This window comes from Tolypothrix sp. VBCCA 56010 (assembly GCF_050875635.1).
GTDB lineage: Bacteria > Cyanobacteriota > Cyanobacteriia > Cyanobacteriales > Nostocaceae > Hassallia.
Map to the genome: position 1 here is coordinate 1 of NZ_JBPAOH010000036.1, position 57,671 is coordinate 57,671.

Annotated in this window: 52 protein-coding genes, 1 tRNA gene and 1 pseudogene (1 of these 54 running past the window's edge); 21 read left to right on the forward strand and 33 right to left on the reverse strand. The window is 42.1% G+C overall.

Features of this window, described 5'->3' with window-relative positions:
- Positions 1-150 precede the first annotated feature (150 nt).
- The 7 genes from eboE to AABK37_RS14755 form a co-directional block, all read right to left on the reverse strand.
- Positions 151-1,377 (reverse strand): metabolite traffic protein EboE, encoded by a 1,227-nt coding sequence (eboE, locus tag AABK37_RS14725; protein ID WP_432552310.1) that lies wholly within the window; start codon positions 1,375-1,377, stop codon positions 151-153.
- A 52-nt stretch (positions 1,378-1,429) separates the two neighbouring features.
- Positions 1,430-2,689, reverse strand: a complete 1,260-nt coding sequence (locus AABK37_RS14730) for a 3-dehydroquinate synthase (RefSeq protein ID WP_432552311.1) — start codon at positions 2,687-2,689, stop codon at positions 1,430-1,432.
- Positions 2,683-3,327 carry a DsbA family oxidoreductase gene (locus tag AABK37_RS14735; RefSeq protein ID WP_432552312.1) on the reverse strand — a complete coding sequence of 215 codons (645 nt, stop codon included), beginning with the start codon at positions 3,325-3,327 and terminating at the stop codon, positions 2,683-2,685. The genes AABK37_RS14730 and AABK37_RS14735 overlap by 7 nt, the downstream gene beginning before the upstream one ends.
- A gap of 322 nt (positions 3,328-3,649) precedes the next feature.
- Complete coding sequence (gene tyrA, locus AABK37_RS14740) at positions 3,650-4,744, reverse strand: bifunctional chorismate mutase/prephenate dehydrogenase (RefSeq protein WP_432552313.1); 1,095 nt, start codon at positions 4,742-4,744, stop codon at positions 3,650-3,652.
- Between the two features lie 114 nt (positions 4,745-4,858).
- Positions 4,859-6,148, reverse strand: a complete 1,290-nt coding sequence (locus AABK37_RS14745; protein WP_432552314.1) for a glycosyltransferase family 4 protein — start codon at positions 6,146-6,148, stop codon at positions 4,859-4,861.
- Positions 6,149-6,318: 170 nt separating this feature from the next.
- A complete protein-coding gene (gene eboC / locus AABK37_RS14750; protein WP_432552353.1) occupies positions 6,319-7,212 on the reverse strand; it encodes a UbiA-like protein EboC in 894 nt (297 codons plus the stop codon).
- Positions 7,213-7,322: 110 nt separating this feature from the next.
- Positions 7,323-8,258 carry a TatD family hydrolase gene (locus AABK37_RS14755; protein WP_432552315.1) on the reverse strand — a complete coding sequence of 312 codons (936 nt, stop codon included), beginning with the start codon at positions 8,256-8,258 and terminating at the stop codon, positions 7,323-7,325.
- 57 nt (positions 8,259-8,315) lie between these two features.
- Here AABK37_RS14755 and AABK37_RS14760 point away from each other — a divergent pair, with 57 nt between their 5' ends.
- Positions 8,316-8,513, forward strand: a complete 198-nt coding sequence (locus tag AABK37_RS14760) for a hypothetical protein (RefSeq protein ID WP_432552316.1) — start codon at positions 8,316-8,318, stop codon at positions 8,511-8,513.
- Here the strand turns inward: AABK37_RS14760 and AABK37_RS14765 are convergent.
- The 7 genes from AABK37_RS14765 to scyA form a co-directional block, all read right to left on the reverse strand.
- The gene (locus tag AABK37_RS14765; protein WP_432552317.1) at positions 8,450-9,154 is read right to left on the reverse strand and encodes an EboA family metabolite traffic protein; all 705 of its coding nucleotides are present in this window, start codon (positions 9,152-9,154) and stop codon (positions 8,450-8,452) included. The two genes, AABK37_RS14760 and AABK37_RS14765, sit on opposite strands and share 64 nt — an antisense overlap.
- 181 nt (positions 9,155-9,335) lie before the next feature.
- Positions 9,336-10,538 carry a scytonemin biosynthesis PEP-CTERM protein ScyF gene (gene scyF, locus AABK37_RS14770; protein ID WP_432552318.1) on the reverse strand — a complete coding sequence of 401 codons (1,203 nt, stop codon included), beginning with the start codon at positions 10,536-10,538 and terminating at the stop codon, positions 9,336-9,338.
- Positions 10,539-10,674: 136 nt separating this feature from the next.
- Positions 10,675-12,045: a ScyD/ScyE family protein gene (locus AABK37_RS14775; protein WP_432552319.1), complete on the reverse strand. Its 1,371-nt coding sequence runs from the start codon at positions 12,043-12,045 to the stop codon at positions 10,675-10,677.
- 106 nt (positions 12,046-12,151) lie between these two features.
- The gene (locus tag AABK37_RS14780; protein ID WP_432552320.1) at positions 12,152-13,366 is read right to left on the reverse strand and encodes a ScyD/ScyE family protein; all 1,215 of its coding nucleotides are present in this window, start codon (positions 13,364-13,366) and stop codon (positions 12,152-12,154) included.
- Positions 13,367-13,465: 99 nt separating this feature from the next.
- Positions 13,466-14,416 (reverse strand): scytonemin biosynthesis cyclase/decarboxylase ScyC, encoded by a 951-nt coding sequence (gene scyC / locus AABK37_RS14785; RefSeq protein ID WP_432552321.1) that lies wholly within the window; start codon positions 14,414-14,416, stop codon positions 13,466-13,468.
- Between the two features lie 179 nt (positions 14,417-14,595).
- On the reverse strand, positions 14,596-15,663 hold the full coding sequence (gene scyB / locus AABK37_RS14790; protein WP_432552354.1) for a tryptophan dehydrogenase ScyB: 1,068 nt from the start codon (positions 15,661-15,663) through the stop codon (positions 14,596-14,598).
- 158 nt (positions 15,664-15,821) lie between these two features.
- A complete protein-coding gene (scyA, locus tag AABK37_RS14795; RefSeq protein ID WP_432552322.1) occupies positions 15,822-17,621 on the reverse strand; it encodes a scytonemin biosynthesis protein ScyA in 1,800 nt (599 codons plus the stop codon).
- 986 nt (positions 17,622-18,607) lie between these two features.
- Here scyA and AABK37_RS14800 point away from each other — a divergent pair.
- Both AABK37_RS14800 and AABK37_RS14805 read left to right on the forward strand, forming a co-directional pair.
- Positions 18,608-20,587, forward strand: a complete 1,980-nt coding sequence (locus AABK37_RS14800) for a scytonemin biosynthesis sensor histidine kinase (RefSeq protein ID WP_432552323.1) — start codon at positions 18,608-18,610, stop codon at positions 20,585-20,587.
- A gap of 93 nt (positions 20,588-20,680) precedes the next feature.
- Entirely contained in the window at positions 20,681-21,511 is an 831-nt protein-coding gene (locus tag AABK37_RS14805; protein WP_432552324.1) for a response regulator transcription factor, read from the forward strand.
- On the opposite strand, the gene AABK37_RS14810 is transcribed toward AABK37_RS14805, so the two are convergent.
- Positions 21,508-21,744: a DUF3082 domain-containing protein gene (locus tag AABK37_RS14810; RefSeq protein WP_432552355.1), complete on the reverse strand. Its 237-nt coding sequence runs from the start codon at positions 21,742-21,744 to the stop codon at positions 21,508-21,510. The genes AABK37_RS14805 and AABK37_RS14810 overlap by 4 nt on opposite strands.
- On the opposite strand from AABK37_RS14810, the gene AABK37_RS14815 reads away from it, so the two are divergent.
- Positions 21,644-21,973: a hypothetical protein gene (locus tag AABK37_RS14815; protein ID WP_432552358.1), complete on the forward strand. Its 330-nt coding sequence runs from the start codon at positions 21,644-21,646 to the stop codon at positions 21,971-21,973. The two genes, AABK37_RS14810 and AABK37_RS14815, sit on opposite strands and share 101 nt — an antisense overlap.
- Here the strand turns inward: AABK37_RS14815 and AABK37_RS14820 are convergent.
- The 3 genes from AABK37_RS14820 to rsmA all read right to left on the reverse strand — a co-directional run bounded on the left by AABK37_RS14820 (position 21,963) and on the right by rsmA (position 24,777).
- A complete protein-coding gene (locus AABK37_RS14820; protein ID WP_432552325.1) occupies positions 21,963-22,748 on the reverse strand; it encodes a DUF4058 family protein in 786 nt (261 codons plus the stop codon). The genes AABK37_RS14815 and AABK37_RS14820 overlap by 11 nt on opposite strands.
- Before the next feature lie 138 nt (positions 22,749-22,886).
- A complete protein-coding gene (ispE, locus tag AABK37_RS14825; RefSeq protein ID WP_432552356.1) occupies positions 22,887-23,828 on the reverse strand; it encodes a 4-(cytidine 5'-diphospho)-2-C-methyl-D-erythritol kinase in 942 nt (313 codons plus the stop codon).
- Positions 23,829-23,910: 82 nt separating this feature from the next.
- Positions 23,911-24,777 carry a 16S rRNA (adenine(1518)-N(6)/adenine(1519)-N(6))-dimethyltransferase RsmA gene (rsmA, locus tag AABK37_RS14830; RefSeq protein WP_432552326.1) on the reverse strand — a complete coding sequence of 289 codons (867 nt, stop codon included), beginning with the start codon at positions 24,775-24,777 and terminating at the stop codon, positions 23,911-23,913.
- A 284-nt stretch (positions 24,778-25,061) separates the two neighbouring features.
- Between rsmA and AABK37_RS14835 the strand changes: the two genes are divergently transcribed.
- Positions 25,062-25,640 carry a Uma2 family endonuclease gene (locus tag AABK37_RS14835; protein ID WP_432552327.1) on the forward strand — a complete coding sequence of 193 codons (579 nt, stop codon included), beginning with the start codon at positions 25,062-25,064 and terminating at the stop codon, positions 25,638-25,640.
- Between the two features lie 89 nt (positions 25,641-25,729).
- Here the strand turns inward: AABK37_RS14835 and AABK37_RS14840 are convergent, their stop codons facing one another.
- The gene (locus tag AABK37_RS14840; protein WP_432552328.1) at positions 25,730-29,134 is read right to left on the reverse strand and encodes a PAS domain S-box protein; all 3,405 of its coding nucleotides are present in this window, start codon (positions 29,132-29,134) and stop codon (positions 25,730-25,732) included.
- 48 nt (positions 29,135-29,182) lie between these two features.
- On the opposite strand from AABK37_RS14840, the gene AABK37_RS14845 reads away from it, so the two are divergent.
- Complete coding sequence (locus AABK37_RS14845) at positions 29,183-30,049, forward strand: sporulation/spore germination protein (protein WP_432552329.1); 867 nt, start codon at positions 29,183-29,185, stop codon at positions 30,047-30,049.
- A 779-nt stretch (positions 30,050-30,828) separates the two neighbouring features.
- The gene (locus tag AABK37_RS14850) at positions 30,829-32,493 is read left to right on the forward strand and encodes an MBL fold metallo-hydrolase (protein ID WP_432552330.1); all 1,665 of its coding nucleotides are present in this window, start codon (positions 30,829-30,831) and stop codon (positions 32,491-32,493) included.
- On the opposite strand, the gene AABK37_RS14855 is transcribed toward AABK37_RS14850, so the two are convergent.
- Together AABK37_RS14855 and AABK37_RS14860 are read right to left on the reverse strand one after the other, a co-directional pair.
- Positions 32,490-32,618: a histidine kinase gene (locus AABK37_RS14855; RefSeq protein ID WP_432552331.1), complete on the reverse strand. Its 129-nt coding sequence runs from the start codon at positions 32,616-32,618 to the stop codon at positions 32,490-32,492. The genes AABK37_RS14850 and AABK37_RS14855 overlap by 4 nt on opposite strands.
- A gap of 21 nt (positions 32,619-32,639) precedes the next feature.
- On the reverse strand, positions 32,640-32,951 hold the full coding sequence (locus tag AABK37_RS14860) for a DUF6679 family protein (protein WP_039738032.1): 312 nt from the start codon (positions 32,949-32,951) through the stop codon (positions 32,640-32,642).
- A 401-nt stretch (positions 32,952-33,352) separates the two neighbouring features.
- On the opposite strand from AABK37_RS14860, the gene AABK37_RS14865 reads away from it, so the two are divergent.
- Positions 33,353-33,751, forward strand: coding sequence for a hypothetical protein (locus tag AABK37_RS14865; protein WP_432552359.1), 399 nt, complete (start codon positions 33,353-33,355; stop codon positions 33,749-33,751).
- Here the strand turns inward: AABK37_RS14865 and AABK37_RS14870 are convergent.
- The 3 genes from AABK37_RS14870 to AABK37_RS14880 all read right to left on the reverse strand — a co-directional run bounded on the left by AABK37_RS14870 (position 33,687) and on the right by AABK37_RS14880 (position 35,189).
- Positions 33,687-33,905: a hypothetical protein gene (locus tag AABK37_RS14870; RefSeq protein WP_039738030.1), complete on the reverse strand. Its 219-nt coding sequence runs from the start codon at positions 33,903-33,905 to the stop codon at positions 33,687-33,689. The two genes, AABK37_RS14865 and AABK37_RS14870, sit on opposite strands and share 65 nt — an antisense overlap.
- Before the next feature lie 278 nt (positions 33,906-34,183).
- The gene (locus AABK37_RS14875) at positions 34,184-34,993 is read right to left on the reverse strand and encodes a Nif3-like dinuclear metal center hexameric protein (protein ID WP_432552332.1); all 810 of its coding nucleotides are present in this window, start codon (positions 34,991-34,993) and stop codon (positions 34,184-34,186) included.
- 55 nt (positions 34,994-35,048) lie between these two features.
- Positions 35,049-35,189 carry a hypothetical protein gene (locus AABK37_RS14880; protein WP_432552333.1) on the reverse strand — a complete coding sequence of 47 codons (141 nt, stop codon included), beginning with the start codon at positions 35,187-35,189 and terminating at the stop codon, positions 35,049-35,051.
- Positions 35,190-35,441: 252 nt separating this feature from the next.
- On the opposite strand from AABK37_RS14880, the gene AABK37_RS14885 reads away from it, so the two are divergent.
- From AABK37_RS14885 to AABK37_RS14895, 3 genes are all read left to right on the forward strand, one after another.
- Entirely contained in the window at positions 35,442-35,738 is a 297-nt protein-coding gene (locus tag AABK37_RS14885; RefSeq protein ID WP_432552334.1) for a hypothetical protein, read from the forward strand.
- Positions 35,739-35,753: 15 nt separating this feature from the next.
- Positions 35,754-36,467 carry a helix-turn-helix transcriptional regulator gene (locus AABK37_RS14890; RefSeq protein WP_432552335.1) on the forward strand — a complete coding sequence of 238 codons (714 nt, stop codon included), beginning with the start codon at positions 35,754-35,756 and terminating at the stop codon, positions 36,465-36,467.
- Positions 36,468-36,565: 98 nt separating this feature from the next.
- Positions 36,566-36,907, forward strand: coding sequence for a hypothetical protein (locus AABK37_RS14895; protein ID WP_432552336.1), 342 nt, complete (start codon positions 36,566-36,568; stop codon positions 36,905-36,907).
- A gap of 259 nt (positions 36,908-37,166) precedes the next feature.
- On the opposite strand, the gene AABK37_RS14900 is transcribed toward AABK37_RS14895, so the two are convergent.
- The 6 genes from AABK37_RS14900 to AABK37_RS14925 all read right to left on the reverse strand — a co-directional run bounded on the left by AABK37_RS14900 (position 37,167) and on the right by AABK37_RS14925 (position 41,730).
- Complete coding sequence (locus AABK37_RS14900) at positions 37,167-37,334, reverse strand: hypothetical protein (protein ID WP_432552337.1); 168 nt, start codon at positions 37,332-37,334, stop codon at positions 37,167-37,169.
- Positions 37,307-37,420 carry a DUF4351 domain-containing protein gene (locus tag AABK37_RS14905; protein WP_432552338.1) on the reverse strand — a complete coding sequence of 38 codons (114 nt, stop codon included), beginning with the start codon at positions 37,418-37,420 and terminating at the stop codon, positions 37,307-37,309. The genes AABK37_RS14900 and AABK37_RS14905 overlap by 28 nt, the downstream gene beginning before the upstream one ends.
- Positions 37,421-38,771: 1,351 nt before the next feature.
- Positions 38,772-39,182, reverse strand: coding sequence for a secondary thiamine-phosphate synthase enzyme YjbQ (locus tag AABK37_RS14910; protein WP_432552339.1), 411 nt, complete (start codon positions 39,180-39,182; stop codon positions 38,772-38,774).
- Between the two features lie 49 nt (positions 39,183-39,231).
- Positions 39,232-40,329 carry a glycosyl transferase gene (locus AABK37_RS14915; protein ID WP_432552357.1) on the reverse strand — a complete coding sequence of 366 codons (1,098 nt, stop codon included), beginning with the start codon at positions 40,327-40,329 and terminating at the stop codon, positions 39,232-39,234.
- Position 40,330: 1 nt separating this feature from the next.
- Positions 40,331-40,525: a hypothetical protein gene (locus AABK37_RS14920; protein ID WP_432552340.1), complete on the reverse strand. Its 195-nt coding sequence runs from the start codon at positions 40,523-40,525 to the stop codon at positions 40,331-40,333.
- A 17-nt stretch (positions 40,526-40,542) separates the two neighbouring features.
- Positions 40,543-41,730, reverse strand: coding sequence for an aminotransferase class V-fold PLP-dependent enzyme (locus AABK37_RS14925; RefSeq protein ID WP_432552341.1), 1,188 nt, complete (start codon positions 41,728-41,730; stop codon positions 40,543-40,545).
- Between the two features lie 296 nt (positions 41,731-42,026).
- Here AABK37_RS14925 and AABK37_RS14930 point away from each other — a divergent pair, with 296 nt between their 5' ends.
- From AABK37_RS14930 to AABK37_RS14945, 4 genes are all read left to right on the forward strand, one after another.
- Positions 42,027-43,499 carry a TM0106 family RecB-like putative nuclease gene (locus AABK37_RS14930; RefSeq protein WP_432552342.1) on the forward strand — a complete coding sequence of 491 codons (1,473 nt, stop codon included), beginning with the start codon at positions 42,027-42,029 and terminating at the stop codon, positions 43,497-43,499.
- A 291-nt stretch (positions 43,500-43,790) separates the two neighbouring features.
- Entirely contained in the window at positions 43,791-44,984 is a 1,194-nt protein-coding gene (locus AABK37_RS14935; RefSeq protein ID WP_432552343.1) for an esterase-like activity of phytase family protein, read from the forward strand.
- A gap of 338 nt (positions 44,985-45,322) precedes the next feature.
- A complete protein-coding gene (locus tag AABK37_RS14940; protein WP_432552344.1) occupies positions 45,323-46,927 on the forward strand; it encodes a serine/threonine protein kinase in 1,605 nt (534 codons plus the stop codon).
- A gap of 185 nt (positions 46,928-47,112) precedes the next feature.
- Positions 47,113-48,663, forward strand: a complete 1,551-nt coding sequence (locus tag AABK37_RS14945; protein ID WP_432552345.1) for a serine/threonine protein kinase — start codon at positions 47,113-47,115, stop codon at positions 48,661-48,663.
- Here the strand turns inward: AABK37_RS14945 and AABK37_RS14950 are convergent.
- Entirely contained in the window at positions 48,643-48,765 is a 123-nt protein-coding gene (locus tag AABK37_RS14950) for a hypothetical protein (RefSeq protein WP_432552346.1), read from the reverse strand. The genes AABK37_RS14945 and AABK37_RS14950 overlap by 21 nt on opposite strands.
- Between AABK37_RS14950 and AABK37_RS14955 the strand changes: the two genes are divergently transcribed.
- From AABK37_RS14955 to ftsH2, 5 genes are all read left to right on the forward strand, one after another.
- On the forward strand, positions 48,747-48,905 hold the full coding sequence (locus AABK37_RS14955; RefSeq protein ID WP_432552347.1) for a hypothetical protein: 159 nt from the start codon (positions 48,747-48,749) through the stop codon (positions 48,903-48,905). The two genes, AABK37_RS14950 and AABK37_RS14955, sit on opposite strands and share 19 nt — an antisense overlap.
- 65 nt (positions 48,906-48,970) lie before the next feature.
- Positions 48,971-49,044, forward strand: a tRNA-Asp gene (locus tag AABK37_RS14960).
- A 74-nt stretch (positions 49,045-49,118) separates the two neighbouring features.
- Positions 49,119-50,561, forward strand: coding sequence for a glutamate--tRNA ligase (gene gltX, locus AABK37_RS14965; protein ID WP_432552348.1), 1,443 nt, complete (start codon positions 49,119-49,121; stop codon positions 50,559-50,561).
- Positions 50,562-50,816: 255 nt separating this feature from the next.
- The gene (locus AABK37_RS14970) at positions 50,817-51,314 is read left to right on the forward strand and encodes a hypothetical protein (RefSeq protein WP_432552349.1); all 498 of its coding nucleotides are present in this window, start codon (positions 50,817-50,819) and stop codon (positions 51,312-51,314) included.
- Between the two features lie 532 nt (positions 51,315-51,846).
- Entirely contained in the window at positions 51,847-53,733 is a 1,887-nt protein-coding gene (gene ftsH2 / locus AABK37_RS14975; RefSeq protein WP_432552350.1) for an ATP-dependent zinc metalloprotease FtsH2, read from the forward strand.
- 174 nt (positions 53,734-53,907) lie between these two features.
- Here the strand turns inward: ftsH2 and AABK37_RS14980 are convergent, their stop codons facing one another.
- The gene (locus AABK37_RS14980) at positions 53,908-55,611 is read right to left on the reverse strand and encodes a hypothetical protein (protein WP_432552351.1); all 1,704 of its coding nucleotides are present in this window, start codon (positions 55,609-55,611) and stop codon (positions 53,908-53,910) included.
- Positions 55,612-56,259: 648 nt separating this feature from the next.
- Between AABK37_RS14980 and AABK37_RS14985 the strand changes: the two are divergent.
- Positions 56,260-56,481: pseudogene (locus tag AABK37_RS14985) on the forward strand (cell division protein FtsH); the annotation flags it as partial.
- Between the two features lie 184 nt (positions 56,482-56,665).
- Here AABK37_RS14985 and AABK37_RS14990 read toward each other — a convergent pair.
- Positions 56,666-57,671 carry the 3' portion of a PepSY-associated TM helix domain-containing protein gene (locus tag AABK37_RS14990; RefSeq protein WP_432552352.1) on the reverse strand. The gene runs 356 nt beyond the window's last position, so 1,006 of the gene's 1,362 nt are visible here — the last part of the coding sequence; the start codon falls outside the window, past its right edge; its stop codon occupies positions 56,666-56,668.

The window sequence follows — 57,671 nt, forward strand, 5'->3', positions numbered from 1 at the left end:
CAAACGGGAAGGGAGTAATCAAAGATATCTGTTGAAATTTTATAGCGTTTCTCGGTTTAATGAGGTACACCCGGAGGGGCACGGCACTGCCGTGCCCCTACAACCCGCCATATAATTTTGTACCTCACCTGAGTGGGAATCGCTATAAACTTATTTGGACGCTAGTTGAGAAGGCTGCAACATCTTATTTAAAACCCACTCATACTCACGCTGAATCGACGCTGATAAATCTAGCTTCATTTCACCAGGTAATACATCCCAAGTATAAGTTTCAATTTCTAGATGATTGCAAACCTGATTATTTTGCAGCAGTTCCAAGACAGTGGTAATGTCGTCTTGCGTAGATTGCAAAAGTTTATAATCGTGAATAAAAATTGGCACATGAAAGTGAATTCGCCATTGAGATGCGGTGGTATTTTCTAAATCTGGTAAGGCGTTTTCCAAGTCGGAATATTGATTGGAGTCGCTAGTAACTACTTGGTGTAAATACGTAGATTCTGCGAAAGGAAGCAACCTTTGTTTCACTTGGCGGCGTTGTTCGGCATCTTCTGGCACATCTACCTGTAAGGCTGCACTAATCTGAATTTTGCCAATTTGAATTCCTACAGCTTGAAATTGCTTGAAGACGGAAACTGGATTTTCAAAGGCGATCGCAAAATGACAGGTATCGTAACATACACGCACATGTTCTAATAAAAGCGCTTCGGCTGTTTCTTGGGGCATCTCCAATTGTTGTGCTAAATAAGCACCACCAAGAGGTAATAAATGCGTTTGGAAATAATCAATTACCTCGGCAGCATTTTCAATTAATCCATCTGGTTCTGGTTCTAAATTTAAGTGCAGCAGCTTTCCAGTATCAGCGCGGATGCGTACCATTTCCGCTACAACTTGTGCTATGTGCAAACTAGCGCTGTTGATGACGGATGTTTGAGAAATTTGATTTCCTTTAAACCAAGGTTTGTAAGATAACGGTAGTGTAGAAATGCTACCTTCCATTTCGGCAGGTAACAATTCTGCGAGAATATTGGTTAGTTGTAATGTGTAATCTAACCGTTCTTGTTTTGACCAATCTGGTGCATAAACTTGGTCTTTTACTACTTGCTGATGAAATCCACCATAAGGAAATCCATTTAAAGTAAACACGTATAAATCATGTTCGGCTAACCATGATTTAAATTCTTTTAAGGTGTTTCCTTGTAATAGTTCTTTGGCTGCTATTGCTGCTAAACGCAAGCCAATACCAAACGGTTTTCTTGGTGCTATTTTTGCTTTGAGTTCTAAAACGTATTGCTGTAAGTTACTAAATACTTTAGTCCATTCTTCACCTGGGTGAATGTTAGTGCAATACGTTAAGTGAATGTTGTTTTGTATTTTCATGTTGTGTGAGCGTTTTAACGCTTCCGGAAACGACTGAAGTCGTTACTACGGGTTAAGTTAAACTTTCAGATACAGATGTGAGGAATGAGGAAACGCTTTTTCTCTGTCTATCTTCTACAAACTCTTGCAATAGGGAAATAGCTTGTTTGTACAAAGATAAATCAGCTTGATGAACTTCAATTCCTTGACCAATTCGTTGCAGCAACGTTAAGGTTAATTCTCCACCCAAGTGTTCGCGAAACTCTTGCAACCCGCGAAATAAACTGCGCGAATGTTCTGGTTGTGAGAGTTTTTCTGTTAGTTCGGGAACGTACAAGACAAAGCCTAATGTAACCAGTGTATTTAAAATGCACTGCCATTCTAAGCGGGAAATCTTTCCTAACAAATAGGAATAAGTTGTATCTAAAGCAATACCGATCGCCACCGCTTCTCCATGACGCAAGTTATAATTTGTCAGTTGTTCTAGTTTGTGCGCTGCCCAATGTCCGAAATCTAACGGACGAGATGAACCCATTTCAAAGGGATCGCCGCTGGTAGCAATATGTTCTAAATGTAACTGAGCGCATCGGTAAATCAACTGTTGCATCGCGTCCATGTCTCGGCGGCGCAGTGCTTTGCTATTAGTGCGGATGAATTCAAAGAAGTCAGCATCCTTAATTAGGGCGACTTTCACGGCTTCGGCAATACCAGAACGCCAATCGCGATCGCTTAATGTACTCAAGAATGATAAATCATTGACTACTGCGTAAGGCGGGGCGAATGTGCCGAGAAAGTTCTTTTTCCCAAAGGCATTAATTCCGTTTTTCACCCCGACACCAGAATCATTTTGCCCCAACACTGTCGTAGGAATACGGATAAGACGAACTCCCCGATGAGCAGTTGCGGCGGCAAATCCAGCCAAGTCTAACACCGCACCACCGCCAATTGCTATCAGGTAGGAGTGACGACATATACCTGATGAATCAATTACTTTGTGAATTTGCTTGACTAAGTTGGGATTGTTTTTAGCTGCTTCTCCACCGGGAACTTTTATCGGGTCGCCAGCGAGGGTTAAGATATCGGCATGGTACTTGGTATATAGTGCTATTTGCCTGAGCAAGCTACGCCGAAGCTCTAATAAACCAGCATCTACGACTACGACTATTTTCTTTGGTTTTTGCTCACCATCGCCGGCAATTAATTGCGCCAGCATGTGATTTTTCAACTTAAAAACTTCATTGGTAAAGTAAACTTTATAGTCGAAGCTAACCGAAACATGTTGCTGAATCGGTTGCAAATTTAATGTAGTTTTTTGTGGGATATTAGCTACCATATTTTTGATGATGTTTCTAAAAGTGTTGCGCGATTTAAAGCTTGAAGAAATACTTCTACTGAGTGATAACCGTCAATTTTGACTCGGTTGTTGATAATAAAAAACGGCACGCTAGTAATGTTATTTAACCGAGCAAATATTGATTCAGCCAGAATTTTATCGACTGCGGCATCATCAGTTAATTGTCTTCGTAATTCTCTAGGATTTAGTTGGTGTGCCGTACCTATAGCAATAATAACTTCGATGTCTCCGAGGTTTAAATTGTCTTCAAAGTAAGCTTTGTAAATTGCTTCTACGATATCGTTTTTAATGTTTTCTGGTGCTATGGCAATTAGTTGGTGGGAAAGTGTTGTGTTGACTGCTAGAGAAATTTTGTTAAAATCTAGCTTGACTCCAGCGGCTTTACCTGCTTTTTGCGTATAGTCAAACATCTGCTGGAGTTCTGTTTCTCCAATGTTTTTTCTAGTTCGCATAAAGCTGCGAAATTCGTAACCGCTTGCAGGAATGGTGTTATCAAGTAGGAAGGGATGCCAGCGAATACTGGCTGGTTGTTGGATTTGGTCAAGTGCATCGAAAAGATGTTTTTTGCCGATTCTGCACCAGGGACAAACGGTATCGTGAAAGATGTCGATCAGCATGGTTTTTGTTATTTGAATGCTGAGGTGGGGGAATGATTAATTGAAAACGAACCGCGAAGGCGCGAAGGGCGCAAAGAAAGGAGAAAAAGAGAGTTATGATGAGTTCTTGCACAAGTCTTGATTTTAACGTCTTTCTTTGCGCCTTTGCGCCTCTGCGTGAGAAAAAACTTACAATTGTTGTACGTTTATTTGTGCTGATAAATCTTTTTTTTGGCGCTGATTGAGGATTGTGGGTAAGGCTTTTAAATGGGGTGTATTCCATTCAAAGCACCGACACCTTAGAAAGGTGCGGCTACACAGACAAAGCCAGACGAGCGCAGGCTTAGATTTTTGTAGCCTGCGTAGGCAGGCTTTGTTCGTATAGCCCCAGGCTTACAGCCTGTGGGATATTTTTGCCAAATTGTGATGCTCGCTTTAAATGAGTTTTTTCCTCTGTGAAAAATGTTTGAGCGGTTTCAAATTCTTGGATTAATCCGGCTCTATCTCGCTTTTCTACTAGGGTTGCTAAACGGCTGTAAGTTTCTGCTAAAAAGCGAATTTCTTGACATCTTTCTTCTGTGGCAAGCATGATGTCTATGCACAAATTTGGATTTTGAGCAAATAGACGTTTAACGATATCAATCTCTTGTCGATAGCTGGGACTAGACATTGATAAACTACGTTCTATGTCTACTCTTGCTTGTGCTAAGAAAACGCCAAGGCTAAATCTAGAGAAGTGTTGCGTGGCTTGAATAATGACCATCATTTGGTCATGTTCTTCTGGTGTGCAAACAATTAGTTCTCCACCTTGGCTTTTAATGAAGTCTAAAAACCATTGAAAGTAATGATTTTCTCGACCTGGACACACTACGACTTTTTGCTGGTTGAATGATTTGATGTTGGGACCAAACATAGGATGCAATCCGATTACTGGTCCTGGATGGTGTGCGAGCATTGCTGCTACTGGCTGAGTTTTGATGCTGGTGATGTCACATATTGCTGTTGTTGGTGTTAGGTATTTTGCGGCACGTTTGATAACATCTACGGTTCGCTCAATCGGAACGCTGATTAATACTAAGTCTACTTGATTTAAGAGTTGATCTGCATATTGCCAATCATCATTTTCTAGAATGCTTACGTTGTGTCCAGCCGCTAGAAGTTGCTGTGTAAAAAATCTTCCCATTCTGCCAAGTCCACCAATGATGGTAATTTGCATTGGCTTGACATTGTTGACTTTGGATGATTGAGTGGTAATAGCATGACTGTTGATTATACTTGCCCAAACACATTCGGGAATGCCAGCTTGGGCAAGTTGAGGAGCTATATAAGCAAGTTGTTCTTCAGGTGAAGGTAATTCTGATGTTGCTTGCAGCGATAGGCGATCGCGTAATAACTCGATTATATTTTGATCGGTTTGTTTGAGCTTGTCTGGAATCATAGATAATCCAAATTTACGAAGTTCCAAGCGCCAGCAGTCGCCGTTCCAACTTCATTAAATAAACTTTTACTTAGAATTGATATGCTTGCTAATTCTTAACAGCGTTGCGCGATATCAAATATCTATAGGTGATTCGCTAGAAGTGAATTTTGGCAAAATATCTAAATCTAATGCTGGGTTGGCGATCGCATCTACAAATAACTGCTCGTACTGATCGAGTGCTTGCTCAAAAGAATAGCGCTTTACTGCAAATTCTCTTCCTGTCTTACCTAGCATTTCTGTTTTCAACGGATTGGTATATAAATCCATAACCGCTGCTGCGAGTGCTTCCGGTGACTCTGGTTTCACGACTATACCACCGCCACTTTTACGGATTGCTTTGGCTGCGGTACCGCTGGCAGGAACTGAACCAATAATTGCCCTACCGCTTGCTAGCAATAATGGTATTTTGGAAGGCATGTTGAAGGAAATCACATTGCTCTTTTGCACAATCAAACCGATATCGGCTGCGGCTAACATTTCGGGTAGTTGTTCTCTCGGTTGTAAAGGTAGCAGTACTACGTTATCTGCGCCACAAGTTTGGCAATATTTCTCCAATCTTTCTAAAGCCTGTGATTCGCCAGCGATCGCAAAAACAATTTTTGGTATGTGACGCAACCGAGCTGCTGCTTCTACTACTGTCTCTAAACCTTGTGTCAGCGCAATGTTACCTGAGTAAAGAACTACAAATTTATCATCTAGTTTATGAGCTTTTTTCCAAGCGTTGTTTTTCTTTGGTAAAGGACGGATAAAGTTTACATCTACCCAATTGGGAATGCACCTAATTTTACTCGGCGAAACTCCCTTTTTCACTAAATTTTCTACAAATCCGTCGGCAATAACACTGATGCTATGTGCAGTCCGGTAAGCAAATTTCTCTAGTGTTTCCAAGGCTCGGATCATCCATTTGTTTCTGATCAGCCCAACACGTATGGCAGCTTCTGGTAAAATATCTTGCACATTCAGTACCACCGGGCAGTCATACAAACAACCTAGCAAAGCTGCCGGCAAGGACACCATCAGCGGCGGTACTGTCAAAAGAATTACATCGGGTCGCCACCCGTTTAAAGCTTGGGGAATGCTTGTGAAGACAAAGCTTAATTCTAGTAGCAGCCGATCTACAAGGTTGGGTTTAGACTTGATTCGCAGATAGCTACGTTGGATAGTGACACCATTTTTTTCTTCAGTCACATACCATTTACCCCGATAACCATCGTAAATCTGGCGCTGAGGATAGTTAGGCATACCTGTGATTACCCGAACCGAATGACCTCGTTTCACTAGTCCTTCTGCCAGTTCAGTCATTAAAGGAGCAATCCCAATCGGTTCTGGATGATAGTTGTAGGAGTAAATCAGAATCTGCATGATCTGTCTTGAAAATAAAGGCTAAGGACTAGGGATTAGAGAAAGTATATTTTTATTTTTTTGTTTGAGAATCGCTCCTAAGAGCTATCTAGTTATTTTCCTAGATTCACCGTATAAATGCCAGCTCTATTTCTTTATATATTTTTAGTTATTATTGCCACTTATATAGTTTAAGTTACTGCAAAGATTCGTGCTAGCGCCATTGAAATCGGCAACAAACTTAAAACCAGTAACCCGTAAGTCCAACTAGCGAAACCCGCAGCCAATGTAGCATCTAAAACTATTAGTGACAACACCCCAGCTTTGACTGCAATTCTTATTTGTTCTGGGGTTGGTTGGCGCACAGCTTTGATAAAAGGCAGTAGTACCCGCGTCGCAAAAAGAACGATAAATGGTAATGCTGTCAAAACTTCATAATTGTTTAATAGCCCTAGTGCCAAAAGTCCGATTAGGACTATAACAATCAGTGATAGCGCTGTGACTCTAGTAGTACTGTTGCTGACTTTAACTTCATCTCGACTGAGGGTGGTGATACCGGCGATGTAAGCGATCGCAATCAAAGCTAAATACCAATATTCTCCTACCATCGCCGGTGCCACACTCACACCTAACAATAAATTCCCACCCCGACAAACACCCATGTTAATCGGACCCAAAACAGCGTTATGCTTGCCCACTGCATCATAAAGTAAAGCTGCCGAAGCAACGATCGCAGCCACAGTTGCACTCTTCCAAGAAACTTGCAAAGCTGCGATGACACCAACGCTCAAAAAACTACTCCCCAAGATAGTTGCGCCTAAAACTGATGCTCTACCACTAGGAATCGGTCGTTCCGGTCGCTCTACCGCATCTAGTTGGGCATCAAAGACATCATTAAAGACAATTCCGCCACCGTACAAACCCGTAGTAGCCAGCAGCAACCACGCCAATGGTGTTAAATCGCCAACGTATCCCGAAGCTGCGAAGCCGGCTAAAACATCTGCCCAAGCAGTGACAATATTAGCAGGGCGCAGTAATTGAAGATATGCCCAGAGAGAATTTCGACTGAAAGTAGCGGTGTTCATGGGGGAGGTGGGGGGAGTGGGGGAGTGGGGGAGTGGGGGAGGTGGAAAAATAACTCCGCTCCTCCCGTACAGACGTTCCACACTCCCACGTCTCTACCGCGCCTTTTGTGTTACTCAATCAATGCATATTCACGGGTAGATTCAACAATTGGTTGTTGTCCGCGCAAAACGGAATTACCGTTAAATAACTGGCGTTGGTCGATGGGTGAGGGAGACAGCCAGTCTGAGTCTTGCATTTGACCGCTTTGGCTGTAAGCTGCGAGTGCGTTTTCATAACAGACTGCTTTGACATCAGATTCTCTTATTCCTCTGTCTATCATCAGTTGAGCGGTTTTAGGTACAGCTAGCGGATCGCTAATTCCCCAGTCAGCGCTGCTGTCTACAATGATGCGACGAACGTTGTCACGTCCCGCTTCGCTAACGCTTCCATATTGGCGTACAATCTCCACCATGCGAGCATTGCCCATTTTTGTGTTCGGGTAAATTGTGAAACCTGCCCAAAAGCCCCGATCCAAAACTTCTTCAACCGTCTCTTCATTGTTATGATCGACAATCACTTTTGATGCATCTAACCCATGTTCAATACATACATCCATGCTACGACTGGTGCCAGCCTTTTTGTTGCGATGCGGTGTATGAATTAACACTACCATGTCAAGTTCTTTTGCCAGCTCTAACTGTAGGCGGAAGTATTTATCTTCGGCACGCGTCATGTCATCGTAGCCAATTTCACCAATAGCAACTACACCCTCTTTGCAAGCAAACAGAGGTAACAATTCCATCACTTGCTCTGCCAAAGCTTCATTATTAGCTTCTTTAGAATTCAAACCAATCGTGCAATAATGGCGGATACCGAACTGAGCCGCCCGAAAGCGCTCCCATCCCACCAAGCTGCTAAAGTAATCTTGGAACGAACCAACATTAGTCCGGGGTTGTCCCAACCAAAAAGCCGGCTCAATTACAGCCACAATACCCGATTCCCGCATCATCAGGTAATCATAAGTTGTGCGGGCAGTCATGTGAATGTGAGGATCAATAAACATCATATTAGTTGTTAGTTGTTATTTGTTATTTGTTGGTTGTTGGTTGTTGGGCATTGGGCATTGGGCATTGGGGAGGCAGTGCGTTGGACGGGTTCCCCAACGCACTGGCTCACCAATTACCAATGCCCATTAAACAATTGCCCAATGCCCAATGCCCGATGCCCAATGCCCGATGCCCCATGCCCCATGCCCCACTACCCCTTAACCAAATCCACCAATTGCCAAATCTCTGGAGAAACCGATCGCCCAGCAGCTTGACGTTCATTGGCGTAATCAATTAACATTCTTGCTAGTTCTGGATTTGCACGCTGGTTAAGCCCCTGAATTAAACTCACAGGGCTGCCGACAAAAAAAGCTTTCAGCACCATCTGATTCCAAGCCAGATTGTCAAAATACTGTGCCGGATAAGGATTTGTTAAAGCAACAGCATTAAAAACTGCTGTCATATTGCTGCGAACTCCTTCAGCAGCGCGGTGACGAAGTTTTTCTGGGTAAGGTAGAAGCGGTAAAGCTTGATAAAGTGCAATTAATTCCCCCACATCCGCAGTGGTGAAAACTTGCTCCAACGTGTGCAGATATTTCTCTGCATCATCATCAGGCAAAGACAGCAGCAATAAAGTACGAGCAGCTTGATCCACACTCCACTTAGCAGGAACCCAACCTGTGACTATTGCCGAGGCTGCCTTTAAATCTTCTTGTGTTAACTCAAGGTCATTTTTGCCAGTATAACGAGGCACAGCGCTAAAAGCAGTAAAGAACACTCGCACATTAGCCCCATTGCTTATCTGCTTTCTTTTTTCATCTAGCCAAATAAGACTTTGTGTATTTACCCGCTCTGAAAGCCAGCGATGTAATAAATCAGTAACACTAGTTAAGTTTAAATTAATTACAGCAGACATAATTAATAACACTTTTTCAAATACTTGTCTTTTCTCTCTCTCGTCTCTCTCGTTCGTTCCCTCGTCCCTCGTTCCCTGTCTCTGACAGGGAATGCAATCATTGAGGCAGAGCCTCAAGCGGGAGGCAGAGCCTCCTTTGACTGCGTTACCAGGCGCTCTGCCTGGTAACGAGGGTACGAGGCTAAACTGTAGTCTTTTCCAGTTGCTTCTCTAAACTGATGATTGTCCTTTGCCGCTTATCTTTCTTCAATTTGACAGCAGCAGCTCCTATTCCCAATAACCCTAGAGCTAATGTTGTGCTTGGTTCAGGCACTTTGGCTCCGTTTTCTACCTTCAACACTTGGACGCGACCTTGGAAGAAATCGCCTACATACAGCTTGCCATCTTTGAGAGCTGTGCCACCCGTCCAGTTAAATCTGCCTGGTGTGAGGTCGAGGGGGTTGCCAAAAGGAGGACCAGTTAATGCTGGAGGCGGTACAGGGTTGCCAGATGCATCGAGGGCAGGTGAGCCATACGATGTGAGGAACTTACCGTTTTTATCGAATACCTGAACGCGGCTGTTGATAGAATCAGCTACATAGACATTCTCTTGATCGTCCACTTCGATGCCAATTGGCTGAAGAAGCTGTCCAGGTCCGCTACCTGCTGAACCAAATGCGTACAGAGGTTTACCATTTGGATCGAGTACTTGAACGCGGTTGTTATACTGGTCAGCTAGAAAGATATTTCCACTGACTGAGGAAATTCTTACACCTGCTACACCTTGAGTTTCTCCAAGTGCAGTGCCAGCCGTTCCACCAATGACACCAATTTGCTGTCCGTCTGGTGTGAATTTAAGAATCCTTTCACCGTTAAAATCACCAACGTACACGTTGCCAGCTTTGTCAAATGTCACACCAGATGGTCCAAAGAACAATCTACCCTCTATGAGACCGGTAAATTGTCCATTTGCAAACGATCTAATAAAGTTACCCTGAGAATCGAATTGATTGATGCGGTTGTTGTAAACATCACCTGCATACAGATCCCCTGTTACTGGATTAAAGTCTACAGTTGTTGGCTCGTCAAACTGTCCGGGTCCTGTGCCGCCGGAGCCAATTGCTCCAATATACTGACCATTAGGACTAAATTTTTCAATTTTGTTACCGAGGTTGTAGTTAGGAGTACCATCCGGGTTAACACCGCGACCGTTAGCTATGTAGGTATTCCCTTGCTTATCCACCGCTATGCCTTGGGGAACAAACAGCTCCCCATTACCGCCGAAGCCAGGACTACCAATAGAGCGTTCGTAGCTTAATGTTACAGAGAAAGCTTGAGTAGCTGTTGCTACAACGGCAAATCCCGCACCGACTAAAGCGAATGATAAATTTTTGACTAATCCCATAGTGAATTTTCTGTTGTTTGAGGTATACTCTTTCCAGGGTTTTAGTTCCCAGGTTTAGCCTGAGAACATTGGATTCGAGCTGCTGTCTTGAACACAGCAGCTTATTTTTTGAGCATTCGCTCCCATAAACGAGGAATTAGAGAGTTTCTACTTTAGCTAGCAACTCTTCGCCCACTTTTTGTTGGCGTTTACGTTTGCCGATTGCAGCGGTTGCACTTAAAGTAGCGATCGCTAATAGACCTGCACCAGCACTGGGTTCGGGTACTTTCTTGGTAGCTTTTAGATCAATCTTGATCAGTTGTCCTCCACGTTCCCCTGCTACGAGCCTGGCACGGTTTGAGGTATATAAAGCGCCATCATTGTAAAATAATCCTGAAGCTGCTTCTAATCCTTCACCATCCCAGATAGTTTCGCGAGTACCATCTTTGGCAATTTTGATGATAGAACCGCTAATATCACCGGTGATCTCACCACCCTGTTGAATTGCCTTCCATTCTGACTGATTGATGTGTTGCAAGGCATACAAATTGCCTTCAGGGTCGTATGCTACACCTGTCAACTGCGTAAAGCCATCATAGATGGTTTTAATTGACAAATCATCAGGGTTAACTGAATGGATACGTGCTTCTTTTTCTGGATAAGGGAAGTAGGTATATTCGCTGACTGTTAAACTGCCATCTGGAGCAACTGTGATACCTGTGGGTATTGCTTGGTTTGATACTGGCAGACCATTGGGAGCTTGTGTATAACCTGGGGGTAGTGGTGCGCCTCCTGTTGGGTCTACTACCCCTTCAGGAAGAGTTGGGGTTTCGAGTTTACTTGGGTCTATTTGTTTGAGAGGAAACCCAGCTACGTTCTTAATACCGCTGCCATCGAGTCCCACTGAATATACAGTATTTCCACCGCCATCAACGACGTAAGCAGTATCACCCTTAATTGTGAAGGCATAGGGGTTAGAAATGTAATCAGTGCCATCGGCATTGTTTGCGGTTTCATAAGCCGCAAAATCGGCAAGACTTGTCAGCGAACCGCTGTTTAAGTCAACTTTATATAGTTTTCCTAAATCGGGGGATTTTAACACGGTATCGCGTTTGCTTGGATCGCCAGCAAGACCGGTCAAAAGATAAGCGTTGCCTTTGTCATCAAATTTGAAGTCCGCAGGACCAGCAGCTTGTTCCCCAGAGGGCACTAATGCTATGGACGTAAGATTTGAAAATATATCTGTTTTTGTGCCGTCCTTAGCAATTTTGATAACGCCACCATTCGGACCAGCACATAAAGGAATATATTGGGCGCTAGGTGATGCAATACATCTTCCGTCGTTTCCGTCGCCGCCTTTACCGCTCAGTGTCAGATAAATATTGCCGTCCTTATCGAAGTCCATATTCCGGGGGTTATCAAGATAGTCGGCGACTACCGACAGCGATGCAGCTTGTGCTGCTTGGTTTACAGCGACAGTGGCAATACTAGCGGTTAAAAGTGTAAGGGCAAATGACTTGAGTTTCATAAACAAAAGTGAGAGTTGTTAGTTGCGGAAGGTTTAATAGTTATAAAGACAACGATTCCCAATAACTGGGAAGCACAAATCAAGCATTCCCTGATACAGCCCCTCTTTATGGAGAGGCGATCGCTTTGGCTTGAAACTTTTGAGTGCTGTTGGTCATATCCACCAACGCTTTGCCCTTGCCTAAAGCAGAAGCGGGTTCAGGCACGGATGTATTCTCAATTCTGATTACTTGTCCTTGTCCTGGACGACCGCCTCGGTTGATGACATAAAAGGCGTTATCTGGACCAATGGTGAAGGCTGCGGGTGACTCTAATCCATTACCACTGACTAAAGTCGTGCGAGTACCATCAGAAGCTATTTTGATCAGAGATCCTTCTGGTTTTCCTTTCCAACCTGAAGCATTCATATGCTGCAATGCATACAAGTTGCCTTCAGTATCAAAAGCTAAGTCAATCAGTTGGGTAAAGCCATCTGCGTAGACTGTTAGTCCGTCAGCATCAATTCTGTATATTTTTGCTTGACCTTCTGGAAAGGGAAAACCAGTAAATTCGCTAACGTAATAAGCACCGTCAGAACCTTTAACAATATCTGTGGGTACTGATTGAATTGCAATCTGTGATGGTGGTGCCTGACGATAAGCACTAGCTGGTGGTACGTGTCCCCGGTCAAAATTTTGCGAGTTAGAACCGGGGAAGATTGGATTAGTTAATATCTGGTTGGGAATTGCAGCAATTACCTTCAGATCGCTGCCGTCAATATTTCCACTGAGGACACTGTTAGCGCCTGCATCAACTAATACAATAGTATCTCCGTCTATGTAAAAAGACAAGGGGTTACTGACAACTTCACATTCCCTTGATGTAGAGTTGTTAGTAAGTTCATAATTGGCTAGGTCGGCAGTACTATCCCAAGTATTTGTACTTAAATTGGCAGTAATAATTTTACCTAAGTCAGTGTTGCCTAATGCGCGATCGCGTAAAGCTGGATTAGCAGCATAGCCAATCAGAACATAAGCCTTGCCTTGAGCATCAAACTTTATATCGTGAGGACCGGCTGCTCCAGTGCCATCGGCAAATGCGACAGAAGGTAAATTTGTTAGTACACGTTTAACAATGCCATTTTCAATTTTGGCGATCGCACCACTCGTGCCATAACATAAATCACCTTGACCGCTGGGTGATGGAATGCTCTTTCCATCTCCCCCAATTCCGGCTTCTGCAATATAAAGACTACCGTCGGGACTAAAGCTCAGACCTTTAGGATTATTAAGACCCTCAGCAATTACTGTAAACGATGTAATAGTATGTTCCTTCAGTTTCATTTTAAAAATTAAGAATTAGGTAGAGACGTTCCACACTCCCACGTCTGTACAAAAAGCGCGGTAGAGACGTTCCATTGGAACGTCTGTACGCGAGGAGGTTTATTTAGCCAGCGGTGCGTAGCTCTGACCACGGTCAAACGATTGCAGATTGCCGGCTTTGGCTTCTGTCAAACGTTTGATGTTCATGTTCTCAGCACCAAAGTCTTCAATTTGAAGTTTGCCTAATGGTAGTTGTTCACCATGTTTCCAAAATGTGATTCGGTGCAAGATGAAACCAGGAGCTTCTGGATCGCCGAAAGCATAAGAAGCCGGTATCAACATGCTGGGACAGCGCTGATAAAATCCTTGCTCAGGATAAAAGAATTCATGCTCTACCAAGTACCATTTGCTAACAGGTTCTACCCGCAGCGAAACTTTTACTTTGTGACCATATTCATCGCGATACTCACCCGATAAAGCAGAAGTTTCACCATCTGGTCGCACTAAATGTGCCCAGTCATTCATATTTCTCAAATCTGACAAATACGCAACTCCTACTTCTATGGGAGCATCAACATAGATGGTGTCAGTATCAATAAAGTAACGCCCTTTTTCGGCTGATGTCAGACCTGCTTTGCGTTCCAAGTTAGCTTTGAGCGAACGACATTCAGAAGTATGTACGGTATGAATTCCCTGCATAATCATCTGAGTTTGTCGCTTTGGATCGACAAAACTTAACCAATGAAAATACACACCATTTTCATCTGTTCCTGGCTCAATGTAATCGCTAGGGAAAAGCAGAACCGGATAAACTTGAAAATATTTCTGATACTCAAGTCCGCAATGCCACTCAATACCTTGAAGCTGCGAATGCTGTAATTTTTTAACGTGATAGTAGAGGTCTCTATGATAACCTGAGGCACTTCCGCGCCAGGTATCTTCGTCCATTTGCTCTGCCATCCGGCTATAAAGTGTCCACTCGTCTAAGTTTTTTAGACTGCAAAGGTACTCGTAAGTATTCTCTAGTGAATTTGCAATATAAGCAGACGTAGCAAAGGTATTTTTTTCCACTGGGCACTCCTTTAATTGGTTAGTGGTTAGTAGTTAGTGGTTGGTGGTTGGTTGTTAGTGGTTGGTGGTTAGTGGTTGGTGGTTAGTAGTTGGTGGTTAAATACTCCAACTATCAACCCACAACTATCAACTAACAACTCACAACTATCGACTATCAACTAACAACTATCAACTCTCAACTAACAACTAACAATCATTTCCTTGTTCTTAATTTTTCTGGCGTTCATAATCCGGTCTTCTGCCAACTGCTTGGCAGCTTCATTGGTGGTGATTTCTTGCTGTTTTGCTCGTGCGAAAATCTCAAGTAGTGTGTCGTAGATATTATGCAATTGCTGAAAGGCTTTTTCTTCGTTGTAGCCGATCATTTCGTTGTAAACGTTGATAAGTCCTCCGGCATTGATTACATAATCCGGACAATAAAGAATCCCTTTCTCTGTAATCATCTGACCGTGGATTTTTTCTTGAGCTAGCTGATTATTGGCAGCACCGGCAATAATCGCGGCTGACAAACTATGAATGGTCTGGCTGTTGAGAATTCCACCTAATGCACAAGGAGAAAATACATCGACATCTAGAGAGTAAATTTCGTCTGGTGCGACAACAGTTGCACCAAAAGTACGTTTTACTTCTTCTGCTTTTTCTTGACTTATATCAGTGACAAAAAGCTCTGCACCGCTTTCGTGCAAAAGTTGGCAAACATTTCTGCCGACGTTGCCCAAACCTTGAACCGCGACTTTCAGCCCTTCTAAATTTTCGCTTTGCAAGCGAAATTTAACCGCAGCTTTGATGCCTAAAAATACACCTTGAGCTGTGATGGGAGCAGGTCCGCCAGATTTTTCTTCTACCCCAACTACATAATTAGTTTCTTTACTAATTGTTCTGACATTTTCTGGGGTAAGATTCACGTCTTGCCCGGTGATAAAACGTCCTTGCAGTCTGTCTACAAAACGTCCGTAAGCTCTAAATAATTCTTCGGTTTTATGTGCGGGATCGGCAATAATAACTGCTTTGCCTCCACCAACGGGAATGTTGGCACAAGCTGCTTTGTAAGTCATGCCACGACTTAAACGAAGGGCATCTTTTAAAGCTGCTTCTTCGTTGAGATAAGGCAACATTCGCGTTGCCCCCATTGCGGGTCCTAAGCTAGTGTCATGAATGGCAATTATGGCTTTGATATCTGGGTCTTTGCCATGACAAAATAATACTTGCTCGTGACCCATTTCTTGTACTGTGTCAAAAAGGTTCACCCTACACTCCACTTTTGGTAATTGGTAATTGGGCATTGGGCATTGGGCATTGGGAATTGGGCATTGGGCAATGGGCAATGGGCAATAGGAATAAAAAGAAGCTACACGTATTTCCATGCCCCATGCCCGATGCCCCATGCCCCATGCCCCATGCCCCATTAGATATTTGGAAATGAAAGCATTCCGGAATTTTTGGCGGGAGTTGCTTTGACTCCTTGTGCGGCTAAACTTTGATTGCGACCTTTGGATGGTGCGGCTCGATTGGGGTCAATGATGACGTCGATAACGATGGGAACTTCTGAGGCGATCGCTTGTTCTAATGCTGCTTCTACATCAGATTCTTTCAAAACTCTGATTCCTTCTGCTCCCATTCCTTTAGCAATCATCGCAAAGTCTGTGAGGGGAATTGATGCATCTGCTCCTGTGAGTCCCAACAATTTCATTCCTTGATGGCACATATTATAACGTGCATCGTTAAGCACAATCCATATTGCGGGAATTTGGTATTTCACGGCGGTGCTGATTTCGCTATTCATCAACATTGCCCCATCGCCAACAATCGCGACAGCTTTACCATTCCGGGCTTGCGCTGCTCCAACAACTCCGGTGACGGCGTGACCCATTGCCCCAACTCCGGTGCTGACTCGGTAGCGATTTGTTTCGGAAAATCTCAGTAAATGAGTAGACCAGGTAAAGGAGTTACCGCACTCTGCCATGACTACGGCATCGCTACCTTCGACGATGACTTTTTGAATGGCTGCCATCAATACTTCTGGTCGCACTGGAATATCTGGGGCGCCCGCTTCAATTAATTCTTGTTCGGGGTTGGGTAAGGATATTTCCTCTGCCGTATTCTCTGGCATGTGCTTCAGCAGTGCTTGGACAAAAGTTTTGATGTCAGCCTGCACGGGGTAGGTTTTGGTAGATGCGTAAGCGACTCCTGGCACTTCTGGATCGATGTCTACATGCACGAAGCCACCTGGGGGAACCATTGCCGGACTCCAAAAGCAGGTCGGTTCACCTAAGCGTGTTCCTAACACTAAAGTGCGTAATGGAGTGGAAGATTGCATGTATGTCATGACAGACCCATGACCACCTAAACCCGTGACTCCGACAAACTGCGGATGATCTTCGGGAAAGATACCTTTACCGCGAGGTGAACACATAACTGCTGCACCTGTTCTTTCTGCAAGCTGGAGAATTTCTTCGGCTGCATTCCGCGCACCGAATCCAACCCAGATGGCAAAGGGTCCTTCGGATAGTAACTCAACAGATTTGGCGATCGCTTCTTCTGATGGCGCTACTAACGAACAAACACCTCCTAAATCAGGCAGGGTTGTTTCATCAACTGTGCTTGTCTGTACACCTGTGGGAATGCTCAAATGCGCGACAAATCCGCCCGGTTGCGCTAACCCAAGAGCAATTCTCCGAAAAACCTGCGGCAGTTGAGCGGCAGATTCTATGGTGACAGCATAGTTGAACAGCGCTCCTGAGGTGAATATGCCGCCGGTGGGCAATGTAGTGCTGCTAGTTTCCTGAATTGCCCAGCGTCCGCGATGCGCTGCTGAGGTGCAAGCTGATAACAAAATCACTTTTGCACCTTCTCCACGAGCCGCAAATAAGCCTGTCAGGGCATTGGTGATTCCCGGTCCTGCGGTGGTGAAAACTACGCTCGGACTACCAGAAGCAAAGTAAGCTTCGGCAGCGGCAAAGGCGGCTCCGGATTCATGGCGAAAGTTAAGCACCTGCATGGTACTATTTGATAGCGCACCCCAAAGACTTGCCATCGCTCCCCCGGCGACACCAAAGGCAAAGCCTACTCCCAAGTTCTCTAACATTTCGGCGATCGCATCCGCAACTGTCAGCGATTTGGAGTTTTTGCCTGATTCTAGATAACCGTTTTGCTTGTACGGTTCTGCGGTGATTTGTGTTGTAGATGCGGTATACTTTTGAGTCATTGCTTTTACGTAATTAAAACGAAAATTGCTGGCATAAGAATCTCTGTAGCTTACTCAACCTGCCCTGATGCTCATTTTTTCGGTAATGTAGAAAACGAAAAACTGAGTTTTTCTTGTAACTTTTGACCTGGCTTGGTTGACAGTAGGAACACTTAAATATCGCAAAAGTATATAGATAGTTAGTACTAAACCTTTCTGCTGTGCTTCTGGAAACAAGCCTACGGGAGATTTAGAAGTATTTACAATGAATAATCTTTTGATCGCCTTGTCAATTCTTTTGCTGTTTAGCAATACCTGCAATGCTCATTTTGCATAGCTTACAAATCTATTCCTTGCGATAGTTGAATGAGATGGCAATCCCCTTGAATAACTAAAATATAAGTATTAAAAAATACATTTTTTTTGGAGGCGAAGTGAACAAAAAATCATTTGTTCTTTGTAGCTCTGTTTCTGGCAAATAGCTTTTACCTCAGATGTTTGTATTGTTGAACACATCACTATTTAATACAGTATCTACCTTTTGGTCGATGATTAAAATTATGTATATTGCTTACTTAAGAATGTATTTCTTATGACGGGTGGCAAACATATGGTATTGTAGTAAAGTTTATAAAGGAGGAAATTAAGATAAATTAAATTCCTGAGTCAGAATTTGCATCAGTTCTTAGGGAAATTCACGATTTTCTTGGCATTTTGAAGCAAAAAAGATAACGGTCAGTGTTAATAATAGAAATTGTTTTATTTTCTCTTTCTATTATCTTAAGCAGCCGTTTATCGTCGTTTTTATTTGTTGTATTCTAGGTGTAAATTTGGTTTTATAAAGATTAAGTAAAGTTGTATTAAGAAAATGAATTATCTGATAATTTAAGAAGTGGGATTAAAGAAATTAATACCTTTAAGACCGAAGTATAAATTTATCAGTAATTCATGATTGCAAGCCCATTTATGACATTGGTGCAGACGGATTGAAAAGGCTTAGTAGGGCTATGAATCTTGGCGATTACAAGTTAGTTCCATCCAACTCTAAATTGGCTTCAGTGCCTCAAGAGTTGCAATTGGCTCACTTGCTGATAAATCAGGTTGCAGATGCTGCTTTTTGCGTACAAGAGAACTCCGAGTTTCTCTATGTAAACGATGCGACCTGTCGCATTAGTGAGTATTCCCGTGAGGAATTACTGAGGATGAAGTTGCAGGATGTCGATGTAGATTTCTTGCCAGAAGTTTGGTCCCAACAATGGCGATCGCTAAAATCACAAGGTTCGCTGTGTTTGAAATCGCGTTACCGCACAAAGAAAGGGCAGATGTTTTTGATGGGGATTACCCTCACTTACATAGAACATCAAGGTAAGCAAATTGCTTGTGCGATCGCAAGCGATCGCAGTCAGGAGATAGTAGAGTTCAGTATGCAACAGTATGCTGATAAATCTAAAGATGCCAACTTGGAGTTACATCAAGAAGTATCTGCCGAATATCAGCAAAAAGAAGAAGAACTCAAAACATCTGTTAATTTACTGCGTTCGACTCTCGAATCTACCGCTAATGGCATACTTGCGGTAAATTTTGATGGGGAGATTCTTTGCTACAATCAAAAATTCATGGAGATGTGGCAACTTCCCAAATCGATAACCATATCCAGAAAATGCAAACGAGCTAAAGGCTTTTTTGAGAGCCAAGTTAAAGATAGACAGCTATTTCGCGATTGCGTGTGGGAAATGGAAATTCAATGCGCGAGCGAAAGGTATGATTTATTAGAATTGAAAGATGGGAGAACCTTTGCACACTACTCGGAACCGCAGCGACTTGATGGTAAAATTATCGGCAGAGTGTGGAGTATTTGGGACGTTACAGAATTCAAACGCACTGAAGCAGCACTGAAGCTGAACGAATCGAGATTTCGCACTTTGGCTGAAAGTACCGATGCTAGTGTTTTCCTAATTCAAAACTCAAAGTTTTGCTACGTAAATCAGGCGGCTGAAAAACTCACAGGCTACACTAAAAAAGAACTGCTGAATAACTTTAATCTTGACCAATTAGTTAAAAGCAAAAAGCTGAGGCAAGTCAACAAGTTAGATGGTGCGAGTGCGTGTGAATACCAAGAAATGCAGATTGTCACCAAAAGTGGCTCGCAGCGCTGGCTAGCTTGTACTGTGGAAATGATGGATGGATTACTTGATTTTTCCGGTAAGCCAGTCGAATTCGTCACCGCGATTGATATCACCGATTATAAAAGCGCAGAATCAGAAGTTCGCCAAGCTTTAGAACAAGCAAAAAAACTCAGCGAACTGAGAGAACACTTTGTCTCTATGCTGTGTCATCAATTCCGCACACCGCTAAATATTGTCTCATTTTCTTCTGACTTGCTCAAACGCCATCTTCACCAATGGAATGAAGAGAAAAGCCGCTCTTATCTTGATTTAATTCAAACTGCTGTTCTTGAAATCAGCCAGCTGTTAGATGAGGTATTGTTGTTTGGTAAAGCAGAAGCGGCAAAGTTAGAATGTAACCCTAGACCAGTTGACTTACAACAGTTTTGTCGTGATATTACAGCACAGATGCACTTAGCAACTGATAAGCAAACATCAATTGATTTTATCAGCCCTGGTGATTGCTCAACTGCTTATTTAGATCCGAAACTGCTGCATCATATCTTAACGAATTTACTTTCAAATGCAATTAAGTATTCTCCTGATGGAAGTACGGTTATTTTTGAGTTGCACTGTGAAGATGAAGAAGTAATTTTTCAAGTCAAAGATGCAGGTATTGGAATTCCCGTAGTAGATCGACAACAAATCTTTGAAGCATTTTATCGCGGTAGCAATGTCGATAGTATCCCCGGTACTGGTTTGGGTTTATCGGTTGTCAAAACTCTTGTAGAGATACATAAAGGTCGAATTGCTGTTGAAAGTGATGTGGGTGCAGGCACTAAATTTACTGTCGTGTTGCCCAATAGAATTGCTGAATCTTGAGTTTTTATTACAAACTGAAAATTCAGCACTAATTAAGTACTCGGCATCAAGAAAGAGTGTTTATTTTCTACTAAAAATTGTGGTAATTTAATCATGATGCAACAATCAGCGAAAAAAATTCTCGTAATTGAAGATAATGCAATCACCCGCAATCTCTTCTTAGATAGTCTGGAAGCTGAAGGTTTTGATACTATAGCTGCTCATAACGGTGCTACTGGCATCCAGCAAGCACAAGAGCATTCACCGGACTTGATAATTTGTGATATTATGATGCCGGATATGGATGGTTATGCGGTTCTGGCTGCGCTACGCATTGAGCCGATAACAGCGATTATTCCCTTCATTTTTCTGACTGGCAGCAACACCACAGAAGATGTCCGTAAAGGCATGGAATTGGGCGCAGATGACTATCTTACCAAACCGTGTACAGTAGAGCAATTGCTCAGAGCGATCGCCACCCGATTAGAAAAGCAAAATCAGCTTCGCTACTGGTGTGCGATCAATTCTCATCAAATGTCAGCTTCGTTACCGACACCAAAGACTTCAACCGAAGAACCTCTTGAGTTCAGCTTTCCATCAATTCCTCAACTCAAAGAAGTTTTTGATTATATCGAAGCTCATTATCAAGAAGGAATTACTTTGTGTGATGTCGCTCAAGCAGTTGGTTATTCCTCCGCTTACTTAACTAATCGAGTTGCAAAGAAGACGGGTGACACCGTAAATACTTGGATTGTGAAGCGCAGAATGGCAGAAGCACGTAATTTACTTCAAAATAGTGACCAAAGTATCGAGCAAATTGCTACAAATCTCGGCTACCAGAATGCATGTCACTTTTCCCGTCAGTTCCGTCAACACAACGACATACCTCCCCAAAGCTGGCGGAAAAAGCATCAATTTATACCGCAAAATGTCGGCGCAGTTTAACTTTTTTGTCTCAACTGCTGTAGCAGTAATTGTATTCCTAAAGCGAACAAACCAAGAGCGACGATCGCAAATACCCCTGTTCCTAAAGTGACTGCACCTAGAACTAAGGTACGCACTGCGGAGGAGATTCTAATGGTTAATTGGTTTTGTGAATGGATGGGGTTCGTGGCGAAACTGATAGCGATCGCATTTAATAAAGAGTATGATGCGATCGCAAGTCCTCCAGAAATTATCGATCCAGTTAAACAGCGTAATGGAGTCGCTGTATTTTTTGGCTTTTCTGATTGTTCAATTAAATTTGGGTCACTCATAAAATTGGGAATTGGGAATTGGGAATTGGGCAAGGAGACAGGGAGACAAGGGGACAAGGAGGACAAGGGGACAAGGGGGACAGGAGACAATGAGAATAATTCTTTCCCCCACTCTCCCCATCCCCCCCTCTTTCCCTCTCCTATTCCCTAGTCCCTTGTAAAAGTGTATCAGCCCATGCTTTATCCTCTGCTTTTAGTGGTGGTATTGGCTCTTGATTGTAATCAATAGTTAAATAAAATCTGGCACGCGCATATATTCGATTTAATAAAGGTTGCAAATCTAAAATCACTTTTCTATCTCCTGACTGCAAAGGTAACACGAAAGTAGGAATTTTTTCGCGAACGCTAAAGCCGTATAATTTAGCTTGAGGGCGAGTTTCACTTTGACTAACAACTATGCGATAATCTGTTGCTGGCACTTCTCCTAGTAAAGACATTTGCCGACCACTTCTGAGTAAATCAATTTCTACTAAATGCGTCAGACTGGCTAAAACTTGTTTTCGCTTTCGTTCATAAACTTTTCTTCCTTCACCTGCTTGTTTGTTTTTAGGTGAGAGAATTTCAATTGTTGTCACAACAAATCCCGTGTCTATCTCTCGAATTTCTAAGTAACTTTCTGTGACATTTTCTGGTATGGGTATTGTCACCGTTACCCCATCTGTGGTAGAAACTTGTGTAGCTTGTACTGTTGATGAATGCTCTTTCTGATTTGATTGTTGAGAAAAAATAGTCACATCAGGAATACCTACCAAGATAGAATGCTCTTCATCACTTAAATAAGTACGCTGCTCAATCGCAACTCGATATTGAGAAGGTATGTTTGGCTCAATTTCGTCGGCTATGATTGCGATTAACCGATGATGTACTTCTGACCAAAATACGGGATTTTCCAGATAAGGATTCATCCCTGGAAATGGAGAATTCATAAGCTGTGATGCTTTTAATTTTCTCGTTGAGGCAGAGAGGGGAGGGGGGGAGAGGGAGAGGGGGAGAAAGTTTGAAGCTTTAGTTCCAAATTTTAAGCATTGCAAATTGTAAGCGCAACAGCTTACGACTACGTTTTGCTAGGATACTATCTGAATTCCATGTGCGATCGCTTTAGTTACAAACAATTCTAAATCTTCGTTCTTCGTCGCTGTTTTCACTTGCAGCTTAACTTGTTCTGCGTGTTCTTGAGACTCACACAGCGCAAATACACTTGGTCCAGAACCAGACATCATTGTACCCAAAACTCCGGCATTGGCAAAAGTTTCTCGCAACTGCAATACTTGCGGATAAGCTGGTAATACTACCTTTTCTAAATCATTATGCAGTTTTTGGGCGATTTCTTTGACATCTTGATGCAGAATAGCTTTTACCATTTCTCCTGAATGTACTGCTGACGCACGAATTGCCAAATTATCGCTACCTCTAATGTAAGAATCACCAAACTCAGCGCGATACGTTTTATAAGCCCAAGGAGTAGAAACTTCTAAGCTTTTGAATTTACCCAATACTATATATATATTATTTAAACTTGGCAGGGGAGAAAGTTGTTCACCTCTACCTGTAGCGATCGCTGTTCCACCCGCAACGCAGAATGGTACATCTGAACCTAAAGTTGCTCCCAGTTCTTCTAATTCTGACCGAGTTAGTCCCAACTTCCACAATAAATCTATTCCTACCAAAACCGCTGCTGCATTCGTCGAACCCCCAGCTAAACCCGCAGCTACAGGAATGCGCTTGGTGATGTTGATTTCTACACCTCCGTATTTAGCAAAGGTGTTAGGAAATTCCGTTGCCATTAATTCGGCTGCTAGGTATGCTAGGTTACTTCGGTCTGTCGGTACTTGCGGATGGTTGCAGTGAACGCGAATCGTGTCAGTGCTGATGGAATGCAACTCAATTTCGTCTGCCAAGTCGATACTTTGGAGTATCATAGCTAACTCATGGTAGTTATCAGAGCGATCGCCTATGATTTCCAAGTATAAGTTGATTTTAGCCGGAGCAATTAAGGTGTAATGCATGTTGAGAGTGGGGAGTGGGGGAGTGGGGGAGTGGGGGAGTGGGGGAGTGGGGAGTTGGGAGTTTATCTTGATTTTTAATTCTTCACTCCTCACTCCTAACTTGTAACTCCTCACTCTTAACTTGTAACTCTTCACTTTTAACTTGTAACTGATTTGCCAGTGCTACCCATTGAGAGACGCTAAGTTCTTCAGCACGAGCTTGAGGATTTATTTCTAATTTTTCTAGTAATTGTGTCAGGCTGGTGCGTTCTACAATCGACTGCAAATTATTTCTTAACATTTTGCGCTTTTCTCCAAATCCTAACTTTACCAAAGTTTCCAATCGTCGCGGGTCATTTGCTGGTAATTCTATTTGGTAGGGAATTAAGCGCACAACTGCTGAATCTACTTTCGGGGGTGGGGAAAATGCAGCTGCGGGTACTGGACAAATTAACTTACACTCAGCTAAATATTGTACTCGCACGCTTAATGCTCCAAAGGCTTTTGAGCCTGGTTTAGCATATAATCTTTCTGCTACTTCTTTTTGTACTAGTAGTACTATTGAATCAAAAGGTTGAGAATTTGGTTTGGCGATGGTACCAAGTAGCTTTTCTATAATAGGTCCGGTGATGTTGTAAGGAATATTAGCAACAACTTTATTTGGGTTTTGAAAAGCTTCAAAAGCTGCCAGATGAGATGGTAAATCTAAAGTGAGAAAATCTCCTTGCAGAAGTAAGAAATTATCACTTTTACCGAGTTGCTTGACTAATAATTTGCACAAGTCGCGGTCAATTTCTACTGCGACTAAAGATTTGACGTTTGGTAATAAACGACGAGTGAGAATGCCGGTACCAGGTCCAATTTCCAGAACGCGATCGCTTTGGTTACATTCAGCTGCTTCTACTATCGCACTTAGTGCTTTTTCACTTTTTAGCCAATGCTGGGCAAAGTTCTTGCGCGGTCGTATCATCTATATTGCCTCCTAAATTCAATGTTTTAGCCTTTGCCTGATTTATTGACTTTTTAAATATAATATGATATTGAAGATGAAATTATCGGGTTTGTGAGAATAATAGGACTTACACAAAATACCTCTGTAACTCTTATTTCTTCTCCTTCGGAGACGCGAAGCGCGAACGTGTACTTCGTCTCTTCGTGGTTCGTTTTTCCGTGACTTGTGCGTAAGTCCTGAATAAAAGCGATCGCTTAATTATCCACTCTTCGATGCACCTTTGAACTCAAAGCCTCAATACCATGACAGCCATTACTGTAAACTTCAACTCCATCATTACACTCACAGACGACGACTTTTATCAACTATGTCGGAAAAACCCTGATATCAAATTTGAACGCAATGCCAAAGGAGAATTACTTATAATGTCACCGACTGGAGGAAAAACAGGAAACTGTAACTCAGAAATTAATGCAGATTTTGCGATTTGGAATCGACAAACAAAACTTGGAGTCTGCTTTGATTCTTCCACCTGCTTTAAACTACCCAACGGTGCAAATCGTTCCCCCGATATTTCTTGGATACGACAAGATAGATGGGATGCACTTACCCCAGTACAGCAAGAAAAATTTCCGCCAATTGCCCCAGATTTCGTTTTAGAGTTAATCGGGGCAACTGATAGATTGCAAGAAACACAATCTAAAATGCAAGAATATATAGATAACCAAGTAAAGCTTGGCTGGCTAATTAACCGCAAAGCACGTCAAGTTGAAATTTATCGAACTGGACAACCAATAGAAATACTCGATTCTCCAAAAACATTATCAGGAGAAGATGTTTTACCAGGTTTTATTCTAGATATGCAAATAGTCTGGAATTAAATTAAATATAACGTAGTAAGGGCTGAAGCCCTTAAAATCCTTTTGAGCGGTTTACCGCTCACTACTTTCCCCTTTCCCCCTCTTTTTCATTAGCAGGTTTTTACCTGAGTAACAGGAATCTCAATTACAAATTCTGCACCTTGTCCAAGTATTGAGTGACAAGATAATTTCCCACCATGTTTATCTACCACAATTTGATAACTTATAGATAGTCCTAATCCTGTACCTTTACCTACATCTTTCGTGGTAAAGAAAGGGTCAAATAGCTTTGAAAGTATTTCTGGTGGAATGCCTTGACCATTATCGGCGATTCTGATTGCTATCCAGTTGCCATTAACGACTTCAGTACTAATGCAAATCTGTGGATTAATTTTTTGTTCTTTGTTCTTGACAAATGACTCTTCTAACGCATCTATAGAATTGGCAAAGATATTCATAAATACCTGATTTAGTTGACCGGGATAGCACTCAACAGAGGGAAGTTTGCCATACTCTTTAATAACCGAGATTTCTGGATGTTCTGGTTTAGCTTTCAGACGGTTGTGCAAAATCATCAGCGTACTTTCGATTCCCTCATGGATGTTTACTCGCTTAAATTCAGCTTCATCCAGACGAGAAAAATTCCGCAGTGACAAAACGATTTCACGGATGCGCTCAGTTCCGACTCGCATCGACTGAAGAAGTTTCATTAAGTCTTGTTTGATAAAATCAAGGTCAATGTCTTCGATTTTTTCTTCAATTTCTTCTGGGGGATTGGGGTAGTATTGTTGATAAAGTTCCACTAGTCGCAGCAAATCTTGGGAGTATTCACAGGCAGGAGTCAGATTAGCATGAATAAAGTTAACCGGATTGTTAATTTCATGAGCGACACCTGCAACCATATTACCTAACGAAGACATTTTTTCACTTTGGATGAGTTTAGCTTGGGTGCGTTGCAATTTGTTTAGAGTATTTTCTAAATACTCAGTCTGTTGTTGCAATTGAATTTCGGCTTCTTTACGAACGGTGATATCAGTTGCCACACCAAGAAGTTGTTTTACTTTACCGTCAGCATTACGGCTGAAAGACGTGTCTCGACTGTAAACCCAGTGCCATTTTCCATGCACATCTTTCATGCGGTACTCAATCTCAAAAATCTTGCCATCAACAGCGGTGGGAAATTTTTGGTGGTAGGTTATGACTTTTTCCCAATCGTCTGGATGAAGAGTATTGGAAAGAAATTCTGCTCCCATTTCTTGAACTTCTTCAATTGAGTAGCCGAGAATTTCAGCTATTTCATGATTCGCGTATATATTGCGCTGTTCTTCTAAGTCGTAGATATAAATAGTATTAGGAATCGAGTCAGTAATACGTTGAATGAAATGCTGACTGGCTTTAAGTGCAACTTCTGCTTTTTTCCGCTCCGTAATATAAAAAGTTGTTCCTACCAAACGATAAATTCGACCTTCACTGTCTTTGAGAGGATTCAATGTAGTTAGTAACCAATTTTCTTGACCGCGTAAAGTTAAGCATTCTTCAAAAGAAATAGCAACGCCTGCAACGAGGCAAGTGTTACATTTATGATGTATTTCTGCGGCTTTAGTCGCACCAAAAATTTCTGCCAAGTTTTTACCAACTACCTCAGCGCTACGCATACCCGTTGCTTTTTCTGCGTTTAAGTTGTAACCCCCAGAACGAAATTCGCCATTTTCTAGAACGTCGATGACAAATATAGAGCATTCAACTCCATCGTATATACTGCGTAAAAATTGTTCCTTTTCTTGCAGTTGAGCTTCTGCTTTTTGGCGATCGCGAATATCGCGAGTAATTGTTGCCATACACAATGGTTCACCAGTCTCAGGATTTTTAATGAGAAAAGTGTTGCAATCAACTGGAATCGGTTCTTCAGTTTGGAAATGTCGGAAGCGATATTCACTCTGCCACAAACCATCTTCTATCACCGCAGGTATGATGCATTGCTGCAAATATTCTCTGTCTTCTGGTAAAAATAATTCTTCGATCTTGATACTTTTGACAGCTTCTAAGCTATCAATACCAACTAATTTTCTTCCTGCTTCGTTAATGAACAGCGGATGTCCTTCTAAGGTGCCGATACCAATAAAATCATTACTATTTTCAATTAGTGAGACAAACATTTGCCGTTCTTGTTCGGTTCGCTTGCGTTCTGTGATATTAGTTGCCGTGATAATGAGTTTATAAATTTGTGAGTTACTGTCTTTTAGAGGTGTGACATTCAACAGCCACCATGTAGTTTCACCTTCAATAGAGAAATGTTCTTCAAATAAAGTGCTTTTGCCAGACTTGACACATTCGCTGTAACGCTGACGATAAAGATTTGCCATTTCGGTAGGTAGTGCTTCAGCGATGGTTTTCCCTAGAAGATGAGACATCGGTACGGGACTAGTTTTTGCCATCGCTGGATTAAAGTTGATATAGCGAAACTCTGCACCATCATCCAAAACTTCCATAACAAAGATGCCATAGTCTACACCTTCCCAAATGCTTTGTAGAAACTGTGCTTGCTGTTGAAGTTGTTGTTCTGCTTTTGAGCGATCGCGTAACGCAATTTGCTCTTCGCTGACATTTCTGACAATCAAAATGATATTATTATTGACAAAGGGAACGAGCCGCGCTTCGTAGTATTCTTCACCGTTGGGCATTAATAGCGAATACTCTACACTTACCAAAGATGAAGTTTCTTGAACTTGGACAATTGCTTGCTGCATCTTTTGTGCAACTTCTGGAGGAAGAACTTCCACCATCCGCTTTTCTAAAAATACCTCTGGTGGAACATACAATTCGCTATTTTGAGAGCTAGCTTTATAATCTAAAATAGTGCTATCGGCAGCCAACCGAAAGAATAAGTCAGGAAAGGCATTAAGCATAGCCTCTAATTCTGAAGTTTTCTCATGTAAGGCTGCTGTACGTTCCTGGAATTTAACTTCTAACTCTTCATTCAACAGTTGCAGCGCTATTTCTGCTTGTTTGCGATCGCGCAGCGCTGCTTGCAGTTCGCTAACATCAATTATGCAGCCATCCCAAAGAATCGAGCCATCTGATTGTGGTTCTGGTTTAGAAATTCCTTTCAACCATTTTTGCTTCCCAGAAGGTGTGATAGTTAGCCACTCATATTCCCAGTTTTCTAAGGTTTGAGTGGAAATGGCAATTGTTTCCTGTAACCCAGGAAGGTCTCTAGGATGAACCACTTCAAATAACAACTGTGGATTTTCGTACACTTGTGAAGGTTCCAATTCATAAAGTTCTCGACATCCAGAAGAAACATAAGGAAACGATATAGTGCCATCGGGGAAAAGCTGAAATTGATAAATTACCCCTGGTACATTGTCTGCCAAGCGTGCAAACCAGGCTTCGCTTTTACATACAGTTACTTCTTTTTGCGACTGCAACGTCCAAACCATCTGACGCAGTTCTACCAATTCTTGTTGAAGAGATTCATAAGTATTTTTATCTACGGTGATGGAATTGCAAGTCATAATCAAAGTCAATTGCTAACTAGGGGTTTGAAGTAGACTTCAGTATGTATGTTTCCCTATTTAGCTTGTGAAAATAACATTGTCGCGATGACGGAAGCGATGGCGCGTATGTTGCCCAGCCTGGTCTTTCTGACCAGGCTGCACCCGAACTTCGTTCGGGTGGAGAGGTGCTTTGCACCTCTCGGCAACAGCGATCGCGAAGCGATCGCCTTGATTTCCACCAAAATTAACTCATACCATTTATCGATAATTTATGCGGATTTTATACCACCCACACTGAAGTTGATAAAACAATCCAGCGACAAAATTATGAATACAAATAAAAAATATATTATCCCCTTTATTGTTGTAGCGATCGCCGCCAGCATCAGCAGTTGTAATTCTAACCAAGCTTCTCAAAATCTCGACCAAACGGCTACAGCAGCCACAACAACACCAAGCAACAGTCCTTCATCCCAAATTCCAACCCAGACTGAACTAAGAGCTAAATCGAGCGTCGAGCAGCCTTTTTCTACAGAACCCTTTACTGAAAATACCGCTTTGTCAACTTCTCAAGCTGCTACTGACAAGACTATTAACCTCACCCTATACACAAGTGACAGCGAATGTCAAGAACTTATTCCGAATACAGTTTCAGTGCCAGCATCAGAACCTGCAACGGGTATTGTGAGTAAAATCATAGAGCAACAAGATACAGGCGATTTTAATTTATCTGGTTATCGTGTAAGTGTCAAAAATCGTGTTGCCACCGTAGATTTACGAGTATCTCCTGATTCCAAACGGCAGTTAGTTTCTCTTTCCCATTGCGAACAGTTTGCTTTATTTGGCAGCCTCCGCAAAAGTTTGACAAGCAATGCTCAATTAAATATTAAACAGGTTCGCTTCACTGAAAGAGGTAAGAAAATTACTCTTTAATTGTCTCAATCAGATTGACATAAGCAATTACACAACAAACTGTCGTTAGTATCGGCTCATCAGTTCTCTGCACTTCATGCGCTGTCATTATAAATGCAGAAGTTGTCGTTACCAACATAAGTGCGATCGTTCTTAACATTCAAACAGTTCTTCGCAACATTTAATTTGTCGTTAAGACCGCTGTTATTAGACTTACGAGCAAAAATACGTAGGAGACCCTTCATGAATTGCCCCTACAAAACTTAGGTTTAAGTGCGATCGCATTCCTCCTCTATTCCCGGATAGATAGACACGTCAACCAAAAAGTTCTACAATCAGTTGTAATTGTGGTAATCTTACCTATTGCCCAATCGACCCAAACATAGTAAAAAATTTTGGTGATTCGGCTCAATTGCGCCGATCGCTCTATTAAGATCAAGACGTCTTTAGTAGAGGGCGACAAACAAATGGATGTAAAATTGATATTAGTTGGATTAACAGTTATCTTTACCGTTGCGTGCTTGTTTTTCGGCACGAAAAATGGCTTTTATGACTCAGACAACTACCACGGCAATGGATCGGCACATTAACAAACGCCCAGATCCCCTAGTTTGATGGGTTGTCATTATCCACGTTTTTCCGAACCAGCGCGGGTTCGGAGGCGTCCTCCCCAATTCCCTAATCCGCATTCGGGCAGCGACGCACTTAGGAACTTACCCCAAGGTCACAAGACCAAAAACCGCGTAAATCTAGGCTTTTGGGAAATGTGCAACAAATATGAGGTTTGAGGGGAAAAGACCATGAGTGAGGATCTGTCAGTATCCTCTCGCATTGATGCAGCCGAGGGGACGAATGAATTAGAATGTTTTCCCTATGGTGTCCACCATAAGGATGAAGGTGTCTGTTTATTGGTGCGGATGGGACCACACCGCATTCTGCTTGACTGTGGCTTAAAAGATATTTCCTCGCTGGTAAAGGGGCTGAAAAAGTCGGCAAAGCGAGGCAATTCGCCTTTACCAGCAGATTTAGTTTTGGTAAGTCACGCTCACCCAGATCATGCTAGCGGATTGCTAGCACTGCATGAGGCTTTTCCTCTATTACCGATTTACGCCAGCGAGGTGACAACCAAGTTACTACCGCTGAATTGGCAGGATCAAGAAAATAAGGAAATTCCCCAATTTTGTCAAGCGTTGCCGTTGCGATCGCCTGTAGAATTTAAAGATGGTCTAGTAGCAGAATTATACCCCGCAGGTCATCTACCCGGAGCGGTGGCGATTCTCCTCACCTACACCACCCAGCAACGCTCTTACAAATTACTATATACAGGTGACTTTTTCTTATCGAACTCGCGGCTGGTAGAAGGTTTGCGTTTAGAGGAATTGCGCGGATTAGAGTTAGATGTGCTAATTATTGAAGGCAGTTATGGCACATCGCGTCATCCGCACCGACGCAATCAAGAAAATCAACTAGCAGAACGAATTAATCGGGCGATCGCTGACCGTTCCTCCGTATTACTACTTACACCAGCATTAGGTCTAGGTCAAGAATTATTGATGCTGTTACGCAGCCATCACCATTTCACCGGACGCGACATAGATATCTGGGTTGATGGTACTGTCGCCACCGGATGCGATGCTTACTTAGAATTGTTACCCCACCTGCCCCCATCAGTACAAAACTTCGCCCGTCATCAACCGTTGTTTTGGGATGAACGAGTGCGTCCCCGCGTGCGTCGTTTGCAACCAGAATATCGTCACACTGTTGGTAACACTCCTTGTATTGTCCTCACCGACTCTACAACTGATTTGGATGAATACTGCCAACTAAATATGAATTCTTGGGTAATTCTCTCACCAGAAAAAACTCATATACAACTTAATAAAGCATACCCAGGACAAACTAGTGTCGAAACTTATCTTTTGGCACAGCATAGCGATGGTCCTGGTACCACCCAGCTAATTCATAATTTGCGACCGCAGCACGTCATTTTTGTCCACGGTTCCCCAGGTTATTTGGCAGACCTGACTAGTTTGGAAGAATTGCAAAATCGCTACCACGTACATTCGCCCCCCAGTGGTACATTAGTAGAATTGCCGATTGGCGATACATTTTTGCAACCAGCAGCCCCAGAGACTAATTATGAGGGTGAATTAACAGAATTGGGAACGGTAATCACAATTACCCTCCCCGATGCCGTTACCGCTGACCCTAGGTGGCAACAATTTGGCGATACTGGCTTAATCGAAGCGCGTTGGCAGGGAGAAGAACTCGTATTGCGGGGTTTGTCGCAACGAGAACTACTCAATCAAAATAGCGATCGCTTTATTTGGTCTGATGTCGATTGCTGCGGTACCTGTAGACATCAAAGGGGGCAGCGGTGTTGGAACCCCGCTTCCCCCCTGTATAACTTCAAGGTTACTCTTGAAGGTTACTGCCCTGCCTTTGAACGGTTAACTGAGAGTTAGTTGTTAGTTGTTGGGCAATGGGCAATGGGCAATGGGCAATGGGCAATGGGCAATGGGCATTGGCAATTACGAATTGAGAATGAGAGATTCTTTCCATACTCCATGCCCCATGCCCCATGCCCCATGCCCCACTACCCACTACCCACTTACTCTGGATTTGAGTCTGTGTAACGATTGCGGATGCGTTCAGCTTCTGGACAATCTTCAGTCATAAGAGGTTCGACATTACCACGGGGCACTGAAGCTAATTTTTGCGTTACAGCGCCAATACTTTCAAGGCGAACCATCTCTTCCCAAGAACAAATTTCGTCCTCTTCTTCTGTTTCATAGCGTAGGGTGACTAAATCTCCCTCTATGTCGAGGATGCGGGCGCGTTCAATCCAGCGTTGCTGGTCCCGCAAGAATACACATACCTCCCGCCCGTCGCAACACAGTTGATAAATCTTGCGGTGTAGCATGTACTGCTTCTGCCTTTTTAAACGACGTAGTTAAACCTGTCAACATCTGGGTTTTATCCCAATATATACTACCCTTAAGAAGCTAGTTTCACGGTTGGCGAACAAGTGCATATCTTGATCCAAACCGTCATATTTGATGATTGGATCGCATACAGCACAGGTTACTCCACCACTTCAACTCAATCTCTTTGGGGGTAACATTAGAAATGGCTACTTATATAGTAGAGACGCGATTGTGCAACGTCTGTACATAATTCGGGAGTTGTCCTGACAAGCGTGAGTATTTTTTGGTGAATACTTCTACCATTATGTAATAAATAATACTCCAAAACAAGTGGTAAGTGCGGTTGTTTAAGTTGCCTACTTGTAATCATTGGCATTTTTGCGAAGTCTTTACCCCTATGTATTTGATCTTAACTCATTCTCCTGTCACCTTAATGGTTTTAAACAACAACACCCCAAAGTTCTTTACTGCGTCTTTATCTTTTTCGGTGACACAAAGCAAGGCAGTCATTAAGGAGGACAAGGGGACAAGGGGACAAGGAGGGCAGGGGGGCAGGGGGGCAGGGGGGCAGGGGGGCAGGGATAAGGAGACTAGGAAGAAACTTACTTCTCTATCTCCCTTGTCTCCCTTGTCTCCCTTGTCTCCCCCTCCCCCCATCTCCCCATCCCCCCCTCTCCCCATCCCCCCCTCTCCCTTGTCTTCCCCCTCCCCCTCAAGAAAGTCTTCTTCTGTCAGCTTCGTTTGTATTGTGTGGGAAATTTCATTAATAAACTTGAGGAGGATGCCTCTCGTTTAATTTGACCGGCGCGAACTGCTTCATCTAGTGCTGCCAAGGCTGCTAAATCCTTTGAATCATAGCTTTTGGTAGCCAAAACTTGATGAAGTAGACCCTCGGATTCAACACTAAGACATCCAGTTTGGAAAGCAGATTCAATGAGTGCGCGAATCATTTTAATTAGGGCATACTTAGCAATGTGTTAGATACAGTTTGCAACATTTCCCTCTTCTGCTAATTGATATCAAACAGTAGTAAAGAGTGATTGTAGTTAGAGCATATGTGTGATTTAAATCACATAGCTTGAAATCAGCAAACTTCTTGCTATACCGCTAAATAAAGCTAAACTATACAATTTTCGCTTTTTTCTTCAATAAGAATACTAATTTTATCAGTTTAAAATCATACATTTTATCGAGAAAATAAACTACATGTAAAGTAAAAATATCTAGTTTAAGAAATCTTTACATTTGAGTAAAGAAAAAACTGACGGAAATCCTCATCCTTTTGACTCAACTGTACCCAGTCGAGGTTTAAAGCTTGGAATTTTTGCACTAAGCGATCGCACGCTGGGCGTTCGGTAGCGTAATGTCCGGCATCAATTAAAATGAGATTGCGATCGCGGCTTTCTTGAAATTGATGGAACTTACAGTCAGAAGTCAGATAAACTTGAGCGCCAGTTTTGACTACGGCTGAGATATAACTTGCTCCCGAACCCCCTAAAACAGCAACTCGCGAAATTATCTGCTGTAAATCAGCCGTGGGGGAAAAAATCACCTTTGGCGGAGCGAGTCGGGTTTGAATTGTCGCCAGTAAATCCTGTAAACTCAGAGATGGATTTAAAACACCAACGCGCCCATATCCTAAATTAGCTTGTGTGGGTACTATTGGCGTGACTTCTTGAAGTTGTAAAATTTGAGCTAAAACATCAGCAGTGCCATCATCAACTTGGTCAAAGTTAGTGTGAGCGCTGTAAATGCCGATATTGTGGGTAAAAGCTAACCGCACCATTTCGGCGATCGCTTCACCACTGCGTAAAGACTTCGGGGGACTAAAAATCAGCGGATGGTGGGCAAAAATGAGATTAGCACTTTTTGCGATCGCTTCCTCCATCACCGCTAAAGTAGGTGTCAAACAAACCAACACCCGTGCATTTTTCTGCAAAACTCCCGGTTCAATTTGCCACCCGCAATTATCCCAGCTTTCGCACCAAGCAGGATTTGCCCATTCTTCAAACCAAGAAATTAAATCAGCGATTTTCATAAAATGGATAGGGGTTGGTGGATAGTTGATAGTGGATAGGTATTTGTAGGGTGCGTTACGCATAACGCAACGGCAATAAAGCGGGAGGAATATCCACACCGCTTTTTGCCTCCCCTACTGGCACGACTTTTCTCCGTTCGTAGTCGATACCAAATTGCTTAAGATTGACAAATTTTTCAATCCTCAATATTACCACAAATTTTTTTTGCAATAGACATTATGAGCGATCGCCTTTTTTCTTCTCTAGCTTGAGAATACAGGTGAATGGTAAAGCGATCGCCCTTAATTTCTCAAACAAGTCATGCATACAGTTGCGATCAGCCGGAGGCTTGACGCTTTGCGTATCGCTACACCCAGTTTCCTATTGGTCAGGCACAGTTTATAATTTCCTTATTGATAATTTTTATTAGCTTTTCTCACAAGTCGAATTTATTGATGAGATATCTTGATGGAAACCCTGACATCCGAAGAATATGAAAACCTATTTCGAGAACATCTAGAAAAAACGGAGAAGGAACTTTTTAAATGCAATGGTTTTGACTATGCTGAGAAATCTAAAGATAGATTTACTACTGGTTTTTTTCTTGGTTTTGAACTACGTCCAGGACTTTTGCTTGATATTATAGACAAATATTATGAACGTGATTTAAGCTCATGGAATCATCATAATGAGCAACCTTTTCCTTTAATTTCTGATTTTCATCTTTCAGGTAATTTGCGAACAATTACTCCAGTAATTAAATAAATTCCAGATGATTATATGCAGTATGTTGGTAGAAATTATTTATTTTATTTACCAAACATAGATGAAATTGAGCAGCGTTTTGCTGGGGAGCATCGTTTAGATATAACTATATACATTTATCCTGATTGGCTGAGAAGTTTCAGCAAAAACTTTGAATTTCTACCTACCTCATTGCAATCTTTTTTAAAAGATGAATGTCCGCCGAGATTTCATCACACTGTTGGAGAAATCACTCCAGCAATGTTTGCTGTTTTACGACAAATGTTAGATGCTCCCTATCAGGGAATGATGAAGCGGATGTATTTAGAAAGTAAAGTGATTGAACTACTGGCGCTGCAATTTAATCAACTTTTGTATAAAGAACAGACAATTCACCTATTAGTTAATCTCAAACCAGCAGACGTTGATAAAATTTATCATGCTAGAGATATCTTAATCTATCGAGTAGATAATCCTCCCTCATTGCTTGATTTAGCAGAGATGGTTCATTTAGGAGAACGGAAGTTGCAACAAGGTTTTAAAGAAATTTTTGGGACTACTGTTTTTGGCTATTTACATGACTATCGCATGGAACAAGCAAAAATCATGCTAAGTGGGACACAAATGCAAGTAGCTGAAGTATCAAACGCTGTAGGTTATGCACATTTAGGTTATTTTGCTCAAGCTTTTAAGAAAAAATTTGGGATTACACCAAAAGAATGTCAACGTGGAAAAAAGCCGCTGAAGTGACAAAAAATTGCAGCTTTACAGATAGACACGGTTATTGAAACTCTGTAAGGTGACCTCAAGAGGTACTTGAGAATATCTGTCTATTGGTAGAGCTAGTTATGAGAAAATTACAGAGGGTACTTGCGGGTTCTAGCTATGTTAGTTTGCAATTGTGGGCGATCGCTTTAGTTTTACCAATGATGCAACCTGCTTGGGGAAATGAATTTCTGGGTATCAAGCAAGCTCAAAGAGGTTTTTCTACTAGTGCAGCTGATTTGTTAGCACAAGGCAATGTTGCAGTTACAGAAGTTACTGGCGTTAAAGTTAATTCAACTTCCACGGGGATTGAGGTAATTTTACAAACATCTAAAGCCCAGGCTTTGCAAGTTGTCAACAAAAGTGATGCCAACAGTTTTATTGCCGATTTCGGTGGAGTTTTAGTGTCTGCGGTAGGGAGTTAGGGTAGTAAGGGGATGAAGGGATTGGGGTTGAGTTTGGGGTTATTCTACATCGGCGATCGCCAGGGAGACTTAAACAACTCATTTGCTCTGCCTTTGTTATTTACGCACGGATGCTGCTATCTTCTACAATCAGGGTGGTTTTCGAGCCGCAGTCAATGTTAGGAATCTGTTTGACGTTGACTATTTTGAGACTTCCCAGAGCAGCCTGCGTGTTTTCCCAGGCGATCCGTTGACGGTGGTAGGAACGATTTCTTGGGAGTTATGATGGTAAATGATGCCAAGTCGATTGATAAATCATTAATAAAGAAATTTTAGTAGTCAACAGGCGATCGCTGTTTTTCTGAAATTTGGAGTTAGAGCGATCGCCTGAACAAAAACTATTGCCATCAAGGAAATTTCCTACGCAGTTTGATTGGACTCCAACCATTTTAGTAAATCGGCGATCGCCGTAAAATCCAATAAAGCCTCACCTAATGCTTCCAGCTGATAAAATTTCCTTCCACGGCGAATCATTATCGGCTCTTTCTATTTCCTCGGTCATTATGAAATAAGGGAACAGGTAACTCTTAACTCTTAACAGGAAACAGATTGATAATTGATAACTGTTAACTGTCAACCGTTAACACTTTATTTAAGGAGAATTTGCTCCTTTTAAAATTCGGGAATTACAGCAGATTGCAAGTTGGTGAGGTGCAAACTATTGTAAGGGCACAACATTGTTGTGCCCCTACTCGTGTACCTCATTTATAGGAAAGGCGATCGCTCTCCTCCAAGAGTTTGCAATCGCCTAAAATTACTCAGAGCCAGGGGTGATTTGACGTCGGCGCTCGCCAGGGAGACTTAAACAACTCATTTGCTCTGCCAAGTTATGTACGCACGAATGCTGCGTTTCTGCTATTTAGCACTTTCAATATGCCTTTTTGCTTACGGAAAACACCAAAATGAGTAAGTCAAATGCCTTTTTGAGTAAGTCAAAGTTGATTTTACTTGCGGAAAACACCAAAATGAGTAAGTCAAATGCCTTTTTGAGTAAGTCAAATGCCTTTTTGCTTACTCATTTGAGTAGATCGCGCACTCATTTCCATAGATTCAGTAAACAAAAAGCGCAATCGCTTCATAATTTAGGTAGATTGCGTACTCATTGAAGTACGCTCGTGAGAAGGCACTTATAGAACCCACGTTTAAAAACGTGGGACTTAGGCTGTGGACGCTTTGTATCTCGCGCTACGCATCTCGATACAAATCTTTTTATACTAGTGGGCTTTAGACCCACAACGCGCATTTTTTATTAATACTTCTTTCATAAGTGCCTTCTGCCCTCTGCCCTCTGCCTTTCTTTGTAACGAAAGCGTATTTCACTTTCACTTCCGAATAACTACAGCAGCGATACTATCTTGTTACCAAAACATTTGAAAAATTCAACAGCATCATCTGCTACCAAAGCCTGTTTTAACATGCTACTTACCAAAAAATCAAAATCCCAGAAAATGTTTTCTGGTAAGTTGTCCAAATAAGCCGAAATTATTCGCTTTCAACTATTTTTTAAAAATGTTATTAGTTGAATGTCATTAGTTTTTTCAGTAACTAAACTTACCAATTCCACAAAACTGGTAGCTAAAGTTTTCTACGGATTGAGAGACAACTGATTAATAGACTGCTGGGCAATGATTTCATCAAGAATACTGAAACTCTGAATTTGTGTCAGATTTTGCTTCATATAAATTTAAATAACTCCAGCAGTTTACAGTTTTATAAACTGCTGCACAAAGCAACAAACCTTAGTTTAATCGAGCAGTAGATAAGATGTAAATCAAACAGAAATAAACTTAACTTTTTAGTCACTATACTTATTGCATTCAATTTGTCATCCAGAAATATGGACAACCAATTCTCTAGTATGACTGCGTTGCCGATGTTCCCAAATGTAAATTCCTTGCCAAGTTCCCAGCACCAAATGACCTCGATTGATGGGGATGTGTTCTGAGGTATGAGTAAGCGCGGTGCGGATGTGTGCCGGCATATCATCGGAACCTTCAGCATCGTGGATATACTTAGCTGATTCGGGCACGATTTTTGCCATAAAATTAGCGAGATCCAAAAGTACATCTGGATCGGCATTTTCTTGAATTAGTAAACTAGCTGATGTGTGGCGTAAAAATAGCGTACAAAGCCCGATTTCCACCCTTGATTCTGCAACTATCGCCTCAATTTTTGGCGTTATATTATACAAAGATTTGCCAGTGGTGGGAATTCTTAGTAATTTTTGGTAATGCATAAAATTGTTAGTGGTTAGTGGTTAGTGGATGGTGGAATTTGGATAGTGGTTAGTTGTTCAGTTTTTTTGTTGCTGTGAGGAAGGAGATAACGGCTTTAGCTATAGCTTCGTTACCATCTTTAGGAATAGGTTGAGATTGCTTTGGTTGCTGCGGTACTTGATTGAGAAAGTCCCAATTACCTGCAAAAAATTCTCTAGGAGTAAGGATTTGATGCTGATGGTAATTAGTAATACCTTCTAACAAAAAAGCAGCTTCGGCAAAGTCTTCACGAGTTACTGAAACAATGGGCACTCCTAATCGTGTGGCTTCAGCAAAAGTGCCGAAACCAGGTTTAGAAACAACTCGTCCGCAAATCGGCATAAAATCTACAGGTCGATATGCTTTATCAGTTATTTTCACAAAATTAGGTAAATCCGGGGCAAATTTATCAAAGACGATAAATTGCCAATCTGGAAATTGTCGCAGATTTTCGTAAGGAATTTGCTGCAAACCCAAGCCACCAAAAGTGAGTAAAATAGTTTTTTCTCTTGAGGCAGTTATTCCCCAAGTAGATCGTAATTCATCTGCCGGATAATGAGGAGAACCACCAGTTAAACCAACATCTGTAATATTTGGGAAAGCTTGCATCGGTTCGTGGAAGGGAAGACGAAACAAGCGATCGCACTTGGAATAACATTCACTAATCCAATCAGCAATTTCTTCAAACTCACCTCCCCAACTTCGGTAGATAAAGTCCCAGCCAAAGTTACTCATCATCCAACAAGGAATATTAGCTGCTTTACCAATTAAGGAAGCGAGAAAGGGAATATCTGCCAAAATCAGATTAACGCGATTTTGGCGAATAAAGTTGACTTCAGAAGCAATCAGCGAATTCTGATTTTTCTTAATTTCCAGCAACTTTTCCAAAGTGGCTGCTTTATCCATTGTCAAGCTGTCTGCTTGCACAACACCCAAATCAAATGCGCGGGGACGATGAATAAAATCTCCTTCTATATAGCATTCTAGCAACCAACGCGGTGCAGTCGTCACCATAATTAACAGAACTTCAGGACATAACTTTTGAATTGTTGACGCTACAGATGCCGTGCGGGTAGCATGACCAAAGCCGTGATTAGTGATAGCAAAGTATAAAATTGGACGTTGCATATTAAATTGGGAATGGGGCATGGGGCAATGGGCATAGGGCATTGGGCATTGGGCATTGGGCATGGGGCATGGGGCATCGGGCATGGGGCATGGGGCATGGGGCATCGGGCATCGTCCAAGTGGGCAAGCGTCCTTTGTGAAATACGTCTAGCTTCTTTTTATTCCCATTGCCCATTGCCCTATGCCCATTGCCCATTGCCCAATGCCCATGACCTATTTACAAAATCTCTGAATTTCTTCAATCAATTGGTCGATTTCCGATTCTAGTGTAAAGTAGTGGACGCAGGCGCGTACACAATCTGGATCGGCAATTGTTCGAGTTAATAACTTTTGTGACTCTAAAAATCGTACCAGTTGCACGCTAGCTTGGGGTTTGTTATTTGTCAGTTGAAACGAGACTAAACCGGTTTCTGGTGGGGAAGTCCGCAGACATTTGATATCGGGTAACGCTGTTAAGCTTCGCCAAAGGTACTCACTCAAACGGCGAATTTCCTGATAACGTTGTTCAGGTGTTCCCCATTCGTGATGAATAGCGATCGCTTCCCTTAAACCAGCATAAAGCGGAAAATCTGAAGTAGCCACTTCATAACGTCGTCCGTCTGGATGCCAATCTACAGGTTTTCCTTGACTATCTATAACAACGCTACGCCAACCTATAAAAGTCGGTTTCAGACTTTCTTGTGCTTCTGGTCGCACATACAAACCACCCACACCCGCAGGACCGCACAACCATTTGTGACCCGTGAAAGCATAAAAATCTGCCCCCAATTCTGTTAAATTCAAAGGCATTGAGCCGACAGACTGTGCCGCATCTACGAGAATTCTCACATCATTCTTTTTGCATAGTTCCACAATTTTGTCAAGCGGCAAAACTTGACCGGTATTCCAGAGGATATGACTCAACACCAGCAAGCGAGTATTAGGGCGTAAGTGTTGGGCGATCGCATCAACCGGATCGCCTTCATTTAAAGTTGCCATCACAGGACAAGTGGTAATTTCCACTTTTAACCTGCGCCCGATTTCTTGTGCGATCGCCACAATACCTTGATGTTCGCAGTCTGTGAGCAGCATATGGTCGCCGGCTTGCCACTCCAGACCCCACATAGCAATATTGCAACCAACAGTTACATCCTCCGTGAGAGAGATTGTTTCGGGTGGGACATTCAATTCCTGTGCGATCGCCTCTTTTACTGCTTTATATTCTGGCACCAACCAGCGATAGAACTCACCACTGAAAGGACCTATATCCTGGATATGGATTTGCGCTTGGGCGATCGCATCCAGCGCCCTTTGCGGCATCGGTCCTTGTCCCCCATAGTTAAAATAAGTCTTATTAGCTAAAGCTGGAAATTGTTCTCGATGGCGATGCAACTCAATTTGTCCTGTAAAAATACTGGTCATAATTGTTAGTGGATGGTTGTTAGTGGTTGGTTGTTAGTGGTTGGTTGTTAGTGGAAGCGTGGATGGTTGTTAGTGGATGGTTGTTAGTGGTTGGTTGTTAGTGGAAGCGTGGATGGTTGTTAGTGGATGGTTGTTAACAACCAGTCTTTCTTGTCCCCCTTGTCCCCCTTGTCTCCCTTGTCTCCCCCATCTCCCTCATCTCCCTCATCTCCCTCATCTCCCCTCCCCCTCCCCCCCTCCCAACAGTTCTTGCCTAGATTACTCCGATCAGTGCTAATTCTTGTTAGCTTAAAGGAATGTTAATTAATGCTGAACATCTGCTGCAATACCAACGGTGTAAGCGGCGACCTTTTTTAGATATTCGCGGTGATAAAAAGCAGCAAGATCCCCCTAATGACTTGCTGCAAAAATTGCACGCAGACAAAATCGCTCATCAACAGAGTATTTTGACACCGTTGAGTTATCACGAACCTGATTATCCTTATGGAGACTGGGAAGCTGGGGCGGCAGCGACTGTAGAATTAATGCAGCAAGGCGTAGATTGCATTAATAAAGGAGTGTTGCTAATAACTTATGGTGAACACACTTTGCTTTCGCGTCCCGATTTATTATTCAAACAGCCAGGACAGTCAAGTTTTGGAGATTGGATGTACGTGCCGACGACTATCGAACTAGGTAAGCGTCCCAAACAAGAATATCAAGTTTCGGCAGCATTTCACGCTCAGGTGTTGGCGACGGTGCAAGGCATCGAACCTGAGGCTGCTTGGTTAATATTGCGTACTAAAATGACGAGTTATGAGGTGGAGTTGTCTAAATGGACACCGCAAATGCTCTCAATTCTCCAAGAGTTTATTCAAACTTTAGAATCACCCGTAGCACCAGAGGTGTTTATTGCCCGCCAGAAGTGTAATCTTTGTCACTGGTACAGTAGTTGTTATGCGATCGCTCATTCTCAGAAACACCTTTCACTATTACCAGGAGTCACACCCCTTCGCTACACTCAACTCCAAGCACTTTCCATCACAACAGTAGAATCTTTAGCTAAAACTCTTCCAAGCGTTCTAGAAAATTTGGTTGGGTTTGACAGTGAAGTAGCGCTGAAGCTGGTAGTGCAAGCTGAATCTGTAGTCAAAAATCGTCCGTTTATCTTACCTTACGCGATACCGACAGAAGATATCACATTTACAGCGCCCATCGAGATTTACTTTGATATTGAAGCGCAGCCAGACTTGAATTTAGATTATCTCTTAGGAGTTTTGGTCGTTGACAGACAAGCCAACACCGAAAAATTTTATTCATTCCTGGCAGAAAAGCCAGAGGAAGAAGAAATTATTTGGCAGCAATTTTTAGAATTAGTTTGGCGATATCCCGAAGCGCCGATTTATCATTTCTGCATTTACGAATTTGATACAGTCAAACGACTGGCGAGACTTTACCGCACTCCGCAGCGAGATGTAGCACCTGTACTGAATCGATTTGTAGATGTATACGAAGAATTAATACAAAGTGTTGCATTACCGATAGAAAGCTATGCATTAAAAGCGATCGCTAAATGGTTAAGATTTGAATGGCGGGATTCAGAGGCAAGTGGTGCTAAGTGTATTTACTGGTACGATAGGTGGTTAGAAACAGGCGATCGCACCTTACTAGAAATTATCCAACGCTACAACGAAGACGACTGTCGCGCTACTCGCAATGTTAAAGACTGGCTAGCTAACTTTTTTCAAAATGAATATTATCTTCGTCAACATAAAATTCTTTCTAATTAAACGCTAATTACTAAATAGCCAACAAGTTCCTGCGTACAGCAGGACATATTAAAATCTCTTTTTCCCCTTTCCCCCATTTTCAAGTCAGGAAGGCGTAAATAAACGAATGTTAGTAGTAAGGGTTTGAGCCGCTTAAAACCCTTACCAAAAGCCAAAAGCGAAAATACCGTTCACTATGAACAAAAACCATTTTTATATTTAATTATACTTATCTAAGTTAATAAAAGATATTCATTATTAGCTATTTATGATATCCTGTCTGTGGCTATTAGCTTTTCACAATAGCTTATTATGCAGCTAATTAAAAAACTCTTAAGTTTGCCGCAATTTATCTACTTTTGTATCCCAATTCTCGTCATCAGCATCTTATTCTTTTTCCACGACTTACCCATCAACGCTGTCGAAATAACAGACATAGATTTTATCGGACAAGCTACTTTACCAAAGAATATAACTTTCCAAAAAACCCTAATCGGGGGATTATCAGGAATTACATACGACCCCAAAAAAAACCTTTATTACGTCATATCCGATGACCGTGGTAAAAAAGCTCCCGCACGATTTTACACCCTAAAAATAGACCTGAGCAAAGGTAAATTGGCAAATGGCGGTGTTGTACCCGTAAGTGTTACTACATTGTTAAACGAAAATGGTCAGAAGTTACCGTCTGGTGAGACAGACACAGAAGGTATTGCTTTAACTAGTAAAGATACTGTATTTATTTCTTCTGAAGGCGATGCTAACCAATTAATTAATCCTTTTATTAAAGAATTTTTATTATCTTCTGGCAAAGAAATTACAACATTACCAATACCTCAAAAGTTTTTACCAGATAAAAATGGTAAGCAAGGTATTCGTAACAACTTGGCGTTTGAAAGCCTCACCATCACACCCAACGAAAAGAAACTGTTTACAGCCACCGAAAATGCATTAATTCAAGATGGTTCAGAAGCCAAAGCAAATACTAGCAGTCCTTGCCGTATTTTGCAATATAACTTGCTCACCAAGCAGCTAGAAAAAGAATTTCTTTATCAAACTGAACCAGTCGCACCGCTTTTGGATATTACTAAACATTTTACTAGCGGTTTACCTGATTTACTTGCTGTTGATAATCGAGGTAACTTCCTTAGTTTAGAGCGGAGTTTTACAGGCTTAGGGTTTTATATTGCTTTATTTCAGGTTTCCTTAGAAGAAGCCGATGACATTCACAATATCGACAGTATCAAGCAAGCTGATATTAAAAACATTAAACCAGTTCAGAAAAAACTACTATTAGATTTAAGAAAATTAGACGTGTTGCTAGACAACATCGAAGGTTTAACTTTTGGTTCAAAACTACCTGATGGACAGCCCTCATTAATACTTATCAGCGATAACAATTTCAATTCTCTGCAACGCACTCAAATACTAGCCTTTAAACTCAAGATGGAATCAAGGCTTATCAGGTTACTACGCCGTTTAGTCCCGCCGAACTTCAAGCGCTAACTGCTGCGTCGTGTTAGTAGGATACCTAATATTCAATTTGTTTTCTCGGTGTATTTATGGTCACAAATAGGCAATTTAATTAACCTTGCGTTTTGTTTCCGTATAATTTCTCATCCGCATTGCTTAATAAATATGTTACACAATGTTTAAAAGCTTTTACATAGAGATCCAGCGTGGTTTTATCAAAAATTCACCTTTATTTATGTTATTTTTCATCTCACCTAATTGAGTCTATAAAATACTTTATCTTTTTATTAGATAAAATTAGTATGAAAAAGAATGTATTATTAATTGTTTCTTAAAAAAATCTTTTTATGATAATCAATAAAATTAATATTATGGTAAAGCCAAAAAAAGAATTAGATGCTTATATAGGAAAATTTTTAAATAATCGATATTTAATAAGAGATTTAATTGGCAAAGGGGGTATGGGTAGAGTTTACCTAGCAGAAGACGCTGCAAAAGGGGGGATGGCAGTTGCAGTTAAAATTCTTTCGTTGAGTCTGGTAAATCAGCAAATGTCCCAGCGCTTTGTTAGAGAAATTTTTATTGGAGCTCAATTAGGTCGCAAAAGTAAACATATTGTCCGGGTGTTGAGCTACGGAATTACCGAAGAAAAAATTCCCTTCTGTGTAATGGAATATCTTCCAGGTAAAAATTTAAAAAATTTTTTAAAAAATCAAACATTAACAGTAGCGCAGTTTTTAGATTTTTGTCATCAAATTTGTTTAGGGTTACAGTGCGCTCATCAAGGTATTACCCTCAAAGGAGAGATTTATCCGGTTGTTCACCGAGATATTAAACCAGAAAACATATTTATCGTTGAAGATGTGAAAGTTGGAACAATAGTAAAAATTCTTGATTTTGGTATCGCCAAGTTTTTAACAGAGCGTGCCGGTATGACACTTACAGATTCATTTATTGGCAGTTTACCTTACTGTTCTCCAGAACATATAGAAGGACGTAAACTGCTGGATATGCGTTCTGATATTTACAGTTTGGGAGTGTTGATGTTTGAGATGCTAACAGGAAAGCATCCATTTTACACAACAAGCCAATCCTTTGGCACTTGGTATCAAGCTCATCGCTTTCAAATACCACCTACCTTTGAGGAAGTGAATCCTCAAGTCAAAATTCCCCATAAATTAGAACAATTAGTAATAAGTTGTTTAGCTAAAGACGCGAGCGATCGCCCACGAAATATCAGCGAAATTTTAACAACTTTAGAAAACGTAAAAACACAGCTGAATGATAATATCTCCTTCTTCAGTAACTTGGAAAGTTCATCTACCGTGCAATTAATACCTTTTACCTCAGTATCAGAAAAAGAGTGTTTGCACCAAATTTGGCCCAAAAATAAACCAATTGCACCAATTGGTTTTCCACATTTACTACACACTCCTCAAGGAACCATCCCAACTTTTTGGGCAATGTTACCCAAAAAAGAAATTAGCAAATTTATAGATAAAACAAATGACACTGACTTTATATCTAAAATGAATATCTATCCAATGATATTGTGGACAACAATTTTACATAATCCCGATCTGCCTTTAACGCGGTGGTTGTCTTATTTCTTGGATATGAAAGATAGTAGAGGACAAAAAATAGTGCAGATATTAGCAGAGATTGGCTACTATCATCTGCTATTTTTCGCTTTTGAAGAACCAACTCACTGCGCTCATGTCAAGACTTTAACTCTCAATAGCCACCAGCGTCAGCAACTTGCAGATTGGTTAGAGCTTAGTCAAAATTCCCCTGAAGTTATTAATTCCAATCAAGCCAAAGTTATTCTTAAAGCAGAGTACGAAAAGATTAAACCAGAAATTTTACGAAAGTTAGCACTCAATAAAAACAACAGCAAAGTCAATGTAAAAAATTGGCTATTTAAAGTATTTTCTAATTTAGGAAATTTTTTCTTGCGTCCGGAAAATATAGCATAATTCATAATTCCTAATTTATAATTCACGCATTATGTACTTGAGGGGATTTAGACCCCACCTGAAACAAAAATGCTTATAGGAGGCACCGGGTACAAACCCTCTTGAATTATGAATTAATAATTATTAAGTAGGTTGATTGAGATAATATTTAATTTTTTCATTGCGAAAGCGCAGAGGTTTTAAAAGTGAATCAAAGTGCATTTGCTTGTGCGAATAAAACTGAATTGCTTGCCAATCGTTATCAACTAAAGCAGCTAATTGGCAAGGGAGGTATGGGTGAAGTATTTTTAGCTTCGGACATCTTGTTAGGGGGAATACCAGTTGCCATCAAGTTTCTTTCTCAAACGGTTTCAAATCCTCGGATGCAAGAAGACTTTGCCCGTGAAGCTCGTACTTGTGCAGTTTTAAGTCAAAAAAGCCTACATATAGTCCGGGCACATGATTACGGCGTGAGTGAACAAGGCAAACCATTCTACGTCATGGAATATCTGTGCGGCAAGAGTTTAAAGGATTTAATTCCTATACCTTTGGCGATGTTTATTACTCTTGGACGGCAGATTTGTTTAGGCTTACAATGCGCTCATGAAGGAATTAACATTGACGAAGAAATTTATCAGCTAGTTCATAGAGATATTAAACCAGCCAATATATTAGTTATACCAGATCCGATATTAGGTCAGTTAGCAAAAATTTTAGACTTTGGAATTGCTAAATTTTTAAATTCATCAGCAACAACTAGCACAAATAGAGGGTTTAATGGCACTTTGCCTTACTGTTCTCCGGAACAATTAGAAGGAGAAAAATTAGATAATCGCTCTGATATTTATAGTTTGGGTGTAACAATGTATGAAATGCTTACAGGTAAAAAACCCTGGCAACCAGAAACCGACTTATTTGGCGCATGGTATAAAGCACATCACTTTGAAACCCCAAGAGCGATCGCCGATATTAATCCCAACCTCAAACTGCCCAAAGAGCTAGATGATTTAATCATGGCTTGTCTTGCCAAAGCACCTGACTCGCGTCCCCAAAATATTACCCAAGTCCTAAACATCTTAGAAAAACTCGATCCGTCCACTTATCTCGGCTTGCCTGCAACTTTAATCAAAACAGGATACACTGCCACCATCACTCCCCCCCTCCCCCCCTCCCCCCCTCCCCCCCTCCTCCCCTTGGGATCTGGCTTACCTTTAATAGTAGAAAAAGCCTGTTGTCAACTATTGTGGTCCAAAGACAAACCAATTCAGGAAATTGTTTTTCCTCAACTTCTCAACGTTGAACAAGGATTCGCAGCACTATCGCTGATGATGTCTAAAAAAGAGATAAACAACCGCGCTTTTTGTACTCGTTACAACCAATTTATCTTTGTCACATCTCCCCATCCGATGTTGTTGTGGCTGACTGTACTTTATAACAAAGGACTCGAACCCAAGTGGCTTCCTTGCTACTTGGATATGCAAAATCCCCAAAATCATAAACTAGTGTCTTCATTAGCGGAAAATGAACGCTATCCTCTAATTTTCTTTACTTTAGAAGCACCCCATTCCTGCGCCAACGTGATTAGTAGTCGCATCGATCCAACTCAGCGGCAAATGTTGAAAACCTGGCTAGAACACAGTCAAAGCTTACCCCCCTCATCTTTGCCCCAGTTGAGTAAAAACCTCTTAAAACAAGAGTATAAAAAAATGCAATCTCATATATTGCGGCATCTGACATCAACGCCACAGATTGGGTAATGGGGCATGGGGCATTGGGCATCGGGCATCGGGCATCGGGCATGGGTAATGGGGAATGGGGAATGGGTAATTGGTAATCGGTAATGAAAAAACAATTACCAATGCCCTATGCCCTATGCCCAATGCCCTATGCCCAATGCCCTATGCCCAATGCCCAATGCCCAATGCCCTATGCCCTATGCCCAATGCCCTATGCCCAATGCCCTATGCCCATTACCCATTACCAATTCCCCAACAAATAATTAATTTCAAAAAAACCCTTGACAAATAGCTATAGAATAGGCATAATAGGGAAGCTGCCAATTAAGGGACTGTAGTTCAATTGGTTAGAGCACCGCCCTGTCACGGCGGAAGTTGCGGGTTCGAGCCCCGTCAGTCCCGTTAAATAAATAAGTTTGGATTGAATCCAAAATCTAAGCTACATTAATCATGCTTTAGCGAAGAGAGAATTTGCTGTGACAGTCAGAGTGCGTATTGCTCCGAGTCCAACTGGGAATTTGCATATTGGTACGGCGAGAACCGCTGTATTTAACTGGTTATTTGCCCGTCACCAAGGCGGCAAATTTATTTTGAGAATTGAAGATACAGATATCGAGCGATCGCGTCTTGAATATACCGAAAATATCCTAGAGGGACTGCGCTGGTTAGGACTAAATTGGGATGAAGGACCATTTTTTCAATCCCAACGCCTCGATATCTACAAACAAGCAGTAAAAAGCCTGCTAGATAAACAGTTGGCTTATCGCTGCTACACCACCTCCGAAGAACTAGAAGCTTTGCGAGAAGCTCAAAAAGCCAGAAACGAGGCTCCCCGCTACGACAACCGTCATCGCAACCTCACCCCAGAACAACAAGCAGCTTTTGAGGCAGAAGGGCGTAGCTTCGTAATTCGCTTCAAAATTGAAGATGATCGGCAAATTGTTTGGAATGACCTGGTACGGGGAAACATGAGTTGGCAAGGCAGCGATTTGGGTGGTGATATGGTCATCGCTCGTGCCGCAGAAGATGGAATTGGTCAGCCACTGTACAATTTTGCGGTTGTAGTTGATGACATGGATATGCAAATCAGCCACGTCATCCGAGGAGAAGACCACATTGCCAACACAGCCAAGCAAATTCTGCTTTATGAAGCCTTTGGCGCAAAAGTTCCAGAATTTGCCCACACACCCCTAATTTTGAACATGGATGGGCGCAAGCTTTCCAAACGGGACGGTGTTACTTCCATCTTTGACTTCAAGCAAATGGGCTTCACCCCCGAAGCTTTAGTCAATTACATGACCTTATTGGGTTGGTCCGCTCCAGACTCAACGCAGGAAATCTTCACCTTAGAAGAAGCCGCCAAGCAGTTTAGCTTTGAGCGTGTGAATAAAGCAGGGGCGAAATTTGACTGGGCGAAACTCGATTGGTTGAACAGTCAGTATATCCACCCAATGCCAGTGGATAAATTGACAGATTTGATTATTCCCTATTGGGAGAAAGAAGGGTATAAATTTGACCAAGGACGAGAACGTTCTTGGTTAGAGCAGTTAGTTGCTTTAATTCAGCCGAGCATGACTCGTTTGACCGATGCGGTAGCGATGAGTCAACTGTTTTTCACTGAAACAGTACCATTTAGTGATGAAGCAATGGCTCAACTAACGCAAGATGGTGTTGCTGCGGCATTACAGGGAATTATCGCTGCTGTAGATAATCAGCAACTGAGTGAATCTAGCGCCCAAGACATTATCAAACAGGTAGTTAAACAGCAAAATGTCAAGAAAGGTTTGGTAATGCGTAGTCTCCGTGCCGCTTTAACCGGAGATGTTCACGGTCCCGACCTGATTCAATCGTGGTTGCTACTTAATCGAATTAATTTAGATAAGCCGCGCTTGACTGAGGCTATAGCAAAAAGTAATTAGACATTACTTGCTTTTTTGTCGGCATTGTGGGGGCGGACGTTTGTGCGTCCCCAATCATTCGTAACAGTAGAAAATCCTGAATGCTAAATTTTGGTAGAGAATAAATAATAAAGAAGATAAAAAACTTTCGGAGTCAGCATTACTGAATAATAAATAATTCTCAATCTAAATTAAGTAGTTAATTACTCACGTCTTGGGAACTTGGCGTGTAAAATTAGTGTCTTAAAAAACACTTAGAAAATTCCTGTAAACAAAATGCCGAAAACATTACTAAATAGAGGGATAAGATTATCGTTCACGATAGTTACGCTTTTAGTGGCATCAGCAATTAATACTGTAGCTTATGCTCAAGAAGTGCCACCGCCCATATTTGGAGATATTCGTGTTGGCGGCAGGTTTTCCCCAGACCCCCTGGTAGTTCGAGGTATGAGTGGTGGTTCCATACCTGCCAGAAGAGTCGTTGGGAGAGCAGAAACTGCAACGGGTCCGTGTACTGGGTTTGTGGATGAAGAACCAGATCATAATTTGCAGCTAACAACTAGATTCGACTACCTGAAGTTAGAAGTAGACAGTCCGGAAGATACTACACTGATTGTCACTGGACCTGGCGGCAGCTGGTGTAATGATGAGTTTGACGGCGAAAATCCCGGCATTGTTGGGGAATGGCTTCCCGGAACTTACAAGATTTGGATTGGTTCCTACCACAAAAACAGGTATCTCCCTTACACTTTGGAAATTACAGAATCAAAGTAGGCTTTAGGGAAGAGGAGAAGGAGACAAGGGGCGACGGGTGTGGGGACAAGGGGAGCTTTTCTCCGTGCGGAGGTTCCCTCCGTTGAGGCACCTGGCGTGGACTAGGGGGAGTTTGCCTCCTCGTCTTCCTTGTCTTTTCCATCTCCCTTGTCTCCCTTGTCCCCCCATCCCCCCCTCTCCCCCTCTCCCCATCCCCCCATCTCCTCAAACTCTGCTGGTGTAATGTATTAGAATTAAGTTAAATTTAATTAAGATTCTTAATGGTGTCATGGATTTGCCGTAGCGCTTCAATAGCTCTATGGAAATGCGTGTAAAACATAAGATTAAAGAAAAATGGATTTATAAACATCCGTTTCACGGCGTAGTGACAGGGTGAGCAAAAAAACGATGAAGAATAAAGGATGAAGGATAAAGTACTAAGCTTCGGTTCGAGCCGCAGAAGTATACTTCATGCTTCGCACTTCAGCCGGAAGTTGTCACCACCATCAGTTGCTACTAGTTAGTTGTTATTGGCATCTAAAGGCAAATTAAAATGAAATTCTCTTGGAGAGTCCTAGTACTCTGGACATTGCCTGCTTTGGTAATTGGCTTTTTCTTCTGGCAAGGAGCATTTGCTGGCGCTCCTGCGGATATGACTAAGAACACAGCTAGTACCCGCATGACCTATGGTCGCTTTCTGGAATATTTGGATGCAGATCGAGTCACGAGCGTGGATCTTTATGAAGGTGGTAGGACAGCAATTGTCGAAGCTGTCGATCCAGAACTCGATAATCGCGTGCAACGAGTGCGGGTAGACCTGCCGATGAGTGCTCCCGAGCTAATTTCCAAGCTGAAAACCAAAGGAATTAGTTTTGATGCTCACCCGATGCGGAATGATGGAGCAATCTGGGGACTGTTAGGTAATCTGATTTTTCCAATTCTATTGATTACCGGATTGTTCTTTTTGTTCCGCCGCTCTAGCAACCTTCCTGGTGGTCCCGGACAAGCGATGAATTTTGGCAAGTCTAAGGCTCGCTTTCAAATGGAGGCAAAAACAGGAGTCAAATTTGACGACGTAGCAGGTATTGAGGAAGCTAAAGAAGAACTGCAAGAAGTTGTCACCTTTTTGAAACAACCAGAAAGATTTACCGCTGTAGGCGCACGCATTCCCAAAGGAGTGCTGTTAGTTGGACCTCCTGGAACTGGTAAAACTTTACTAGCAAAAGCGATCGCCGGGGAAGCTGGTGTACCATTCTTCAGTATTTCCGGTTCGGAATTCGTAGAAATGTTCGTTGGTGTCGGTGCTTCCCGCGTCCGCGATTTGTTTAAGAAAGCGAAAGATAACGCGCCTTGTATCATTTTTATCGATGAAATCGACGCGGTAGGCAGACAGCGCGGTGCTGGTATCGGTGGCGGTAACGATGAAAGAGAACAAACTTTGAACCAACTGCTCACGGAGATGGATGGTTTTGAAGGTAACACCGGCATCATTATTATTGCGGCTACCAACCGTCCTGATGTATTAGACGCAGCATTATTGCGTCCGGGACGCTTTGACAGACAAGTAACTGTTGATGCACCGGATATCAAAGGACGCTTGGAAATTCTCCAAGTTCACGCTCGGAATAAGAAACTAGATAAGAGTGTATCTTTAGAAGCGATCGCTCGCCGCACTCCTGGTTTCACCGGTGCTGATTTAGCTAACTTACTCAACGAAGCGGCAATTCTCACCGCCAGACGCCGTAAAGAAGGTATCACCCTGGCGGAAATTGATGACGCAGTTGACCGCGTTGTCGCGGGGATGGAAGGTACTCCTTTGGTAGATAGCAAGAGCAAACGCTTGATTGCTTACCACGAAGTTGGACACGCTTTGGTGGGGACGTTGCTCAAAGACCATGACCCAGTACAAAAAGTTACCCTCATCCCACGCGGACAAGCGCAGGGTTTGACTTGGTTTACTCCCAACGAAGAACAAGGATTAATTTCCCGTTCTCAGTTGAAAGCAAGAATTACTGGTGCTTTGGGTGGTCGCGCTGCTGAAGAAGTAATTTTTGGTCATGCTGAAGTGACAACTGGTGCGGGTGGTGATTTGCAACAGTTGACCGGAATGGCACGTCAAATGGTAACACGTTTCGGGATGTCGGATTTAGGTCCGCTGTCTTTGGAAAGTCAGCAAGGTGAAGTATTCTTGGGTCGTGACTGGACGACACGATCTGAATATTCCGAAGCGATCGCTCGTCGCATCGATTCTCAAGTTCGGGAAATTGCCGAGCAGTGTTATGACTTAGCAAAGCGGTTGATTCGCGAAAATCGCACCGTCACCGATCGCTTAGTCGATCTGCTGATCGAGAAAGAAACTATTGACGGTGAAGAATTCCGTCAGATTGTGGCTGAATACACAGAAGTTCCCGAAAAGCAACAGTACGTACCTCAGTTGTAATATATCCAGTATTTCAGGAATTTAATTTGAAACGACTGTAGTAATAGGTGCTTTCAGCGAACGTTGTTAAGGGGATGGTGAATACCATCCCCTTTTTTTTTGAGTGTGGCTATAAATATAGCGGTCAAGGGTTAAATTGGCAGCGCTAACACAAATCAATAATCTCAATCTATATTAGAAGCGACCAGGGTCGTCATCAAGTGCCAGCAAGAAATCAACCAGGTCTGTTTGCTGCCGTGGACTAAACCCAGCTTGACTATCCACATAAAAGTCATGACCTGTACCATCAAGGTTACTTTGTACTAAAGCAGGGTTAGCCTTGTTGGTAGCGACAACTAAAGCGCGAAGTTCCCTATCTACTAAAGCACGCAAGCTGCTTGCAGCATCAGCGGGTTTGATTTGGCTAAGAGTGCCAGTCAGTCCTAACCCACTAGGGTCAACAACGGTAAAACTGCCATTTCTGGCAAATTTTAAACTTCCTGAACGCACTGCCACACCACCATCATGTAAATATGGCGCACTTAAATAAAGACCTCGTAACGAAGTCGTTTTGTAACCGCCATTTGGTAATATGCCTTTGGGTAGGGTTGTGGGACTATCAGAAATCCCTTCTGTTGGTACATCCAGCACTTGGGCGTTTGCAGGTATCGGAACAGGAGTATCAAGAGTGTAGAGTTTGGGTGGCACTAATAACTTATTCAACCCCAAGCGAGACTGAGCACGCGCTGGGTTAGTACCAATTTCTTCAACAGAATGAATTTTGTTGTCAGTAAAGAAGGGTGGAATGTGGCAAGTTGCACAGTTTGCTTGCTGAAACACTTTTGCCCCACGCATCACAGAACGATTCTTCAACGCCTGCAAGTTTTCCAGAGTGCGGTTGGCAGGTGGAACTAAACTATTTTGAAAAGCAGACATGGCGTTGCTGGCAAACAGGAAAGTGCCACTGGCAATATCATCTGGATTTTCACTATTCGGGCTGAAAACCAAACCGTTATATGTAAATAAACTGGGTAGCAGGTTTGGATAATCTCCCGTACCTGGAGCATTGACTTGATCTTCTAATTCTGCTTTTGTAACTTCTGGTGCAACTTTACGGAGCCATTCTGAGGGTTTTACAGGTTCTCCTGCTGGTAAACGTAACCTGGGGTCGGCAGCATTCTGAAGAAGTGTACCTAGATAAACTTCTGAATCAATGTTTAGAACTTTTTCACTCAGTTGGTAAGCTGCCAACAAGTTAATTTCGGAAGAGTGAACTCCATTGTTGATAGCACTGAGTCCAGCAAACGGACCTACTGCAAACTGCCCATCAAATCCATAAGGATTTGTTTTAAATGTGAAGAGACTGGGAATTTGGGTAGTGTTGTTAATGCTATCTGGTGAACTCTCGAAATGACCAAAAGGTACATCCAACACGGCATCGTCGAAGGCTTGTTCAAACTTTTGAGGGTCTGGCAATTGTACTAATTGACCTTGGCTGTCAATGATAGTTTTGCCGTCACCTTGATATTGTGGGTCTAGGGGGTTGAACTTTAACCGCGCAAACCCTGCGGCTGTATTTGGTGATAAAGCAATCAATACGGAAGTCCCCAAGATGCCATTAGGTACTCCCGTCAGGCGTTCACCTTTATTGTTAAGGGTGACATGACACACTGCACAGGTCAGGTTGCCATTAGGTGTGATTCCTAAGGGAACAGTCCCGGACTTTTCTACTTGTAAGCCTGTATTAATGACAGTTCCTTTGGGAAAAGTCCGACTACCTAAAGTTATATCCTTCTCAAGGGTAATTTGTAAGTTTGTTGTCGGCTGACCCTGTAAATTCCTAATTGCTACACTTATTTCTGGCAAAATATTAGCAATACCTTGTCCAAAACCAAACACTCCTTGTAAACCGAATGTATCGCCAATTTTACGGTTGAAAAATATATCTTCACCTTTGGCGATTAATTCTTGAGTGATTTCAACTGCTCCTACTTGTTGATAGGAAGTTGGATTATTAGGATTGAGTTCCTGCTGTTTAACTAGTTCTGCTGCTTGTTGAGGACTAAGCAGTTTGCCAAAATAGTCATGCGGAGCCTATTGGTTGAATTGGAGCAGGTTGCATTATGTCCATTTTAGCTAAAGCTATTTGGTCTGCTGTTAACCAATGTGATAGCAAAATACCAAAAAAGCTCACAAAAAAAACGAATATTAAAAAGAGAATTCGAGCTTTAAAAGCATAAAATCCCCTCCAAAAAGCATTTTTAGAGTTTGCTGTTCGGGGTTTCATATGATATGAATTGAAAACTTGTAGTTTAGGTATATCACATAGATAAGTGAATGTATAAAAAATCAGATAATTTTTACATTTGTTGATATGTTGCAAAGATGTAGTTGGTGTTCAGATGTTTTGCTGTTTCAACTAACATTTTGATTTTGTTCGCGATCGCAGCTTAACCTTTTTGTGGCATGATGAAACCCCAATATTTTGCTGAAGATTTAAATTTGGTTGTGACGCAACTAAAGAAAAGTGCGGAAATTACTCATACTCATCCGGAAGCGATCGCTCGTCGCATCGATTCCCAAGTGCGGGAAATTGCCGAGCAGTGCTATGACTTAGCAAAGCGGTTGATTCTTTGAAAATCGCACCCAAGCGATCGCTTAGTCGATCTGCTCATCGAAAAAGAAACTATCGACGGTGAAGAATTTCGTCAGATTGTGGCTGAATACACAGAAGTTCCCGAAAAGCAACAGTACGTACCTCAACTTTAATATCTCAACATTTCGGGAATTGGATTTGAAACGACTGTAGTAATACGTGCTTTCAGCGAACGTTGTTAGGGGGATGGTGAATACCATTCCCTTTTTTTTTGATGTGTGGCTACAAATAAAACCAAAAATGACCCACGGGTTGGGTGCGTAATAATTACTTGTCCAAACTACTGACTTACTAAGTTCAAAGCTTCTCTGATAGTTCTATTGCGCGTACACTAGGTTTTGCTCGATAGCGATACCAATACATCTCAATACCAGTGATGAATAGAAGGAACGGTGTAAGTCCAACAAATACGTAGAGAATGCGAGTGGGTAAGCCGCCAAAAGTGCCGTAGTGTAGGGGAGTAAAAGAATTGAGGACGCGATCGCCCAACGACATCGGAAATATATTATCCACTCGCAACACTTCACCGCTATATTGGTCGAGATAAACATAACTTTGCCCGTTTTCATCATCATCCTGGGGTAGCTTAAAGCCAATACTCAAAGCATCTTCTGGTTTACGAGGAAAGTAAATCCTCCCAAGCATTGCATTTGGGAACGTAGCACGAGCAGTTTTTAGTTGGTCTGTTAGTTGCAGTGGAGTTTTACCTGGAACAGGCTTAGAGACAGGTTCTGATATTGGCTTGTGGGTAAATGTCACTGCATAAATTATCGGGTTAGTGAAATCAGAGAAATTCCAGCAGAAACCAGTGAAGCCTGTGAGGGCGATAAATATAGCTGTAACAATACCTGCTACTTTGTGAATATCAAAGTTAACCCGTTTCGGATGAGCATTCCACTTGATTTTAAAGCCGTTGAGCAGTTTTCTCCAACCGGGCCAGAGGACAATCCCTGTAAGGCTGAGGATGCACATCAGTAAGGCAGCAATCCCAGCGATCGCGTATCCGGTTTTGCCAGACAACAGATTGTAGTGGAGTTCGTAGACAACTGAGAAAAATCTATACGAATAATTTTCATGACTGTTACCAAGAACCACTCCGGTGTAAGGGTTGACGTAGAGTTCAGCCAATTCGCTTTCCTTTATCCTCGGAACAACGATCGCGGGAGCATTTGGCTTGGCAGATATATAAATGCGATCAATTGTTACGTTTGGTTGATTAGCATACGCTTTTTTTACCGTATTGAGGATAACTTCGACAGGCAACCGTTCACCACCAGGAGTAATCGATCCAGTTTGGAATTTA

Excerpts from the sequence above, each read along its gene's own strand:
- AABK37_RS14955 (WP_432552347.1), top strand. The coding sequence starts at position 48,747 with ATGAAAAAACAATTACCAATGCCCTATGCCCTATGCCCAATGCCCTAT.
- AABK37_RS14860 (WP_039738032.1), bottom strand. The coding sequence starts at position 32,951 with ATGCTACACCGCAAGATTTATCAACTGTGTTGCGACGGGCGGGAGGTA.
- AABK37_RS14835 (WP_432552327.1), top strand. The coding sequence starts at position 25,062 with ATGACAGCCATTACTGTAAACTTCAACTCCATCATTACACTCACAGAC.
- AABK37_RS14735 (WP_432552312.1), bottom strand. The coding sequence starts at position 3,327 with ATGCTGATCGACATCTTTCACGATACCGTTTGTCCCTGGTGCAGAATC.
- AABK37_RS14910 (WP_432552339.1), bottom strand. The coding sequence starts at position 39,182 with ATGCATTACCAAAAATTACTAAGAATTCCCACCACTGGCAAATCTTTG.
- scyF (WP_432552318.1), bottom strand. The coding sequence starts at position 10,538 with ATGGGATTAGTCAAAAATTTATCATTCGCTTTAGTCGGTGCGGGATTT.
- AABK37_RS14745 (WP_432552314.1), bottom strand. The coding sequence starts at position 6,148 with ATGCAGATTCTGATTTACTCCTACAACTATCATCCAGAACCGATTGGG.
- AABK37_RS14935 (WP_432552343.1), top strand. The coding sequence starts at position 43,791 with ATGCAGCTAATTAAAAAACTCTTAAGTTTGCCGCAATTTATCTACTTT.
- AABK37_RS14865 (WP_432552359.1), top strand. The coding sequence starts at position 33,353 with ATGTATTTGATCTTAACTCATTCTCCTGTCACCTTAATGGTTTTAAAC.
- AABK37_RS14845 (WP_432552329.1), top strand. The coding sequence starts at position 29,183 with ATGTTTCCCTATTTAGCTTGTGAAAATAACATTGTCGCGATGACGGAA.
- AABK37_RS14780 (WP_432552320.1), bottom strand. The coding sequence starts at position 13,366 with ATGAAACTGAAGGAACATACTATTACATCGTTTACAGTAATTGCTGAG.
- AABK37_RS14805 (WP_432552324.1), top strand. The coding sequence starts at position 20,681 with ATGATGCAACAATCAGCGAAAAAAATTCTCGTAATTGAAGATAATGCA.
- AABK37_RS14895 (WP_432552336.1), top strand. The coding sequence starts at position 36,566 with ATGAGAAAATTACAGAGGGTACTTGCGGGTTCTAGCTATGTTAGTTTG.
- AABK37_RS14900 (WP_432552337.1), bottom strand. The coding sequence starts at position 37,334 with ATGGTTGGAGTCCAATCAAACTGCGTAGGAAATTTCCTTGATGGCAAT.
- AABK37_RS14970 (WP_432552349.1), top strand. The coding sequence starts at position 50,817 with ATGCCGAAAACATTACTAAATAGAGGGATAAGATTATCGTTCACGATA.
- eboE (WP_432552310.1), bottom strand. The coding sequence starts at position 1,377 with ATGAAAATACAAAACAACATTCACTTAACGTATTGCACTAACATTCAC.
- ispE (WP_432552356.1), bottom strand. The coding sequence starts at position 23,828 with ATGCATTACACCTTAATTGCTCCGGCTAAAATCAACTTATACTTGGAA.
- AABK37_RS14875 (WP_432552332.1), bottom strand. The coding sequence starts at position 34,993 with ATGAAAATCGCTGATTTAATTTCTTGGTTTGAAGAATGGGCAAATCCT.
- AABK37_RS14820 (WP_432552325.1), bottom strand. The coding sequence starts at position 22,748 with ATGAATTCTCCATTTCCAGGGATGAATCCTTATCTGGAAAATCCCGTA.
- rsmA (WP_432552326.1), bottom strand. The coding sequence starts at position 24,777 with ATGATACGACCGCGCAAGAACTTTGCCCAGCATTGGCTAAAAAGTGAA.
- AABK37_RS14815 (WP_432552358.1), top strand. The coding sequence starts at position 21,644 with ATGGTTAATTGGTTTTGTGAATGGATGGGGTTCGTGGCGAAACTGATA.
- AABK37_RS14915 (WP_432552357.1), bottom strand. The coding sequence starts at position 40,329 with ATGCAACGTCCAATTTTATACTTTGCTATCACTAATCACGGCTTTGGT.
- eboC (WP_432552353.1), bottom strand. The coding sequence starts at position 7,212 with ATGAACACCGCTACTTTCAGTCGAAATTCTCTCTGGGCATATCTTCAA.
- AABK37_RS14920 (WP_432552340.1), bottom strand. The coding sequence starts at position 40,525 with ATGGGCAATGGGCATAGGGCAATGGGCAATGGGAATAAAAAGAAGCTA.
- AABK37_RS14925 (WP_432552341.1), bottom strand. The coding sequence starts at position 41,730 with ATGACCAGTATTTTTACAGGACAAATTGAGTTGCATCGCCATCGAGAA.
- AABK37_RS14885 (WP_432552334.1), top strand. The coding sequence starts at position 35,442 with ATGGAAACCCTGACATCCGAAGAATATGAAAACCTATTTCGAGAACAT.
- AABK37_RS14765 (WP_432552317.1), bottom strand. The coding sequence starts at position 9,154 with ATGTCTGCTGTAATTAATTTAAACTTAACTAGTGTTACTGATTTATTA.
- AABK37_RS14870 (WP_039738030.1), bottom strand. The coding sequence starts at position 33,905 with ATGATTCGCGCACTCATTGAATCTGCTTTCCAAACTGGATGTCTTAGT.
- AABK37_RS14890 (WP_432552335.1), top strand. The coding sequence starts at position 35,754 with ATGCAGTATGTTGGTAGAAATTATTTATTTTATTTACCAAACATAGAT.
- AABK37_RS14855 (WP_432552331.1), bottom strand. The coding sequence starts at position 32,618 with ATGGGGCATGGGGCATGGGGCATGGAGTATGGAAAGAATCTCTCATTC.
- scyA (WP_432552322.1), bottom strand. The coding sequence starts at position 17,621 with ATGACTCAAAAGTATACCGCATCTACAACACAAATCACCGCAGAACCG.
- AABK37_RS14940 (WP_432552344.1), top strand. The coding sequence starts at position 45,323 with ATGGTAAAGCCAAAAAAAGAATTAGATGCTTATATAGGAAAATTTTTA.
- AABK37_RS14800 (WP_432552323.1), top strand. The coding sequence starts at position 18,608 with ATGAATCTTGGCGATTACAAGTTAGTTCCATCCAACTCTAAATTGGCT.
- AABK37_RS14755 (WP_432552315.1), bottom strand. The coding sequence starts at position 8,258 with ATGATGTTTATTGATCCTCACATTCACATGACTGCCCGCACAACTTAT.
- ftsH2 (WP_432552350.1), top strand. The coding sequence starts at position 51,847 with ATGAAATTCTCTTGGAGAGTCCTAGTACTCTGGACATTGCCTGCTTTG.
- AABK37_RS14850 (WP_432552330.1), top strand. The coding sequence starts at position 30,829 with ATGAGTGAGGATCTGTCAGTATCCTCTCGCATTGATGCAGCCGAGGGG.
- AABK37_RS14905 (WP_432552338.1), bottom strand. The coding sequence starts at position 37,420 with ATGATTCGCCGTGGAAGGAAATTTTATCAGCTGGAAGCATTAGGTGAG.
- AABK37_RS14775 (WP_432552319.1), bottom strand. The coding sequence starts at position 12,045 with ATGAAACTCAAGTCATTTGCCCTTACACTTTTAACCGCTAGTATTGCC.
- tyrA (WP_432552313.1), bottom strand. The coding sequence starts at position 4,744 with ATGATTCCAGACAAGCTCAAACAAACCGATCAAAATATAATCGAGTTA.
- AABK37_RS14840 (WP_432552328.1), bottom strand. The coding sequence starts at position 29,134 with ATGACTTGCAATTCCATCACCGTAGATAAAAATACTTATGAATCTCTT.
- AABK37_RS14730 (WP_432552311.1), bottom strand. The coding sequence starts at position 2,689 with ATGGTAGCTAATATCCCACAAAAAACTACATTAAATTTGCAACCGATT.
- AABK37_RS14930 (WP_432552342.1), top strand. The coding sequence starts at position 42,027 with ATGTTAATTAATGCTGAACATCTGCTGCAATACCAACGGTGTAAGCGG.